At 37.9% G+C, this 57,339-nt stretch carries 45 protein-coding genes, 5 tRNA genes and 3 pseudogenes; 29 read left to right on the forward strand and 24 right to left on the reverse strand.

Features of this window, described 5'->3' with window-relative positions:
• From secE to rpsU, 10 genes are all read right to left on the reverse strand, one after another.
• Positions 1-162 (reverse strand): preprotein translocase subunit SecE (gene secE / locus EJF25_RS26695; RefSeq protein WP_125042862.1); only part of this gene is annotated, 162 nt, incomplete at its 3' end.
• 14 nt (positions 163-176) lie between these two features.
• Positions 177-249: transfer RNA gene (locus EJF25_RS22455), tRNA-Trp, on the reverse strand.
• Between the two features lie 52 nt (positions 250-301).
• Positions 302-1,486, reverse strand: coding sequence for an elongation factor Tu (gene tuf / locus EJF25_RS22460; protein WP_025075470.1), 1,185 nt, complete (start codon positions 1,484-1,486; stop codon positions 302-304).
• Positions 1,487-1,535: 49 nt separating this feature from the next.
• Positions 1,536-1,607: transfer RNA gene (locus tag EJF25_RS22465), tRNA-Thr, on the reverse strand.
• Between the two features lie 12 nt (positions 1,608-1,619).
• Positions 1,620-1,692 (reverse strand) — tRNA-Gly (locus EJF25_RS22470).
• A gap of 28 nt (positions 1,693-1,720) precedes the next feature.
• Positions 1,721-1,803: transfer RNA gene (locus tag EJF25_RS22475), tRNA-Tyr, on the reverse strand.
• 151 nt (positions 1,804-1,954) lie between these two features.
• Positions 1,955-2,028 (reverse strand) — tRNA-Thr (locus EJF25_RS22480).
• A gap of 97 nt (positions 2,029-2,125) precedes the next feature.
• Complete coding sequence (gene hpf / locus EJF25_RS22485) at positions 2,126-2,425, reverse strand: ribosome hibernation-promoting factor, HPF/YfiA family (RefSeq protein ID WP_077152982.1); 300 nt, start codon at positions 2,423-2,425, stop codon at positions 2,126-2,128.
• A 15-nt stretch (positions 2,426-2,440) separates the two neighbouring features.
• Positions 2,441-3,322, reverse strand: a complete 882-nt coding sequence (gene xerC / locus EJF25_RS22490; protein WP_125042864.1) for a tyrosine recombinase XerC — start codon at positions 3,320-3,322, stop codon at positions 2,441-2,443.
• Between the two features lie 73 nt (positions 3,323-3,395).
• On the reverse strand, positions 3,396-3,587 hold the full coding sequence (gene rpsU / locus EJF25_RS22495) for a 30S ribosomal protein S21 (RefSeq protein ID WP_002558090.1): 192 nt from the start codon (positions 3,585-3,587) through the stop codon (positions 3,396-3,398).
• Between the two features lie 187 nt (positions 3,588-3,774).
• Here rpsU and EJF25_RS22505 point away from each other — a divergent pair, with 187 nt between their 5' ends.
• Positions 3,775-5,556, forward strand: a complete 1,782-nt coding sequence (locus tag EJF25_RS22505) for an aminopeptidase P family protein (RefSeq protein ID WP_125042868.1) — start codon at positions 3,775-3,777, stop codon at positions 5,554-5,556.
• A gap of 126 nt (positions 5,557-5,682) precedes the next feature.
• Positions 5,683-6,195, forward strand: coding sequence for a gamma carbonic anhydrase family protein (locus tag EJF25_RS22510; RefSeq protein WP_025075474.1), 513 nt, complete (start codon positions 5,683-5,685; stop codon positions 6,193-6,195).
• A gap of 123 nt (positions 6,196-6,318) precedes the next feature.
• On the opposite strand, the pseudogene EJF25_RS22515 reads toward EJF25_RS22510, so the two are convergent.
• Positions 6,319-7,541, reverse strand: a pseudogene (locus tag EJF25_RS22515) (3-deoxy-D-manno-octulosonic acid transferase).
• Between the two features lie 10 nt (positions 7,542-7,551).
• Positions 7,552-9,068, reverse strand: a pseudogene (gene gltX / locus EJF25_RS22520) (glutamate--tRNA ligase).
• Between the two features lie 94 nt (positions 9,069-9,162).
• On the opposite strand from gltX, the gene EJF25_RS22525 reads away from it, so the two are divergent.
• Positions 9,163-11,238, forward strand: a complete 2,076-nt coding sequence (locus tag EJF25_RS22525) for an HD family phosphohydrolase (protein ID WP_125042870.1) — start codon at positions 9,163-9,165, stop codon at positions 11,236-11,238.
• Here EJF25_RS22525 and EJF25_RS22530 read toward each other — a convergent pair.
• The 6 genes from EJF25_RS22530 to EJF25_RS22555 form a co-directional block, all read right to left on the reverse strand.
• Positions 11,213-11,683, reverse strand: coding sequence for a low molecular weight protein-tyrosine-phosphatase (locus EJF25_RS22530; RefSeq protein WP_125042872.1), 471 nt, complete (start codon positions 11,681-11,683; stop codon positions 11,213-11,215). The genes EJF25_RS22525 and EJF25_RS22530 overlap by 26 nt on opposite strands.
• A gap of 15 nt (positions 11,684-11,698) precedes the next feature.
• Positions 11,699-13,498, reverse strand: a complete 1,800-nt coding sequence (locus EJF25_RS22535; RefSeq protein ID WP_125042874.1) for a DUF4091 domain-containing protein — start codon at positions 13,496-13,498, stop codon at positions 11,699-11,701.
• A 30-nt stretch (positions 13,499-13,528) separates the two neighbouring features.
• Positions 13,529-15,985 (reverse strand): replication restart helicase PriA, encoded by a 2,457-nt coding sequence (priA, locus tag EJF25_RS22540; RefSeq protein ID WP_125042877.1) that lies wholly within the window; start codon positions 15,983-15,985, stop codon positions 13,529-13,531.
• A 76-nt stretch (positions 15,986-16,061) separates the two neighbouring features.
• Positions 16,062-16,658 carry a porin family protein gene (locus tag EJF25_RS22545; RefSeq protein ID WP_125042879.1) on the reverse strand — a complete coding sequence of 199 codons (597 nt, stop codon included), beginning with the start codon at positions 16,656-16,658 and terminating at the stop codon, positions 16,062-16,064.
• Positions 16,659-16,876: 218 nt separating this feature from the next.
• Positions 16,877-18,247, reverse strand: a complete 1,371-nt coding sequence (locus tag EJF25_RS22550) for an FAD-dependent oxidoreductase (protein WP_125042881.1) — start codon at positions 18,245-18,247, stop codon at positions 16,877-16,879.
• Positions 18,248-18,446: 199 nt separating this feature from the next.
• Positions 18,447-19,883, reverse strand: a complete 1,437-nt coding sequence (locus tag EJF25_RS22555; protein WP_125042883.1) for an aspartate ammonia-lyase — start codon at positions 19,881-19,883, stop codon at positions 18,447-18,449.
• Between the two features lie 177 nt (positions 19,884-20,060).
• Here EJF25_RS22555 and EJF25_RS22560 point away from each other — a divergent pair, with 177 nt between their 5' ends.
• Genes EJF25_RS22560 through EJF25_RS22570 form a run of 3 tightly spaced genes read left to right on the forward strand, consistent with a single transcriptional unit; the run spans position 20,061 to position 23,665 of the window.
• Positions 20,061-21,371 carry an anaerobic C4-dicarboxylate transporter family protein gene (locus EJF25_RS22560; protein WP_125042885.1) on the forward strand — a complete coding sequence of 437 codons (1,311 nt, stop codon included), beginning with the start codon at positions 20,061-20,063 and terminating at the stop codon, positions 21,369-21,371.
• A gap of 33 nt (positions 21,372-21,404) precedes the next feature.
• Entirely contained in the window at positions 21,405-22,463 is a 1,059-nt protein-coding gene (gene ansB / locus EJF25_RS22565; RefSeq protein ID WP_125042887.1) for an L-asparaginase 2, read from the forward strand.
• 14 nt (positions 22,464-22,477) lie between these two features.
• Complete coding sequence (locus EJF25_RS22570; RefSeq protein WP_125042889.1) at positions 22,478-23,665, forward strand: porin; 1,188 nt, start codon at positions 22,478-22,480, stop codon at positions 23,663-23,665.
• A 77-nt stretch (positions 23,666-23,742) separates the two neighbouring features.
• Here EJF25_RS22570 and EJF25_RS22575 read toward each other — a convergent pair whose 3' ends face one another.
• The 3 genes from EJF25_RS22575 to EJF25_RS22585 form a co-directional block, all read right to left on the reverse strand.
• Positions 23,743-23,964 (reverse strand): DUF2795 domain-containing protein, encoded by a 222-nt coding sequence (locus EJF25_RS22575; protein ID WP_025073674.1) that lies wholly within the window; start codon positions 23,962-23,964, stop codon positions 23,743-23,745.
• Between the two features lie 70 nt (positions 23,965-24,034).
• Entirely contained in the window at positions 24,035-24,598 is a 564-nt protein-coding gene (locus EJF25_RS22580) for a cob(I)yrinic acid a,c-diamide adenosyltransferase (protein WP_125042891.1), read from the reverse strand.
• 46 nt (positions 24,599-24,644) lie between these two features.
• On the reverse strand, positions 24,645-25,286 hold the full coding sequence (locus tag EJF25_RS22585) for a hypothetical protein (protein ID WP_125042893.1): 642 nt from the start codon (positions 25,284-25,286) through the stop codon (positions 24,645-24,647).
• 72 nt (positions 25,287-25,358) lie between these two features.
• Here EJF25_RS22585 and EJF25_RS26785 point away from each other — a divergent pair.
• Positions 25,359-25,535, forward strand: a pseudogene (locus EJF25_RS26785) (FimB/Mfa2 family fimbrial subunit); the annotation flags it as partial.
• Positions 25,536-25,673: 138 nt separating this feature from the next.
• Here EJF25_RS26785 and EJF25_RS22590 read toward each other — a convergent pair.
• Together EJF25_RS22590 and EJF25_RS22595 are read right to left on the reverse strand one after the other, a co-directional pair.
• Positions 25,674-26,369: an energy transducer TonB gene (locus EJF25_RS22590; protein ID WP_125042895.1), complete on the reverse strand. Its 696-nt coding sequence runs from the start codon at positions 26,367-26,369 to the stop codon at positions 25,674-25,676.
• A gap of 297 nt (positions 26,370-26,666) precedes the next feature.
• Positions 26,667-28,109: a glycoside hydrolase family 140 protein gene (locus EJF25_RS22595; RefSeq protein WP_200832976.1), complete on the reverse strand. Its 1,443-nt coding sequence runs from the start codon at positions 28,107-28,109 to the stop codon at positions 26,667-26,669.
• A 709-nt stretch (positions 28,110-28,818) separates the two neighbouring features.
• Between EJF25_RS22595 and EJF25_RS22600 the strand changes: the two genes are divergently transcribed.
• The 5 genes from EJF25_RS22600 (at position 28,819) to EJF25_RS22620 (ending at position 36,167) form a co-directional block, all read left to right on the forward strand.
• Positions 28,819-29,298, forward strand: a complete 480-nt coding sequence (locus tag EJF25_RS22600; RefSeq protein WP_125042898.1) for a hypothetical protein — start codon at positions 28,819-28,821, stop codon at positions 29,296-29,298.
• A gap of 144 nt (positions 29,299-29,442) precedes the next feature.
• Positions 29,443-31,356 carry a toll/interleukin-1 receptor domain-containing protein gene (locus tag EJF25_RS22605; protein WP_125042900.1) on the forward strand — a complete coding sequence of 638 codons (1,914 nt, stop codon included), beginning with the start codon at positions 29,443-29,445 and terminating at the stop codon, positions 31,354-31,356.
• Positions 31,357-31,370: 14 nt separating this feature from the next.
• Positions 31,371-31,805 carry a zinc ribbon domain-containing protein gene (locus tag EJF25_RS22610; RefSeq protein WP_125042902.1) on the forward strand — a complete coding sequence of 145 codons (435 nt, stop codon included), beginning with the start codon at positions 31,371-31,373 and terminating at the stop codon, positions 31,803-31,805.
• A 542-nt stretch (positions 31,806-32,347) separates the two neighbouring features.
• Positions 32,348-34,456 carry a BT4734/BF3469 family protein gene (locus EJF25_RS22615; protein WP_125042904.1) on the forward strand — a complete coding sequence of 703 codons (2,109 nt, stop codon included), beginning with the start codon at positions 32,348-32,350 and terminating at the stop codon, positions 34,454-34,456.
• 427 nt (positions 34,457-34,883) lie between these two features.
• Positions 34,884-36,167, forward strand: a complete 1,284-nt coding sequence (locus EJF25_RS22620) for an NCS2 family permease (RefSeq protein ID WP_125042906.1) — start codon at positions 34,884-34,886, stop codon at positions 36,165-36,167.
• A 138-nt stretch (positions 36,168-36,305) separates the two neighbouring features.
• Here the strand turns inward: EJF25_RS22620 and EJF25_RS22625 are convergent, their stop codons facing one another.
• Positions 36,306-36,659 carry a DUF4890 domain-containing protein gene (locus EJF25_RS22625; protein ID WP_125042908.1) on the reverse strand — a complete coding sequence of 118 codons (354 nt, stop codon included), beginning with the start codon at positions 36,657-36,659 and terminating at the stop codon, positions 36,306-36,308.
• Between the two features lie 907 nt (positions 36,660-37,566).
• Here EJF25_RS22625 and EJF25_RS22630 point away from each other — a divergent pair.
• From EJF25_RS22630 to EJF25_RS22710, 17 genes are all read left to right on the forward strand, one after another.
• On the forward strand, positions 37,567-38,928 hold the full coding sequence (locus EJF25_RS22630; protein WP_306308342.1) for an IPT/TIG domain-containing protein: 1,362 nt from the start codon (positions 37,567-37,569) through the stop codon (positions 38,926-38,928).
• Between the two features lie 36 nt (positions 38,929-38,964).
• Entirely contained in the window at positions 38,965-42,075 is a 3,111-nt protein-coding gene (locus EJF25_RS22635) for a SusC/RagA family TonB-linked outer membrane protein (protein WP_125042912.1), read from the forward strand.
• Positions 42,076-42,088: 13 nt separating this feature from the next.
• Positions 42,089-44,044 carry a RagB/SusD family nutrient uptake outer membrane protein gene (locus tag EJF25_RS22640; RefSeq protein ID WP_125042914.1) on the forward strand — a complete coding sequence of 652 codons (1,956 nt, stop codon included), beginning with the start codon at positions 42,089-42,091 and terminating at the stop codon, positions 44,042-44,044.
• A 21-nt stretch (positions 44,045-44,065) separates the two neighbouring features.
• Positions 44,066-45,025 (forward strand): BT_3987 domain-containing protein, encoded by a 960-nt coding sequence (locus EJF25_RS22645; protein WP_125042916.1) that lies wholly within the window; start codon positions 44,066-44,068, stop codon positions 45,023-45,025.
• A gap of 34 nt (positions 45,026-45,059) precedes the next feature.
• Positions 45,060-46,643, forward strand: a complete 1,584-nt coding sequence (locus EJF25_RS22650; RefSeq protein WP_125042918.1) for a LamG-like jellyroll fold domain-containing protein — start codon at positions 45,060-45,062, stop codon at positions 46,641-46,643.
• Between the two features lie 15 nt (positions 46,644-46,658).
• On the forward strand, positions 46,659-47,099 hold the full coding sequence (locus tag EJF25_RS22655; protein ID WP_125042920.1) for a hypothetical protein: 441 nt from the start codon (positions 46,659-46,661) through the stop codon (positions 47,097-47,099).
• 139 nt (positions 47,100-47,238) lie between these two features.
• Positions 47,239-48,900 (forward strand): IS1182 family transposase, encoded by a 1,662-nt coding sequence (locus EJF25_RS22660; protein ID WP_125042922.1) that lies wholly within the window; start codon positions 47,239-47,241, stop codon positions 48,898-48,900.
• 759 nt (positions 48,901-49,659) lie between these two features.
• Positions 49,660-51,054 carry a tyrosine-type recombinase/integrase gene (locus EJF25_RS22665; RefSeq protein ID WP_125042924.1) on the forward strand — a complete coding sequence of 465 codons (1,395 nt, stop codon included), beginning with the start codon at positions 49,660-49,662 and terminating at the stop codon, positions 51,052-51,054.
• 310 nt (positions 51,055-51,364) lie between these two features.
• Complete coding sequence (locus EJF25_RS25200; protein WP_200832977.1) at positions 51,365-51,511, forward strand: hypothetical protein; 147 nt, start codon at positions 51,365-51,367, stop codon at positions 51,509-51,511.
• Between the two features lie 154 nt (positions 51,512-51,665).
• Positions 51,666-52,700, forward strand: coding sequence for a DUF3871 family protein (locus EJF25_RS22670; RefSeq protein ID WP_125042926.1), 1,035 nt, complete (start codon positions 51,666-51,668; stop codon positions 52,698-52,700).
• A gap of 88 nt (positions 52,701-52,788) precedes the next feature.
• Positions 52,789-53,034 (forward strand): hypothetical protein, encoded by a 246-nt coding sequence (locus tag EJF25_RS22675; protein ID WP_125042928.1) that lies wholly within the window; start codon positions 52,789-52,791, stop codon positions 53,032-53,034.
• A gap of 19 nt (positions 53,035-53,053) precedes the next feature.
• The gene (locus EJF25_RS22680; protein WP_125042930.1) at positions 53,054-53,329 is read left to right on the forward strand and encodes a hypothetical protein; all 276 of its coding nucleotides are present in this window, start codon (positions 53,054-53,056) and stop codon (positions 53,327-53,329) included.
• A gap of 403 nt (positions 53,330-53,732) precedes the next feature.
• A complete protein-coding gene (locus EJF25_RS22690; protein ID WP_125042934.1) occupies positions 53,733-54,383 on the forward strand; it encodes a recombinase family protein in 651 nt (216 codons plus the stop codon).
• Between the two features lie 464 nt (positions 54,384-54,847).
• A complete protein-coding gene (locus EJF25_RS22695; protein WP_125042936.1) occupies positions 54,848-56,224 on the forward strand; it encodes a leucine-rich repeat domain-containing protein in 1,377 nt (458 codons plus the stop codon).
• 172 nt (positions 56,225-56,396) lie between these two features.
• The gene (locus EJF25_RS22700; RefSeq protein ID WP_125042938.1) at positions 56,397-56,762 is read left to right on the forward strand and encodes a leucine-rich repeat domain-containing protein; all 366 of its coding nucleotides are present in this window, start codon (positions 56,397-56,399) and stop codon (positions 56,760-56,762) included.
• Positions 56,750-57,076, forward strand: coding sequence for a leucine-rich repeat domain-containing protein (locus EJF25_RS22705; protein ID WP_370685739.1), 327 nt, complete (start codon positions 56,750-56,752; stop codon positions 57,074-57,076). The genes EJF25_RS22700 and EJF25_RS22705 overlap by 13 nt, the downstream gene beginning before the upstream one ends.
• Positions 57,077-57,079: 3 nt before the next feature.
• On the forward strand, positions 57,080-57,339 hold a 260-nt coding region (locus EJF25_RS22710; RefSeq protein WP_125042942.1), incomplete at its 3' end, for a DUF3944 domain-containing protein.

Below are 57,339 nucleotides of genomic sequence, written 5' to 3' on the forward strand. Positions count from 1 at the left end.
TTTCTGGAAACAGACATCCATACCCCATACTACCAATGCAATAAGCAGGGAAGCATATAAAACAACTACTGCACTGTTAGCAAGTTCAGAATACGTAGGCCACGATACTTTATGAACAAGTTCGTCGTAAGATTCTTTGATATAAGTTATTACCTTTTTCATTTCAATAATATTAGCACGGGAGGAGAGGCTCGAACTCCCGACACCCGGTTTTGGAGACCGGTGCTCTACCAACTGAGCTACTCCCGTGTGTACATAATCAGTTCCCGATCGAAATCGAGAACTGATTAATTATAGTATATTAGTCAAGAATTTCAGTAATCTGACCAGCGCCTACTGTACGTCCACCTTCGCGGATAGCAAAACGAAGACCTGGATTCAATGCTACAGGATAGATCAACTCTACTGTGATAGTTACGTTATCACCCGGCATTACCATTTCAGTTCCTTCCGGCAAAGTAATTTCACCTGTACAGTCCATAGTACGCAGATAGAACTGAGGACGATATTTATTATGGAATGGAGTATGACGACCACCTTCTTCTTTCTTCAAGATATAAACCTCAGCTTTAAATTTAGAGTGCGGTTTGATCTGACCCGGTTTACAAAGAACCATACCACGTTTGATTTCGTTCTTGTCAATACCACGAAGCAACAGACCTACGTTGTCACCTGCTTCACCTTGATCCAACAGTTTACGGAACATTTCAACACCAGTTACAACTGATTTCTTATCTTCACCTAAACCAAGGATTTCTACTTCATCACCTACGTGAATAACACCAGTTTCAATACGACCTGTTGCTACAGTACCACGTCCGGTAATTGAGAACACGTCCTCAACCGGCATCAAGAAAGGTTTATCAACGTCACGCGGAGGAAGTGGAATCCATGTATCAACTGCATCCATCAATTCCATAACTTTGTCTTCCCATTTTTCAACACCGTTCAATGCGCCAAGAGCAGAACCCTGAATGATAGGAGTATTGTCACCATCGAAATCATAGAATGAAAGAAGTTCTCTCATTTCCATTTCAACGAGCTCCAACATTTCAGCATCATCAACCATATCACACTTGTTCAAGAATACAACCAAACGAGGTACATTTACCTGACGAGCCAACAAGATATGTTCGCGAGTCTGAGGCATCGGGCCATCAGTTGCAGCACAAACAATGATAGCACCATCCATCTGAGCAGCACCAGTTACCATGTTCTTTACGTAGTCAGCGTGTCCCGGACAGTCAACGTGTGCGTAGTGACGGTTAGCTGTTTCATACTCAACGTGTGAAGTATTAATAGTAATACCTCTTTCTTTTTCTTCAGGAGCGTTATCGATAGAATCGAAAGAACGCAATTCAGAAAGACCTTTTTTTGCCAACACAGTAGTGATAGCAGCTGTCAACGTTGTCTTACCGTGGTCTACGTGACCGATTGTACCAATGTTTACGTGGGGTTTGGTACGTTCAAATTTCTCTTTAGCCATAGCTTTACTTGTTATTTATTTGATTAATAATCAGCTTTCATCTTTTATGAGCTGTTACCGGGACTTGAACCCGGGACCTCTTCCTTACCAAGGAAGTGCTCTACCACTGAGCTATAACAGCAAGAAAATCGAGAGCGGAAGACGGGACTCAAACCCGCGACCCTCAGCTTGGAAGGCTAATGCTCTATCAACTGAGCTACTTCCGCATTCTTGCCAAAGTTGTCACTCTGTTTGTGGGCAAAGATGGATTCGAACCACCGAAGGCGTAAGCCAGCAGATTTACAGTCTGCCCCATTTGGCCACTCTGGTATTTGCCCTTTTAAAATTAGAAACAAACATGAAGAAATTAAGACTTAAAAGCGAACAATATATTAAAGACTGGTGTTCTCCTTTGTGACTATTTTCTTCTTCATTTTTAATTCATCATTATCTCGCCAAGCGAATTGGATCAACTTTCATCAATCCTTGAGCCTCTTGTCGGATTCGAACCAACGACCCCGAGATTACAAATCACGTGCTCTGGCCAACTGAGCTAAAGAGGCGTTCTAGCTAAAAAATGCAACCGTCACGTTCTAATGCGAGCGAAACGGCTGCAAATTTAGTTATTTATTTCTTTCCCGCAAAACATTTGCAGTTTTTTTATTTACTACGTTGTTTTTCCTTGTATTTCACCAGTTGTTTTTCAAGTGCTTCCACGTTTAAGTCTATTGCTTCCTCAAATGTATCACACACTTTACTAGCATAAAATTCCCCGTTAGGGATTAATATTTTAATGCCTGCTTCTTTATTAGAAGCAGTTTCTGGCTTAATTACCTTTAATGACACCTCTACTTTCTTTATATCTTCGTAATATTTCTCCAACTTAGACACTTTTTTTTGAATAAATGCCTGCAATTGCTCTGACGCATCAAAGTGAATTGATTGAATTCTAATATCCATACTTACCTCCTTTTTTTAAGCCCTTGGATGGGCCTGTTTATACACTTTTTTAAGTTCTTCAAACGTGGCGTGCGTATAAATCTCGGTAGTCGCAAGACTCTCGTGACCCAAAAGTTCTTTTACCGCACCCAACTCCGCATCATTATTCAGCATAGTTGTGGCAAAAGTATGCCTCAACACGTGAGGACTCTTTTTTTTCAGCGTCACCACCTTTGACAGGTTCCGTTTCACTAAATTATAGACTAAATTCTTATAAAGCCTTTCACCAGTTTCTCTAACGAAAAAAGCTTCTGACTTTTTTTGAATTGTTTCGTTTCTTACATTAATATATTCCAGCATCAAATCTCGCAGTTCGTCACCGAACGGTATCAACCGCTGCTTATCTCTTTTCCCTGTCACCTTCAGAAGAGAAGCCGAAAAATCCACATCTTTATCATCTAGCCCTATCAACTCCGAGAGCCTCATACCTGTGGCATAAAACATTTCGATAATTAAATGGTCTCGACACCCTATAAACCCTTCGCCAAAATCAATCTCATCCAACAACTTATTCATTTCGCTCTCTTTAAGGAAAACTGGTAGTGGTTTCTTATTTTTAGGGCCCGTTATTTTACGCAACGGATCCACAGTCACTTCCCCTTGCCTCAAAAGATACTTATAAAACGACCGGAGCGAACTTAGCTTACGGTTTACAGAAGTAGAAGTATACCCCTGATCCATTAATGAAACAATCCATTCACGAATCAGTTCACTTTCCACCACCAGCGGATCAAATTTTCCGTACTCTTCCTGAGCAAACTCCTGTAGTTGCTTTATATCCTCACCATACGCAAGTATGGTTTTATCGGAATAATTCCGTTCATACCGGAGATAATCAAGAAAAGATTCTATCAACATAATATCGCTACATCTAAAATTGTGCAACGAATGTATGAAAAGAATTCAATAATTCAAAGGAATTTACGAATTATTAATCTTCTACTTGCTGAAGTTGTTGTACATAAACTGCACGTTCTTTTTTAAGTCTTTTAGTTACAGACGGTTTATCAAACTGCTGTCTGCTTCTCAACTCTTTTACAATGCCAGTTTTCTCAAATTTTCTTTTAAACTTCTTCAGCGCTTTTTCAATGTTTTCGCCTTCTTTTACAGGTACTACAATCATTTTGTTTTTATTAAATATATTATGGTTAAAAATTTCTGCAGTCAAATTGCGTCGCAAAATTACACATAGTTTCTTTATTCACAAAACTTTCGGCAAATATTTCTCAAAAACTATTCATAAACAGGCCATTAACCATGGAAAGTTATTACCTTTGAGATCACTTATGTATCTAATAATTTAATAATGTATGAAAGAGAATATAAAAGAACGGATACAAGCATTACGGATGATGTTCAAGCCTAACCATATAAAGGCTTTCATTATTCCAAGTACCGATCCTCATCTAAGTGAATATGTAGCGCCGCATTGGAAATCACGTGAATGGATTTCCGGCTTCACAGGTTCAGCAGGAACAGTTGTTGTTTTGGAAGACAAAGCCGGCTTATGGACTGATTCCCGATATTTCCTTCAAGCAGCTGAAGAATTGGAGGGTAGCGAGATTACACTATTTAAAGAAATGCTGCCCGACACACCCAGCATCACCGATTTTCTATGTGACAATTTAAAGCCTGGGGAGTCAATTGGTATCGATGGAAGAATGTTTTCCGTACTCCAAATAGAACAGATAAAGAAAGAACTTGCTATTCATAATATCCATGTGGATTTATCCGGTGATCTCATGGATCATATCTGGAAAAATCGTCCCGCTATGCCTAAAGCACCAGCTTTCATCTATGAACTCCAATATGCGGGAAAAAGTTGCAGTGAAAAAGTGGAAATTCTTCGTAATGAGCTAAAAAAGCAAGGAATCAATGCTCTATTTCTATCAGCTCTCGATGAAATAGCATGGACTCTCAATTTAAGAGGTAATGATGTTCATTGCAATCCGGTTGTCATAAGCTACTTGCTGATTACTCAAGACGAAGTTGTCTTTTTCATTTCACCAGAGAAAGTTACTAAAGAAGTCGAAAAGTATTTAAAGGAGGAACATATCAATCTCCGAGATTACAGTGATGTTGGAACTTTCCTCAACTCGTATACTGGGAAAAATCTACTTATCGATCCCCAAAAAACAAATTATGCTATTTATTCAACCATTCCTCCTCAATGTTCGATCATCCGGAGAGAATCACCGGTTACTCTGTTGAAAGCAATCCGCAATGAGCAGGAAATTAGTGGTATACACGCTGCTATGCAAAGAGATGGAGTAGCATTAGTAAGATTTTTGAAATGGTTGGAAGAAGCTGTTCCCTCAGGAAAAGAGACTGAATTAAGCATTGATAAAAAGCTACATGATTTTCGGGCAGTCCAACCACTTTACATGGGAGAGAGTTTTGATACTATTGCTGGATATAAGGAACATGCAGCCATTGTGCACTATTCTGCTACCCCAGAAAGTAATGCAACTCTCTTGCCTAAAGGCTTTCTACTTCTAGATTCAGGTGCTCAATACTTAGATGGAACTACCGACATCACCCGTACAATTGCACTAGGAGAACTTACAGAAGAAGAAAAAACAGACTATACCCTAATATTAAAAGGACATATAGCACTGGCCATGGCCAAATTTCCAAATGGTACCCGAGGTGCACAACTCGATGTATTAGCCCGTATGCCAATCTGGAAGCATGGGATGAACTTCCTTCATGGTACAGGACATGGCGTCGGACATTTTCTAAGTGTACATGAAGGCCCCCAAAGTATCCGTATGAATGAAAACCCTGTTATGTTACAACCCGGTATGGTTACCTCTAATGAACCCGGTGTATATAAATCAGGTAGTCATGGAATACGTACAGAAAACCTGATATTGGTTTGCAAAGATAAAGAAGGCATGTTTGGAGAATATTTCAGATTCGAAACAATCACCTTATGTCCTATCTGCAAGAAAGGTATTATCAAAGAGATACTAACAGCAGAAGAAATTAGGTGGTTTAATGATTATCATCAAACCGTTTATGAAAAACTTTCTCCACATCTCAACGAAGAAGAGAAAAAGTGGCTACAAAAAGCGACCTCTTCCATTTAAAATAAATCTTGCTCTACTCCAGATGTCGGATTATACAAGACACAGATCTCAAATATCACGACATCCAGAGGAAGAACAAAATATTATAGTATATTAAATTAGAAACATTATTATAACCAAAGATTTATGGCTTTAATCAAATCAGTACGAGGATTTACTCCCGAAATCGGAGAAAACTGTTTTTTAGCAGACAATGCAACCATCATAGGAGATGTTAAGATAGGAAATGACTGCAGCATTTGGTTTTGTACCGTCTTACGTGGGGATGTCAATTCCATACGAATTGGCAACGGAGTAAATATCCAAGACGGAAGTGTTCTACATACTTTATATGAGAAATCGACTCTTGAAATCGGTGATCATGTCTCTGTAGGACACAATGTTACCATTCATGGAGCAACTATCAAAGACTATGCTTTGATTGGAATGGGATCAACAATATTAGATCATGCTATAGTAGGGGAAGGAGCAATTGTTGCTGCCGGTTCTCTGGTATTAAGCAATACGGTAATTGAACCTGGTAGTATCTGGGGAGGAGTGCCGGCTAAATTTATCAAAAAAGTAGATCCGGAACAGGCAAAAGAATTAAATCAAAAGATTGCTCATAACTATTTAATGTACTCACAATGGTATAAATAACAAGATATTGCTTTAGAAAAAGATCAAAGACTTTAATAGTACACCTTTTAGACGTAATTATTAGCGTCTAAAAGATTATAGATTGAAAGGTACTCGATTTCTGCAGTACCCTTCAATTTATATTTAGAAGTTAATCATATGCATTATCTTCTCTGCAGCTCCGGAATTACTTGTCACATAATACCCTGCATTATCACCCGTTTCACGTAAGAAAACTTCATCCGATTGAAAACGCTCTAAAAGTTTTTTCAAATCTTCATAATCTTTAATAGAATATGCGCCTTTCGCTTCGAGTAACTGAATTGCTTCCATAAACTTCTGATACTTTGGACCAAAAATAACCGGAATGCCATAAACAGCAGCTTCCAATGTATTATGAATGCCAACTCCAAAACCACCTCCAATGTAAGCGATTTCACCATACCTGTAAATAGAAGAAAGCAATCCGAAACAGTCGATAATTAAACAATCCGCTTTCAATACATTCCTCTCATCAGCACGAGTATAACGTACAGACGGACGTTTCAATTTGCTAATTATCTCAACCAGGTGGTTCTCTTCAATGACATGGGGAGCAATAATCAATTTCATTTCCGGATGAGAATTGAAATATTCAAGGAATATATCTTCATCCGGTCCCCACGAACTTCCGGCAACAAAAGTAAAAGAGTTATTTCCTTTAAACTTCTCAACCAATGGAAGATCCTTGGCTTCCTGGCGAATTTGTAACACCCGGTCAAAACGAGTATCCCCCACCACAGTTACACGCCCAATACCAATTCTAGATAAATAACGTTTGGAAGCCTCATTCTGTACAAACAAGTGATCGAAGTCCTTCAAGACATTCCGATAAGTTCCTCCATACCATTTAAAGAAGATTTGATCGCGACGAAAAATAGAAGAGACACTATATACCGGGATACGGCGTTTATGCAGTTCATCCAGATAATTCTTCCAAAATTCATATTTTATAAGAAAGCCATACAAGGATTCGCAATATCCAGGAATTTCTTCACATTTCGTGGTTTATCAAAAGGCAGGTAACAAACGATATCCGCCCCTCTATAATGCTTACGAACTTCATAACCAGACGGAGAAAAGAATGTCAGCAAAATCTTATAATCCGGATACTTTGCCCGGATCATTTCGATTAATGGACGTCCCTGCTCAAATTCCCCCAATGAAGCAGCATGAAACCAAATATATCGTTCCCCTTTTTCCACTTGCTGACGCAGAAGTTCATATACCACCCAATGCCCCTTCATCATTTTCCGGGGCTTACGGCTAAACGGTGCAGCTAAATGGACCAGAAAGTCATAAATGACTATTGCCAGGTTGTAAAGCATAGTGTTGTGTTTACTTCAATACCTCTACGGCACGTTTCATACGAGCCAATGTTTCTTCTTTACCCAATACCCAGGAAATATCGAACATGTGCGGACCTTTTCCTTCGCCAACCAATGTCAAACGGAAAGCGTTCATGATATTACCTGTGTGATATTCTTTTTCCGCAATCCAGTCCATAACAACTTTTCCTGGCCTTCAATACTAAAATCCTCAATTCCGGCAATCACTTCTGCCAATTCGGTCATACACTTAGCTGAGTCTTCTTTCCAGCGCTTCTTTACCGTTTTCTCATCATATTCAGTAGGTGCAACAAAAAAGAAGCTGCAAACATCCCATAATTCTTTAATGAAACTTACCCGATCTTTCATCATACCGACAACCGTAACCACCTTTTCGAAAGGAGCTTCCACACCATGTTCCTTCAATACAGGCAAGAACAATTCAGCAATCTCCTCATCCGGCTTCTGTTGAATATATTGATGATTAAACCAAATTCCTTTCTTATAATCAAATTTAGCTCCCGATTTACTGCAACGGTGAAGATCAAACAACTGAATCAACTCATCCATCGACATCACTTCCTGATCATTTCCCGGATTCCATCCCAACAAGGCAAGGAAATTAATTACCGCTTCAGGCAAATAGCCGGATTCGCGATAACCAGAAGAGATTTCTCCAGACTTCGGATCATGCCATTCCAACGGAAATACCGGAAAGCCTAAACGGTCGCCATCACGCTTACTCAATTTTCCATTTCCTTCCGGTTTGAGAAGCAAAGGCAAGTGAGCAAACTGCGGCATAGTATCTTCCCAACCAAAAGCACGATATAACAAAACATGCAACGGAGCTGAAGGCAACCATTCTTCACCACGAATTACATGAGATACTTGCATCAAATGGTCATCCACGATATTTGCCAAATGATAAGTAGGCAATTCATCTGCAGACTTATAGAGAACTTTATCATCCAAAATAGATGAATTGATAATTACTTCACCACGAATTAAATCATTCACATGTACATCTTCATTCGGTTCTATCTTGAAACGAACCACGTATTGCTTGCCTTCCGCAATCAAAGCATCCACTTCCTCTTTTGTCAAAGTCAATGAATTACGCATCATACTGCGAGTAGAAGCATCATATTGAAAGTTGGCAATCTCTTCACGTTTAGCATCCAATTCTTCAGGAGTATCAAAAGCAATGTATGCTTTATCACTATCTAACAAAATCTGCACATATTTCTTATAGATCTCGCGACGTTCAGACTGACGGTACGGACCGTATTCGCCTCCGAAGCTTACCCCTTCGTCAAAGTGAATACCCAACCACTTAAAAGATTCAAGTATATACTCCTCTGCACCCGGAACAAAACGGTTAGAATCAGTATCTTCAATACGAAAAATCAAATCTCCGTCGTGCTGACGTGCAAATAAATAATTATATAAAGCTGTACGCACACCACCGATGTGCAACGCTCCTGTTGGACTTGGAGCAAAACGAACTCTTACTTTTCTTTCTGCCATAATTTGGGTTAGTATAGGTAAATCACGGCAAAATTAAATCTTTTTTTCCACACTATTGTTTTTTTTTGTACTTTTCGCCAAAATTTAAACGGTTATGGAACATCTAAAGAAGAAAAAAAGCTTCTCTTGGAGAGATTTACTCTATAAAGCCCTGTTATTTGTAGGGACTGTAGCATTAATTGTCTATTTCCTGCCACGTGATGGAAAATTCAATTACCAGTTTGATATAAACAAGCCCTGGAAGTACGGACAATTAATTGCTACTTTCAATTTTCCTATATATAAAGAAGACGCGACCGTTAAACGGGAGCAGGATAGTCTGATGGCATCCTTCCAACCTTATTATGAATTCCAGAAATCAATAGAGAAGGATGCATTAAGCAAACTGAAAGAGAATTATCATGCCAATTTGAAGGGCATCCTTCCATCTACCGATTATCTACGATACATTGAACGAATGCTGAAAGATATCTATGAATCAGGAATTGTATCGACAGAAAATATGCAAGAGCTCCATAAGGATAGCATTACTTCCATTTTGGTTATCGATGATAAGCTTGCCAATCCACGAAGTACCGATCGTCTTTATACAGTAAAAAAAGCATATGAGCATTTATTAACAGAAGCAGATTCACTTCATTTAAATAAAGATATATTACGTCAATGTGCTTTGAATGAATATATCACCCCAAACCTTATCTTCGACCAGCAACGAACCGAAACAGCTCAAAAAGAAATACTTAGTAATTATCCATGGGCAAACGGGCTTGTGGTAAGCGGACAAAAAATCGTTGATCGTGGGGAAATGATTACGCCGGAGACATATAACATTCTCGAATCATTGCGTAAAGAATCAATCAAACGAAATGAATCAATCGGACAAAGCCGCCTCATACTTGGAGGACAAATTCTATTTGTCGGTATATTGATCATGTGCTTCATGCTTTACTTGGACCTATTCCGAAAGGACTATTATCAGCGTAAAGGAAGTCTGTCATTGCTCTTTACACTGATCGTCTTTTACAATATAGTTACCGCCTTTATGGTGACACATAATCTATCAAATGTGTACATAATCCCCTATGCGATGTTACCGATTATCATTCGCGTATTCCTAGATTCACGTACCGCTTTCGTAACACATACGGTCACCATACTACTCTGTTCCATATCACTCCGTTTTCCACATGAGTTTATCCTCACTCAGTTGGCAGCCGGATTAGTCGCCATATTCAGTCTTCGGGAACTCTCTCAGAGATCGCAACTTTTCCGAACGGCATTATTAGTAATACTGACCTATGCCGCCATCTATTTCTCTTTTGAGCTCATGACTGAAAACGGACTCTCCAATGATTTCTCAAAATTGAATGTCCGCATGTACACTCATTTTATAACGAATGGTATCCTCTTACTATTTGCATACCCATTATTGTTTATACTGGAAAAGACATTTGGGTTTACATCCAATGTTACGCTAATAGAACTCTCCAATATCAACAATGATCTCCTCCGACAGATGTCTGAAACTGTTCCCGGAACTTTCCAACATTCTATGCAGGTAGCCAATCTTGCCGCAGAAGCCGCTATACGAATCGGCGCAAAGAGTCAACTGGTACGTACAGGCGCATTATATCATGATATCGGTAAAATGGAAAGCCCGGCTTTCTTTACGGAGAATCAATCCGGTGGAGTCAATCCACATAAAAACTTGAGCCACGAACAAAGTTCACAAGTTGTGATTAGTCATGTCACAGATGGATTGAAATTGGCAGATAAGCATAATCTGCCTAAAGTAATCAAGGATTTTATCAGTACCCATCATGGACGTGGGAAAACGAAGTTTTTCTATATCTCCTGGAAAAACGAACATCCGGGTGAAGAACCGGATGAAGAACTATTTACTTATCCGGGACCGAATCCTTTTACAAAGGAACAAGCTATCCTGATGATGGCAGATGCTGTTGAAGCGGCTTCGCGCAGTTTGCCAGAATATACAGAAGAAAGTATCAGCAACCTGGTGGATAAGATTATAGATTCCCAGGTTGCTGAAGGTTATTTCAAAGAATGTCCGATTACTTTTAAAGATATCGCGATCATTAAATCGGTATTTAAAGAAAAGCTAAAGATTGCTTATCACACCCGGATCAGTTATCCTGAGTTAAAGAAGTAAGCAGACCCGCACAAGCATCTTCAAGGACATCGAGCACATACTCGAAGCCCTCAGCACCACCATAGTAAGGATCGGGCACATGATCCGCAGGAATTCGTGTGCAATATTCCGTCATACGGTGAATCTTCTTCCACTCTTCCGGAGAAGGAGCTTTATCTTTCAAATCATCGATATTACGATCATCCATACCGATAATCAAATCAAAATGATAAAAATCTTCTGTCCGTACCGGGCGGGAGCGATGTACTAACTGATATCCCCGACGAGCAGCATGAGCACGCATTCTACTGTCGGGAAGTTCTCCCTGGTGATAAGAAAGAATCCCTGCGGAATCGATCACAAATTCTTGTTCCAATCCCGCTTCCTTTATTAAATGAAGCATGACTCCTTCTGCCGTAGAACTACGACAGATATTCCCTAAACACACAAATAAGATCTTTACCATTTTATCCTTTCTTTATTAAAATGAATTTAATATACTATTTGCCCGGTTCACCGTTGTTGCTGCCGGAATCTCTGGCATATCACCCAAATTAAACGGGACCAGCATTTTTTCTATTTTTCTTAAACCGGCCTCATTCCCTTTTTCTTTAAATTCCTGACGAAGAATACGAATTTTCTCATGAGCTTGTATACCCTCAATCAAGCGTTCAAAACGAAGACAACTACGGGCTCCTGGATATACCAGATAAGTATCTCCACCTGCCCAACTACGGAAACGAGAATCTAACAATGGTTCCAACGGCCAACTGTTATATGCCCAACGCAAATACCCATCCAAATGTTTCTTTGAGGAATAGAAACTAATCCAAACAGCCTCAGCCGGATCAGAAAAAGTAAAGGTGTTAGGATGTGCTTCCGAACAACAAGTATAATACGTAGTACGTTTATTTTCTACCGCACGGCGAATCCGTACATCTTCAGGGAAATTCTGTCCGATAGCGATACAGTAGTCATACAAATCTTTTTCAATTTGTTCGTGATAGTTTCCTGCCAATGAGACTTTGAAACCCGGATCGGCTTTATGAATCACTTTCAATGTTTTCTGCATCACCTCCATCGGTCTCTCATCCATGGCAATGGTACAAATATCAAACCATCCCTTCTCTTTGAGATGTTTAGCAAATGAAGTAAGCATAGCCATCCACATTTCTTCATAAACCGGCTCTCCGGGGGCAGTTGTTACAAACTGCAAAGAATTTGTTGCCTGGTCGAAATACTGGAAAGACAATTTCCAAGGAACCATGGAGTAACAATTAATCTGTTTATTGATACCTACGCTCATCATAAATTCCACCCAACGGTCAAAAACTGTATAGTCAAAAGTCCACGTACCATCTGCACGCTTCAACCAAGTAACCATTGACTCAAAATAATCTTCTGTCTGACCATTCCAGGGTTTGTGCATTATTGAAGCAGTAATAATCTTTTGTCCGGCATCCGCTAACATCTTCATCAAAGGACGCATAGCATCTAGATGTGCCTGACTCCAAAGTGGAACTTGGTAATAACGAGCTACTGCAAATGGATTTTGCCACAAATCAAGATGATAAGCCCATTCCGAGGGTTGAGGAAGTTCACGTGAAGAAACTTTAATTTCCAGAGGAAGGCTAGCAATTAGCTTTTCTCCATCCTTAACCAATAAATTGCCCTTATACATACCCGGTGTAGCAGATTGGGGGATCCAGCATTGTACCCAGACAGATTGTGAAGTATAAGCAGGAAGTTTCATACTCTTCATATCCGGATCAATCATATCCGCTACCAACAAAGAATCAAAAAGAGAGTGGTCCGGTCTGTTTCCACAACCTCCCTTACCATTCAGATTCAATTGATCCGTCATTACATAACGCAAAAAAGCAGCTGTACAGGCATCTGCCGGAAGCACTGCTCCTTTCGAACTCTTAAAACCTGTGAGACTAAGATTCAAATTCTGAATATCCTCACCTGTCCATACTATTGCCTGTGCATTTACCCGTTCACCACGCCATCCCTGCAAAACAGACACCTTTTGCAACCCTTTCACAGGGACCATGTGTTTTGCATACCGATGGTCAATACTCCCCCATGACGCTTTGGGAGTAGAAACAGTTGCCCACTCTTCGGCAGAGGGAGCAGCCGGATCAGGTAACTCCTGATAAGTATTCAGAGGAAAAGGAGGCTGACCGGTAGGCGTTCCACATTGAGTCACTCCATTTTGGGCAAACAATAGACTGGTACTGAACAATCCCATCAGGCAAAGAATAGAAAATCGTGTCATAGTAAATAAATTTAAAGTGATTATATAATTTTACATAGGGTCCATATCATAATAAATAATCAGTGATTTATACCGTTCATCCTCTAGCATTTCCCGTTGGATACGTAACAACAGTTCCCGCGCACGCCCCATCGGAGCATTCTGTTCAATCTTGACCACTATCTTTTTAATAAACAAGGTCTGAATCCGGGCTACAGGAGGTTTATCCGGCCCCAGCACCCGATTACCAAATACAGTCCTTAATTTATCCGCCATTACAGTAGCCATCTGATCCAGCAAAGATTCATTATGGTTCTTCAAATATACATAGATCAGCCGATAATAGGGTGGATAATGAAACATCTGGCGTTCTGCCAATTGTCCGTTTACCATCTCTTCATAATTATTACCAATCACCTGATAAATAATAGGATGATCGATACTTTTTGTTTGTAACACGACCCTTCCCCGTTTGTTCTTACGCCCGGCACGTCCGGACACTTGTGCCATCAGTTGAAACGCTCGTTCGTAAGAACGAAAGTCCGGATAATTCAACATTGTGTCAGCATTTAAAATACCGACTACACTTACATGGTCAAAATCCAATCCTTTTGAAACCATTTGTGTTCCAATCAGTATATCTGTTTTCCCTTGTTCAAAGTCTGCAATAATTTTTTCATATGCCGAGCGGGTACGAGTTGTATCCAAGTCCATTCGTGCCACAGCCGCCTCCGGAAAAATAACTTTGATATCATCTTCTATCTTTTCCGTTCCAAACCCTCGATTCACTAATTCAGTCCCTTCACAGGCAGGACAGGCCTTAGGAAGCTGGTACGTATACCCGCAATAGTGGCAAGTAAGCTGATTAATTCCTTTATGATAGGTCAGACTCACATCACAGTTTTTACATTTCGGCACCCATCCACAAGTCCGGCACTCTACCATCGGAGCAAATCCACGCCTATTCTGGAAAAGGATTACTTGCTCTTTTTGCTCCATAGCTTCCTTCATATATTGTATCAGCAAGGGAGAAAACTGTCCGACCATCCTTTTTTTACGATGCAACTCTTTAATATCAACCGGAATGATTTCAGGCAACTGAATCTCTTTATATCGCTCTTTCAGTTGCACAAAGCCAAACTTTCCCAGCATTGCATTCTGCCATGTTTCAATAGAAGGAGTCGCTGTACCCAACAGTGTTTTAGCGCCATACATAGTCGCCAATACAATCGCTGCACTACGCGCATGATAACGAGGAGCAGGATCCTGCTGCTTATAGGTATTCTCATGTTCTTCATCCACAATTACCAGCCCAAGATTTCGGAAAGGCAGGAAAATAGAAGAACGAACTCCCAGAATAATATCGTACCCCTTCTCTCCCAGTTGTTTCTGCCATATCTCAACTCGTTCGGCATCCGGAAACTTAGAATGATAGATTCCTAAACGTGAACCGAACACCCGTTGTAAACGTTCCGTAATCTGAGTAGTTAATGCTATTTCAGGTAATAGATACAATACTTGTTTTCCCTGACGAATGGTTTCTTCTATCAGGTGAATATATATTTCAGTCTTTCCACTGGAAGTGACTCCATGCAGCAAACAGACATTCTTTTCTTGAAAACACAGTTTGATTTCATCATGCGCCCGTTGCTGAAACTCATTTAAAGGATTTAATTCACCAGCAATATTTACTTCCCTGTTCAACCGACCAATCTCATGATAATAAATTTCAAATATCTTTTTTTCGACCAGTCCATTTAGAATAGCAGGAGATACACCTGCCCGCTGTAAGAGTTCCTTCTTAGAAACTTCTTTTGGTTTTTCTCTTCCCAAAACACCGGAACACTCTACATATTTCATCAATAATGCCAACTGCTTCGGAGCACGTGAAAGGATATCAAAAAGAATGTGGAGACGTCTTTCATCTACTACGCCTGCTAAGCGTACTCTCGCTTCAGTTTTCGGCTTATATGTACGACGTAATTCTTCTTTCACAAAAATTGCTTCTTTATCAAGCAGAGATTTGACAACAGACAGAATATTCTTCAGTCCGCTTTCCTTCTCTAATTTTGTAACACATTGTTGCGGATCTACAGAAAGTAAATCCAATATCTTCTGTTCTCGCTCGGATAATGGTGCATCCGCTTCAAAATCAGGATTATACTCTACAATGGTCTCGCTTTCCAACTTTAAGCCGGATGGGAGTGCTGCCTTATAAACATCTCCCTGTGTACAGAGATAATAATCTGCTATCCATTCCCAGAATTTAAATTGAGTCGGTAGTAAAATAGGAGAAGCGTCCAGCAATGCAGATATTTCCTTTACCTCATATTCTGTCGGGGCAGAAAAATGTACATTACGGACAATTGCCGTATAATACTTCTTCCGTCCGAAGGGCACAATCACCCGACAGCCTATCTTCACTTCTTCCGCAAATTTATCCGGGAGCGCGTAAGTAAAGCATTTCGGAAGCGGAAGCGGTAATATTACATCTACATATTTATTCATTGTTGCGACAAAGATAGAAAAAAAAAGCTTCCGACTTTCGGAAGCTTCTAATTCATATCTTAATAAATATAATCAACTAGAAAAGGTAAGCAATGGAAACTTGCCAAGTCTTAGTTTTATAAGAAGCACTTTCTGCATCACTATCAATAAGTTTAGCAGAATCTCCCAACGGGATATTATAATTGAATCCAACCTGTAAATGGTTTACTAATTTCACACCAGCACCTAGATTGATACCAACCTCGGTTCTTTTCTTATCAGTTCTTATGCTATAGTTGTCAGCATCCCAAACTTGCTTATTCTTTTCAAAGTCAAAATAGAAATCAGGACCTGCGGCCAGATAAACTCCTAACAGACTTCCCAAACCAATGTTATATTTCAGATTAATAGGAATATCCAATCCGTTCTGTTTGATTTTCGTCCCTTCTACTTCTATACCTCGTTGTGAAAACAATAAAGCTCCGTCCAATCCTAAACCCACCACAGGAATTTTAAACTCGGCCATTGGACCGATAAAGAAACCGGTAAAGTTATCTTTCTTAAAGTCAGCCTTTGAAAAACTTGCTTTTGACAAGTTCAAACCACCCTTTACACCAAAATTTATTTGAGCTTGGGTAGGCATTGCCATACAGATACATATAGCAACCAACAATGCACTAAAAATCTTTTTCATAAATTTACGTGTTTATAATTTGATACAAAGATACACATCTTATAGTAAATTAAACACAAATTATCATTTTTTGTTCGTACAACCAACTTAAACCATACAATATTTATGTTTAACCTTTCCGACAAGTGGTATACGATAACTACATATTTTAGTAATATCTACTTTCCCAGACGTACATGTGGGACATCCCCAAATGTACGCCTGGGGGACAACTAATTTTAGGTAAATAAATCATTAAGAGCTTCGCTCATGCTAGGATGGGTAAATATAAAGTCACGCAAGAAAGTATAATCCTGCCCCGTCTTCATTGCAATGGCAACCTCATTAATTACTTCACTAGAGTCGGGAGCAAACAACGTAACACCCAATATCATACCACTTTCCTTATCAATAATAGCTTTTAGTAATCCATCTGTTTCTCCTAATGTTCTAGCTCTCGGTATCGCCATTACTGGTAACTTCTTAACGACAACATCCAGATTTTGTTTGCGTGCTTCATCCTCATTGATCCCGATACGTGACAATGGTGGGTCAATAAATACCGAGTAACTAACAGGATTACGATCTGTCATCTTCCGTCCTTTCTTACCAAACAAATCTTCACGCACAATCCGATAGTCATCCAAAGAGATATAAGTAAACTGCAATCCGCCTTTCACATCGCCCACAGCCCGTATATCAGGATTCGTAGTTTTCAAATATTCATCAACGATAATGGCTCCACGCGCATCTACTTCCACTCCTGCAACTTTTAAATTGAGTCCTTCGGTATTAGGACGACGTCCCGTAGCCAAAAGCACCGCATCAGCTTCAAGTTCAAACGTTTCATTCGTCAGAGAATCCTCAAAAGCAACTATGGCTTTCTGATCTACATACCTTACTGACTGTACTTTTGCATTTAGACAGAATGCAACGCCTTTCTTCTCTAATGTTTCCTGAACACTGGCAGCAATATCACGATCTTCACGTGAGATCAATTCCGAATACCCTTCGAGCACTGTCACTTGCGAACCAAATGAGGCAAACATCGAAGCAAATTCCAATCCGATATAACCACCGCCTACAATGACCAAATGACGAGGAAGAGTGGTAAGTTCCATGATTGAAGTACTGGTATGTACAAATGGATTATCAGTAATTCCTTCTATAGGAGGAATTACCGTTTCCGCCCCTGTATTGATGATAATCTGTTCGGCTTTCAATATAAATTCTTCTGTAGCTGTACGTACAGAAACCTCGTTCGGGGAAACCAAAGAACCCATCCCTGTATAAACTGTAACATTGGGATGATCAGCCAAATTATAAAAGTTTTTATTCCGAAGCAAACTTGTTACTTCTTCTTTTATAGAAATAGCCTGACGATAAAATTCACTCTTTTCTTCAAAAGTAAGTCCCTTCATGCCAGAAGCTATCTTTGCCTGATGTACTAATGTTTTGGTCGGGATACATCCAATATTGATACACGTACCTCCGTACATCTTCTCAGAACGTTCAACAACAGCTACCTTCTTACCACGTTTTGCGAACTCAGCGGCAAGCGTTTTTCCTCCTTTACCGAAGCCAATAATGATAACATCAAAATCTTTCATATCTATTTCTTTTTAAGAGTGATTCATATTAATGATGCAAAGTTCTCCCTTTTCGGGGAAACAATCAATGACCATTTCACCGAATGAATTGGCAATTATTCCCTGATGAATGAAAAGTAACAAAAAAAATCGCCGGAGTCGATATAAAATCAATTTCTCCAGCGAATCTTTTCCGATTGATTATGTTGCCACCTACTATTTATTCATGGTTCGGATGAATATCCAACTTCACCGGTTTAATCATATTTTCCGGTTTCAGAATGGTATCCAGATCTTTCTTAGAAAGTATATTATGTTCCAAAACGAGTTCGTAAACTCCTTTCCCTGTCTCCAAGGCTTCTTTTGCTATCTTTGTCGAATTCTTATATCCAATGATTGGGTTCAATGCCGTTACTACACCGATACTATTGTGTACATCACGCTTACAAGTTTCCTCATTTGCAGTGATACCATCAATACATAACGTCCGCAACGTATCGAAGCCATTCATCAACAAGTCAGCAGATTCGAAACAGCATTGTGCCATTACCGGTTCCATAGCATTGAGTTCCATTTGTGCAGCCTCACCGCTCATAGTCACACAAAGATCATTTCCAATCACCTTATAAGAAATCTGATTCATCACTTCAGGAATCACCGGATTCACTTTTCCAGGCATAATAGAAGATCCCGGTTGCATGGCAGGCAAATTAATTTCTCCCAATCCGCAACGGGGACCGGATGCCAGCAAACGCAGGTCATTGCATATTTTATTCATCTTGACTGCTACCCGCCTCATTGCTGAAGAATAACCGACCATACAAGAAGTATCCGAAGTAGCGCCTATGAGATCGGCAGCTAGTTTGATATCCAATCCGGTAATCTTACGCAAAGCAGCAATACACTTTTCGGCATACTCAGGTTCGGCAGTAATTCCGGTTCCGATTGCTGTGGCCCCCATATTGACCGTCAAAAAGTCCTGTGCTGCAAAGTCCAGATTCTTCACTTCATCTTCCAGAATACTCGCAAAACCATTAAATGTCTGTCCAAGAGTCATTGGAACAGCATCTTCTAACTGAGTACGTCCCATTTTTATAATATGAGCAAATGCTTTTCCTTTTTTCCGGAAAGATTCAATCAAGATTCCAAAATGTTTCAATAACTTAAGATGAGTATAATACAATCCAATGTGAATAGCGGTAGGGTAAGCATCGTTAGTCGATTGTGAACGGTTCACATGGTCGTTGGGAGAACAATACTGGTATTCACCACGTTGATGTCCCATCAATTCCAAAGCACGATTGGCTATTACTTCGTTAGCATTCATGTTCGTTGTTGTTCCCGCTCCGCCCTGAATCATATCGACAGGAAATTGTTCGTGATGTTTTCCTTCCAATATTTCTTTGCAAGCTTTCAAAATAGCATCCGTTTGTTCTTCCGTCAATAAATCTAATTCACGATTAGCAATGGCAGCCCCCATCTTGGTAATCGCTAAAGCCTGAATGAACAAAGGGTACTCATTCAAGTGAAATTTACTAATTCGGAAGTTCTCAATTCCCCGAAGTGTTTGTACTCCATACAATGCAGTTTCCGGCACCTCACGACTACCTATCAAGTCGCTTTCCATACGAGTTTTCTTTGATAATTTTTGTTCCATATCGGTTGTTTTATAGCTATAACTTTTTCGTTAGTTGATATAATAACCAATCAAAGATGTTATTGTTTTAATAAATATGCAAAAACCATTCAACAACTTTTTTGTTGTTAAACGTAAACGGATATAAAATAAAAAAAGAAATTAGTTATATTTGCTTTAAACTTAAAATAACAGTTTATGATATTACAATTAGCTTTTGTTCTGACAGCTATTATTATCGGTGCACGCCTGGGTGGTATCGGACTCGGTGTCATGGGAGGTGTAGGTCTGGGAATATTAACATTCGTTTTCGGTCTGCAGCCCACTGCCCCGCCTATAGACGTTATGCTAATGATTGCGGCTGTCATATCGGCTGCCTCTTGTATGCAAGCTGCCGGAGGACTCGATTACATGGTGAAACTTGCAGAACATCTGCTTCGCAAAAATCCGTCGCACGTGACGTTGCTCAGTCCGTTGGTGACATATATTTTCACCTTTGTAGCCGGTACCGGTCATGTCGCTTATTCCGTATTACCCGTAATTGCCGAAGTAGCGACAGAAACTAAAATACGGCCGGAACGCCCGCTCGGTATTGCTGTGATTGCTTCGCAACAAGCTATTACTGCAAGCCCTATTTCTGCTGCAACGGTTGCTTTGCTCGGTCTATTGGCGGGATTCGATATTACTCTGTTTGACATCTTAAAGATTACGATTCCTGCTACCATTGTCGGAGTATTGGTAGGTGCGCTGTTTTCCATGAGAGTGGGTAAAGAATTAGTAGATGATCCTGAATATCTGAAACGCTTAAAAGAAGGATTGTTTAATGATAAAAAGATTGAAATAAAGGATGTCAAGAACAAACGTTCTGCTATGTTATCCGTTCTTATCTTTATACTTGCAACTGTTTTCATTGTTTTTTTCGGTTCATTTGAGGGGATGCGTCCCAGTTTCCTCATTGATGGAGAAACCGTGACTTTAGGAATGTCTGCTATCATTGAAATTGTGATGTTGTCCGCTGCTGCGATTATTCTTATAGTGACCAAAACAGACGGGATCAAAGCAACTCAAGGTTCTGTATTTCCTGCTGGAATGCAAGCTGTTATCGCCATTTTCGGTATTGCATGGATGGGTGACACTTTCCTGCAAGGTAATATGGCACAACTTACTTTATCCATTGAAGGTATTGTACGTCAAATGCCTTGGTTATTCGGTATTGCATTATTCGTCATGTCAATCCTATTATATAGTCAAGCTGCTACAGTCCGTGCATTGATGCCACTAGGCATTGCACTCGGAATTTCTCCTTATATGCTGATAGCACTATTCCCCGCCGTAAATGGTTATTTCTTTATACCTAACTATCCGACTGTAGTAGCCGCCATCAATTTTGACCGGACAGGGACAACAAAAATCGGCAAATATGTGTTGAATCATTCTTTTATGATGCCCGGCCTGGTATCTACCATCGTAGCAATTGGTTTGGGACTACTTTTTATACAAGTATTTTAATAATATAATTAACCTAAACATCATTATTTAATTATGAAACAATTCCAGAAACTAGGTCTGATAGTAGTCACACTACTATTTTCCGTAACAATGGCATTTGCCCAAAAACCGAATATCCATATTCTTGCCACTGGAGGAACAATTGCCGGAACAGGAAGTTCGGCAACAGGAACCAATTACACTGCCGGGCAAGTAGCAATCAGTACATTGCTCGAAGCAGTTCCCGAGGTTAAGAACATTGCTAATGTAACCGGTGAGCAAATCGTGAAAATCGGTTCACAAGATATGAATGATGAAGTCTGGCTAACTTTAGCTAAAAAGATCAATGAGCTATTAAAAAGAGCGGACATCGATGGTATCGTTATCACTCACGGAACAGATACCATGGAAGAAACTGCTTACTTTCTGAACTTGACAGTCAAAAGTGACAAACCGGTAGTAATAGTAGGTGCCATGCGTCCTTCAACAGCACTTAGTGCCGACGGTCCGTTAAACCTTTATAATGCTGTAGTTACTGCGGCTGCTAAAGAATCCAAAGGAAAAGGCGTATTGGTTGCTATGAATGGTCTTATCTTGGGAGCAGAAAGTGTAGTAAAGATGAATACTGTAGATGTACAAACCTTCCAGGCTCCTAATTCCGGTGCACTGGGTTATGTCCTAAACGGAAAAGTTACTTATAACCAAATTACCCTCAAAAAACATACTATCCACTCTGTGTTTGATGTAACCCATCTGACTTCACTGCCTAAAGTCGGTATTGTATACAGTTATTCCAATATTGAAGCAGATATGGTAGCTCCTCTACTCAACAATAGATACAAAGGAATTATCCATGCAGGAGTAGGAAACGGTAATATCCATAAAAACATCTTCCCACTGCTGATAGATGCACGTAAAAAAGGTATTCTGGTAGTCCGTTCTTCTCGTGTACCGACCGGTCCTACTACTCTCGATGCTGAAGTAGATGATGCCCAATATCAGTTTGTGGCTTCTCTGGAATTGAATCCACAAAAATCACGCGTTTTGTTAATGCTTGCACTAACCAAAACCATGGATTGGAAACAAATTCAGGAATATTTTAACGAATACTAAAACCGAACCAACTTATGAAAAGACTAGTGTTTATGCTACTTCTTGCGGGTAGCATACAGGGAGTATACGCCCAAAATACCGAAAAAAAGGAGAAGTTCTCACCCAACACTCCGTTGTTTGAGGAACTGACAGATGTGAAAAAGAAAACAGATAAATTCAATCTTTTCCTTAATATGCAGGGTAGTTTCGATGCACATTTCAGAGATGGATTTCAAGAAGGGGACTTCAACATGCACCAGCTTCGTATAGAAGCAAAAGGAAACATCAATAACTGGCTTTCTTACCGCTATCGCCAACGGCTTAACCGTTCGAACGATGCTAACGGCATGATAGACAATCTGCCGACTTCTATTGACTGGGCTGGTATTAATATCAAATTAAACGACCAGTTCAGCCTTTTTGCAGGAAAGCAATGTACGGCATACGGAGGTTTCGAATTTGACTTGAATCCCATAGATGTCTATGAATACTGCGACATGATTGAGAATATGAGTAACTTTATGACAGGATTGAATGTCGGATATAATATTACTCCGGATCAGCAATTAAATCTTCAAGTTTTAAATAGCCGTAATAACAGTTTTGAAAAGACTTATGGTATCACAGAAGACTCAGAAGGTAAGCTTCCCGATTTAAAATCAGGGAAAATGCCGTTAGTCTATACATTAAACTGGAATGGTAATTTCAACAACGTATTCAAAACCCGTTGGTCAGCTTCTCTTTTGAATGAAGCTAGTAGTAAGAATCTCTATTATTATGCCATGGGTAATGAATTGAATCTTGGGAAATGGAACGCGTTTGTCGATTTCATGTATTCACAGGAAGCAATTGACCGTACCGGAATAATCACAAGTATTGTCGGCCGTCCAAACGGACATAATACATTTAATACTGATTATCTCTCTGTAGTAGCCAAATGCAATTACCGTTTCCTCCCCAAATGGAATGCTTTTGTAAAAGGAATGTATGAAACAGCTTCCGTCAGGAAAGCTGGCGAAGATATAGAAAAAGGAAATTATCGCACTTCTTGGGGATATCTCGCAGGGATTGAATTTTATCCAATGGAAACTAATCTCCATTTTTTCGTAACTTATGTAGGACGTTCATACAATTTCACCTCACGTGCCAAAGTATTGGGACAAGAGAACTACAGTACGAATCGGATATCCGTAGGCTTCATTTGGCAGATGCCTATATTCTAAGCCCATCTTCTCACATAAAAATGCCCGATAACTTTTAACCGTTATCGGGTATTTTTATATTTCATTGCTAATTTAGACTAATACTCCTCTTCGTTAAAGAAGAAATCTTCTTTGCTAGGATAATCCGGCCAAATATCTTCGATACTCTCATAGATTTCGCCCTCATCTTCCATTTCCTGGAGATTCTCAATAACTTCAAGAGGAGCACCCGAACGCATGGCATAATCGATCAACTCTTCTTTGGTTGCCGGCCAAGGCGCATCTTCTAGTTTTGATGCTAATTCCAATGTCCAATACATAATCTTGAGTATTAAAAGTGAATACTAACGTCTTGTTTTCTATTTTTCGGCAAAAGTATAATAAAATCTATCATTTACAACTATTATCCCAAAATATTTCATTATTTTGTTCATCAAAATTAATTTTTCGAGATAAAACGAATAAATAGTCTGATAATCTATTCACATAGGCCAGAAGTTCGGGAGAAATTGTACAAGTTTCGGACAAAACTAAGATACGACGTTCAGCTCTCCTACAAATTGTACGGCAAACATGACAAACGGCTGCACCACGAGCGCCTCCCGGAATAATAAATGCTCGAAGTTCGGGCAACTGTTCATCCAATTTATCAATTTCCTGTTCGATACATAACACGTTTTCCTGAGTAATGATGCTTGCACATTTCAGTTGTGTTTTTCCCTGGTCGGTAGCAAGGTACGAACCTATAGAAAATAATTTATGTTGTACTCCCAAAATAAAGTCACGGTCATTTTCATCCATCAAATAGGTATATAACCATCCCAGATGGGAATTTAATTCATCGATCGTTCCATAAGCTTCCAAACGAATATGAGTCTTCGGAACCCGAGTGCCACCAACAAGACCGGTAGTTCCCTTGTCACCGGTTTTTGTATATACAAGGCTCTTTTTCATAATCTTCTATTTTATCATTATATATTAAGGTAACGTATAAAGGTTCTCAGAAGTTGATCATATAATGCTGTTTTATTTTTGTTTTATCAAAAAAGAGCAGACCGACATCATACAAATCGAAAGTAATCCCCACTCGTTCATCATTTTGCAATTCGTGCCATAACGTTTTCATCTGCCTGGAGTAAGTTATTCCATAAACAACAAACAAACTTTGAGGAGTATTGCGTTGCACACAAACCTCAAAAACTTCTTTTACAAGATCCGGATTCCGGTAATCATTCAGATACAAGAAATCAACCGGTACGTCTGCATCCAGAAAAAGTTCCGACAAGTCGGATGCAAAAATATATTCGGCAGAAGGCTTTGCAGATTGCAGGTAAAGAGAACTCGCAGAGGGGCGCCCCACTTCTACAATGGTAGCAGGTTGTACTCTGTTTACCAACCGGAACAATAAGCGGTTAATCTTTCGTGTTCCTCTATACCATCCTTGCTCTTTCGACATCTTTTTCTGTTCTGACGCTAAAAAACAGTAAGCATAGTAAGGTCGCTTTTCATAGATCACATCTGTAATCAGACTAAAAGCAAAAGGGGAATGAACACCATAACCACAACGATAACGGAAACGGGAAAGCCAGATAAAAGGTCTTTTCAAGCAAAGTAGTAGATGATTCATAAAATAATCATTCATTTTTCATTCGTAATGCAAAGATACGTTTTTTAATCTCATAAAACCAATTCAGATAGAAAATGTTATTAGGGGAAAAACGGAACTGTAAAAACATTCAAGCAACCTCTGAGCTCTCCTTTGAAAGCGAATACCCGACTTACCCTAACATTGACATTAGCCGAAATCTTCTCGGAGGAAGAGACCGGAAATTTTACAATAGACAGTTGGCAGAAGGAGAGCGAAACAATCGACATACCCGGTTTGGATTAAATAAAGAGTATCCACTAATCGGTAAAGTAACAATTACCGAAGATGCGTTTGAGGATTAATAACATTTCTGACTATCAATTGAAAAGGGTCGATTCTCATCGCGAGAATCAACCCTTTTACTCATTTATTCCAAAGTAACTACTGCAATGTGAAACTCACCGGTACAGTAAACTTTACTCTTACTTTCCTGCCGTTTTGTTCACCCGGCTTCCATTTGGGCATTGTACTAATCACGCGGAGAGCTTCTTTATCCAGATAAGGATCAATGCCTCGCACCACTTCAGGGCTTGTTATCGATCCGTCTTTGTCTACGACAAACTGAACAATTACTTTTCCACTTGTGCCCGTTTCCTGAGAAATCGTCGGATACTTGATACGTGAAGAAAGATACTTCATTAATTGGGCAGTTCCACCGGGAAATTCCGGCATATTCTCTACTGCCACATAAATCTCATCCTCCAATACCACATCCTCCACTACTTCAGTTGGCGGTGCCAAAATACCCTCTACAGGTTTAAACGACATATCTTCCGCTATCATAGAAATATCTTCCTCTATTTCTGTATTATCATCCACTACTTCGAATACATCGACTATTTTTGTCACTACCGGTGGTGGTGGTTCCAGTTTCTTCTCATCAGGAAATGTGATTGGAACAAGCTCCGTTACAAAGATGGATTCGTCATTTAATGACGATGTTGTCGCAATTCTTACACCATGTTGTGTCCATTCGAACGAAACGAACATGAACGCAAGCGCAACAACCAAACCCATCATCAACCAAGAACCACGTTGGTTCTCAATTGCAGCCTTTTTTGATTTCTTGGCTTCCATAAAAAATTTGTTTAAGTAATTAATAATAGAAAATATATAGTATATATACTACTTATCGTATTTCTTCTTAAAGCATTACTTAAAGTGCTCTCTAGCTGCAATAAATATAGTAAAACTACAGACAAGTTGTTCTTTTTCAACATTTTTTTTAAGAATAAAGGCTGCCCTTTGCTTTTATTTAAAGATTGGAATTATTAACTAAAGAAATATTAACGATCGATTTCCATCTTCGAATGAAAGAAATTGATGACTGACACATTTTATAATGATATCCAAAGCCATACTTCGACTTTACATTCACCTTTTTCCTGGTACAGGATATTTTTTTGAGGCATCATCCAAAACCAAAATCCAATCTATCATTTCTCCGGGATCAGGAGAAATAAATGTTTTCTCTCCTCTATTAGAATAAACGCCTACATAAGTAGCTTTTCCTGTTCTAGGATTATACCACCAAGCCTTGATCTTATCTCCTTTCAATACATTCATTCGTACTTTAAACTTTCTCCCGACAGGTGCGTATATCATGGCGTAGGAAAAATCTTGATCACAAGTTGCAACAAAACGATAGCGGCCTTCTCCCGGCATAGCCGTCGGAATTTTGTCTGTCACCAGAATCTTCTCTGTTGCAGGTATACGGGTAAAAAATGGGCGTGATTCTATCAATAAACGTCCGTATCTCATTTGCTCTGACCCCGGCTGATGTATGGCATCGCGCCAAGACATTAAAGGATTATTAATAGGTCTCGATTTGTCAGGGTCATACATTTGCCAAACCGAATGATGACCGTAAGTATGCCCGAAAGCCCCATTAAATAAATCCCAATATAGAGCACGACGAATATCCGACGCAATGGAATGCCCCCTACGTTTAGCCTGAAAAGCAACAGGATGATCTTCGTACAGAGGTTCACCATCCATTACCGGCTTAGCAGGAGTACGATTATAATCATCTCTGGTTTTAGAATAGTTTCCATATTCTACTTCGTGTCCGTTCTGACGCATATTAAAATCCAGCCAATCTTCCACATGAAAGAACTGAGCGGAACCTTGTCCTCCTGTAGGATGGAATGTGCGGAGATGGTTCTTTCCATCTCCAGCCGCAAGTCCTTCGGCCATGGCCCGTATTACTTCTTTTTGATTCTCATTCTCGAGATTTCGATCTCCTCCCAGAATCCATATAATTTGCGCCTCTTTATAACGTTTCCCCAGAAATTCTCCATAACTCCTCGCATTCTGTTTATTAAAGACGGGAGTACCGTCATGCCAATATCTGCCCCATGTTGGAAGAAAGCCTATATATAAATTTAGTTCGTTGGCCTTTTTTACAACATAATCCACATAATCCCAATAATCATTATCGACACCTTCTTTTATTAAAGGTTTATTCGGGTCATTATTTTCAAAAGGTAGAAAACCGTAAGCGTTAGGCACACTGATTCCATCAAGCTCAGCCAAAGCAACCGCTTGGATAACAGTAAAACCTTTCCGCGCACGATCTTCAAGGTATAAATCAGCTTCTTCCTTATTAGTACGATGAAATAATTCCCACGCCGTATCTCCTAGATAAAAGAAAGGCGTACCATCACTATATTGCAAAAAACGTTTATTTTCAGAGATAATAAGACGACTTTTTAAAAAATCTCCTTTCGTTTTGGAGTATTTACTTACCTGAGCTTCTATCCCTCCGGCAGATAACATTACTATTATCCAAATGATAAACCATTTTTTATTTTTCATGTTTGTATTATGTTTAATCATATAAGTACCACACATCGCCATATCCCATATCATCCATCAAGATAATTACAAAATTTGTATGTTTCTTTGCTGATAATAGCCAGAGCAAGTAAAGGATTCCGATCAATAAAGTGGTCACTCTCATTTTTTAGTATAAATTTAGAAAATATATGGTGCTAAAATATCAAAAAAATCTTGAATCTACAAGAAAAGATACGAAAACATAATTTGCTAGCGCTTATTAGGAAAGTTGTCTTACTGGCTAATAATTCTTTTCTTATATTTGAACTTTAGAAGATAAAACCTTATATCAAACCAATTAAAAAATAAGCTGAAATAAAATTGATTATGAAATATGTAAACTATGTATATCCCATTATTCTAATCATGTTACTCACAGAGTGTTCTCCCCAAACGTAGCCCTAGAAGGAAAAGCCGCCAATACTTCAGGTATTCCCATCGTATACAATATCACAACTGATGGCATTGCATTACCGGACAAATTTGATACTTTACACCTAAATTCAGATAGCACATTAAAATCACCCTTCCTAATAAACGACAACGAGAGAATATCTTTTTTCTTATGTGGCAAACGGGCATTAGGAGATTATACCTCGTTCCGGGCAACCAACCAGAAACTGGACATAAATGCGTCTAAAAACAATGAGCTAAATCCCATGGGTAGTTTTCAAAAGAAAATGAAATTTTGAGAAGCTTAATGGATTTGAATGAGAATATATTTAAGCCAGGTGCTAATATAAAAGATATTTTCGATATAAGTAAACATACCATAGCCTCTCCTACTTATCAAAAGCTTATAGATTATACCGATAGAATGGAAAAAGAAATAACAGATACTAATCATGAATTTACTATCAGAGCAAAACAAAATATACGTCTGCAAATTCTTTTGGCATTCATGAACCAGTTTTTCATAAACAGTTCCAAAGGGTCTGATATAAATAAAAAAGAATGGAATGACTTTTATTCAAAAATGCTAAATTTCGCAGATATCAACCAAGCTGAAAATGTATATTCTAAAGCCTTTTCAAATATCATATCTAATATGGAAAATATTGATATATTCCAAAAAGATGAAAAATATATTGAGGATGAGAATGAACGGAAGCAAACTATTTTCAATTGCACTTACAGGGACATGTGTAAGAGAGGGAACGTAAAATAAACCGTGTCAAGCCTCATTTACTTAGAAATCTCTTTGGTCGGGGATTAGCAACAGTGCAAATAAATAACAAGCATTTTCTTATTATTTATTTTGTTATCAACTTAAAAATGCATAAATTAGCAGAATATTGTAACCGCGAGTATTATGAAATACGACCTCTTTATAAGCTATCGCCGTACCTCTTTCGAATCAGCCAATCTCATTGCTGAGAAACTGCGCAGCGCAGGCTATTCCGTATTTTTCGATGTAGAGACACTACGGTCCGGAAAGTTCAACGAACAGTTATTAACGGTCATAGAGCATTGCAAAGATTTCATCATTGTTCTTCCGGAGAATGCATTGGACCGTTGCAATGACCCGGAAGATTGGGTACGTAGAGAAGTATATCACGCCATGCTGCATCAGAAAAATATCATTCCGATCATGCTTACCAACTTTGAGTGGCCGGACCCCATGCCACAAGGAATGGAAGAGTTACGAAATTATCAAGCTATCTCTGCTTCTTCATACGAATACTTCGACCTGTCCATGCAACGGCTGACCGGTTACCTGATAAGTAAACCGCATAAAAAATATCAGAAAGTCTTACTACAGGCAACTGTCATTGTTGCCATACTTGCAGTCTGTGCCGTCATCGGCTACTACTCTTTCCGACTGATGGCAATCCCTGTCTGCACAGATACTGCGAACACCGTCACACAAGGTATGGGTGTCATCAATTTGTTGGGAGAAACCAATCAAAACCTACAAAAAGAATGGGATAAATTCTGCCAAAAGCAGCATTCGACTACGAATAATCCGGAAAAAACAGATGCATTGAAGTCGGATATGATCAAAGCGATCAATCATTATCAAGAGGAAATAAACAAATTGCAAACCCAACAGCCTTCTCCTGAGTTTGTAACCGATAACTATAAAATGTTCCTTTTGGGACTTTATGACGTAAATATGACAGAATTAACGGCGTTCGTCCAGACGTACCATTCTATGTTCGATGATCTAAATCATCAGATTGAATTCTTGAAAGGAAGAATGGATGATAATGATTTCAGCTCATTAAACCTAAGCATGGCAAAAGTCAATTTCGAAGGTTTCCAATACTCAATGAATTCACTCTATTACGGTTATCTGGAGTTACTGTCATTGCTCCCGAAGGAATCTCTCAACTTATACAAACAACTATCTCCGCATTGGGGACATTTCCCTAACGGTATAGGTACTACTCTTTCCAAAGAAGAGTATCAACGATTCCAAGAAAATGAAATGAACAAATTCGAAGCTCTCATCAAAGATACTGAAGTAAAAGTAGCCAAAACAGAGGGTGATCTGGATGAACTGGGACAAAGACTGGAGAATTTAGAGAACACCGTAAAACCTCAAAGTGGGAATGAGAAAAAAACGACATCGGAAAATACCAATGCGGAAAGTCAGTTGGAAACACGCAAAGAGGCTTTAAAAGCCAAACAGCAATACGTAGAATCGCAAAAGAAGCAACTGGAAGAATTGGACAAAAAATACATGGAAACTTACCAACGAATGAAAGAAAAATGCCAACTGGACGAAAAAGACGATCAAAGTTATATGTGGGGAAAAATGTTACATTGGGCCAATTTCATGACAACCATCGTTGATAGCCGCAAGCAAATGGAAGAAAAGGGCGTTTATTCTACTTCATCCATCACACCGGAATTGGCTTTAGCAGATTTGAACAGTCTTCTGTCCTGCTATCAGACCTATCATCCGGAAGCGAACATTTATCTACCTGCCATGAAAGCTTTTTATAAAGAGGTCGCTCAAGGTAAACGCCCGCTAGCCGGAGTATTAGTTTTCGGATTCAAAGATGATACGGTCCACCCTCTTTTAAGAGCCGGAGATATTATCATTACCCGTAATGAAACACCTATTATCAAATATGAAGATTTACAGAAAGCTATTAAAGTCAATAAAACGGGCCCTGTCACTTTCCTTCGTTTGTCTTCCGATGGAGTACTGAAAGAGCATACAGAAAACATGCCGGACACTAAAATATTAGTAGGATATATGGATTTAAAAGAATAATAAAAACGATCATTATGGGAACATTCAATTCTAGCAAGACATTCCACGCATCATCGACACTTATACCGACAATTGCGCAAGACATCACTACAACTTTCAAAAATGAAGAATATGAAGTGCAAAGCCAGCAACTGAAAAATGGAGGATACGATATCTCCATCACGAAAGGAGGAGTATTCAAAGCCATCATCGGTATGAAAACAGCACTGAAAGTGAATATCATACCTAATGGAAATGATATACAGATTACTACCGGTGTGGGTATCTTTGGCCAGCAAGCCATTCCAACGGTTATTTCCATGCTATTCTTCTGGCCCGTCCTTATCACGCAGATTTCCGGTATGGTGTCCCAGTCTAAAATAGACGATCGTGTGATGGAAATAGCCAACAATACCATCCATCGTATGACCCAGCAACAAAATAAGAGCGTAGATCCAAGTACTCCTTAATCTGGAGGATATCAGATTTTCCCTTTTGACTGATCAGATTATATCCCGAAACCGTTCCACTAGAAAAAAACATCATTTTCTCTATCAACCTATCACCAATCTTCTGTATTCCCTTATCCATCGTACTTTCAAGAGGTGATAGGTTGGAAATCAACCTATCACCTCCTCTATCACCTATCACCGACAAACTATATAACCTATATTTACCAGAAAACATACAGATAAACTAAATGTTTCAAGCTTCTAAACACTTTGTTCAGACGCTTGTAATAAAGTGTTCTACTTATTGAAACAAAGTGTTTTGCATAGGAAAACAAAGTGTTTCAAGGTATGAAACAAAGTGTTTTACCCTATTAAAACACTTTGTTCCACCCCATAGAACCGGAATTGTAGCGTTATTTATAGGATATTCATCCTTATAATTTCTGCTTTTCCCTCAACAATATATTTTATAAACATGCTGCATCGTTTGGAAAACCGGAGAATAAGCAGTACCTTTATATGTCCTAAAGACAGGGCACTAATTATAAAACATTTTTATCATGAAAGTAACTTTGATGCGGGAAAACGGTGGAGCAACAACCATGCGCACGCTTGACGCAGACCTACAAATGAAAGCGATGATGCATGAGACAAAAGCTCAACCCGTAAGCAATCTGCGGATGAGCATACGATACGCATCACCGGACAGCCAACTGGAAGGAGTGGAAAAACTATCGAAGATCATTCCTGCTGCCGCCTTCCGAAAAACGCCTAATGGCATACAAATGGCCGAATACAACGGGCTTGTACAAATAGAAGTAAACCATCTGGCAAATCAGGTGGAAGTAAATCTGGTGAAACAGGAGGCCTCCGAACTTTCCCAAACGTTTGCCGCATTCATGGGATCGGGAGCACATTCCGTAAAAATATGGGTACGGTTCACACGACCGGACGATTCTCTACCAACAACGCGGGAAGAAGCCGAAATATTTCAGGCTCATGCTTACCGAAAAGCTGTCAGCCTCTACCAACCGGTATTATCTTACCCCATCGAACTGAAAAACCCGACGTTGGAACAGTTTTGCCGGCAGACATATGATCCGGAACTTTATTATAACTCCCAATCTACTGTCGTCTACCTGCGCCAACCATTAGAGATGCCTGCGGAAACGACTTACCAAGAAGCCATCCGGGCAGAATCATCCCCCTTCAAACGGTTAATTCCGGGATACGACAGTTTCGATACATTGTCCGCACTCTTTGAAGTGGCACTAAATAGAGCTTATCAATCGTTGAGCGAACTCCAACCAAGTCTACACACCCGCTCCGACGAAGACCTGAAACCCTTGCTGGTTCAGTTAGCCCGAAACTGCTTTCGGGCAGGTATACCCGAAGAAGAAACCACTCGTTGGGCAATCGCCCATTTCTATACGAAAAAGAAAGAGTTCCTCGTCCGACAAACAGTGCAAAACGTATATACAAACGCAAAAGGATTTGGCAAGAAATCTCCCCTCTCTCCGGAACAGGAACTGGGACTTCGTACTGAGGAGTTTATGCAACGGCGATATGAATTCCGCTACAACACCATAACCGCAGTAACGGAGTATCGCGAACGAAACACGTTTTGCTTCTATTTTCGTCCTATTAGCAGCCGTATACGAAACAGTATCGCCATGAATGCGCGATTGGAAGGGTTAAATCTCTGGGACAGAGATGTGATTCGGTATCTTGACTCCGACCGCATACCGGTATTCAACCCGATAGAAGATTACCTTTTTAGTTTGGATGTCCGTTGGGACGGACGTGACCGGATACGCGAACTTGCCAACCGAGTGCCTTGCAACAATCCCCATTGGCCGGACCTGTTCTACCGCTGGTTCTTGAACATGGTTGCTCATTGGCGTCAGATAGATCGGAAACACGCGAATTGTACTGTTCCTTTGCTAGTCGGCCCGCAAGCTTACCGGAAATCAACATTTTGCAGGAGTCTATTACCTCCTGAATTACAGACATATTATAACGACCGTATTGATTTCAGTAACAAACGGGATACAGAACTATCTCTCAATCGCTTTTTACTGATTAACTTGGACGAATTCGATCAAAACAAAGAAAATCAACAGGCTTTCCTGAAACATATTCTTCAGAAACCTGTCGTCAATGTTAAACGCCCGTATGGCACAACTACCGAAGAAATTCGGAGGTACGCCTCTTTCATCGGGACGAGTAATCATAAAGACCTATTGACGGACACATCTGGGAACCGGCGTTATATCGTCATCGACGTCATGGGACCAATAGATTGCTCACCCATTGACTATGAACAACTTTATGCACAAGCAATTCATCATCTTTACAAAAACGAACGTTATTGGTTTGACACACAAGATGAAAAATTTATAGAGGAGGGTAATAAGGAGTTTCAGGTCATGCCGATTGCCGAACAATTGTTTCACGAATATTTCCGCCCGGCCTGTGAAGGCGAAGAGTGTGAACAGTTACTCGCTATCGAAATATTGGAACAAGTACAACATGACAGTAAAATCCATGTATCAAACTGCAATATTATTCAGTTCGGAAGAATCTTGCAGAAGAACAAAGTGCCTTCTACGAGATCAAAAAGAGGAAACATGTATAAAGTGGTGCGAATAAAGCCCCGAAAAGGATAAATATACGATTTGTTGAAGGTGATAGGTGATAGATGAGGTGATAGGTTGGAAAACAACCTATCACCCCTTGAAAGTACGATGGATAAGGGAATACAGAAGATTGGTGATAGGTTGATAGAGAAATTGATGTTTTATCTTGGAGGAGCGAGAATTTATCGAAAAAACTCCATTATCATCTTGTCTACTATTTCCCACACAAATTTCTCTCCTTTTTTGAAAGAAAATTGTCGCCGAATCTGATCGGGTGTCCCCAGATAGTCTTCATTAACAAATGTCTCTCTACCCCATACTTTTCTGCCAAGAAAGTCACAATATAGATTGGTAACTGTAACAAAATAGATTCATGTTTCATTATAACTGATTATTTTATCTATTTTTGTAATACTAAAAAAATTACTTACTACAGAATACCTTTAATAAAATAGTTATGTTACAAAAATTATTTGGATTCAATCCTAAATCAATGCAACTGAAAACCGAAATATTGGCTGGACTTACTACATTCTTGACCATGTCTTATATTTTGGCTGTCAATCCAAGTATTTTAAGTGTAACTGGCATGGACAAAGGAGCTGTATTTACTGCAACCGCTGTTGCTTCCTTCATTGCCACACTCATCATGTCTACCTGGGCCAAATTGCCTTTTGCATTAGCACCTGGGATGGGTTTAAATGCTTTTTTTGCATTCACAGTCTGTTTAAGCATGGGAAATACATGGGAATTTGCATTAACTGCCGTACTCATCGAAGGAATCTTATTTATCTTATTAACTCTTTCTAATCTACGGGAAGCTATACTCAATGCCATACCCAACTCGTTGAAAAGTGCTATTGGAGCAGGTATCGGACTATTTATCGCTTTTATAGGACTGCAAAATGCCGGTGTAATAACCAATAATGATGCAACCTTGGTGACACTGGGAAATATTACGTCAGGATCTCCTTTACTTGCACTCATCGGCCTTGCCATTACGTCCGTATTGCTTATCAAAAAGGTTAAGGGTTCTATGTTATGGGGAATTCTTGCTACCATGCTAATTGGCATACCTATGGGTATCACAGAATATAATGGGATTATAAGTGTCCCACCGTCATTGGCACCGGTTTTCTTTAAATTCGATTTTTCTGAAGTCTTCACGACTAAAATGGCATTTACCGTATTCACGCTTCTGTTTATTGATATGTTCGACACCATAGGTACTCTAGTCGGTGTTTCCAATAAAGCCGGAATGATGGAAAATGGAAAGATTCCACATGTCAAAGAAGCGTTTATGGCTGATGCTATCGGCACTACAGTAGGTGCAATGCTAGGAACCAATACTGTTAGCACTTATGTTGAAAGTGCATCGGGTATTGCACAAGGAGGACGTTCGGGTATTACTTCCTTTGTAACAGCTCTTTGTTTTGCTGTCGCATTACTTTTCGCCCCACTTTTTCTTTCTATTCCAAGTGCAGCAACTTGTCCCATTCTAGTATTAGTAGGATTGTTTATGATGTCTCCAATTAAGGAAATTGATTTGGATGATTATACGGAATCAGTTCCTGCATTTATCTGTATCATCATCATTCCGATGGCTTATAGTATTTCTGACGGTATCGTACTTGGGCTGATAAGTTATGTGCTTACCAACTTACTCTGCGGCAAGTTTAAAAAGATATCGATTACTATGTATATTTTAGCCGTATTATTCACACTCAAGTATTTGGTGTAAATATCCAATATAATATATAAAAAGAAGAAAGTATATCATTTTTCAACAATATACTTTCTTTCCTTTCATGAAATGACATATACATTATATCACCTCACACCATATTTATGAATAAAAAGTTTAAAAGAATAAGCGAAGTTATTTGGTTCTCTTTTTTCTGTTCTCGTTTTCCTTTTTACGCATATCCTGATATTTCTTGTATTGCTCATCGGTTAAGATCTTCTTTATCTTAGCTTCTACTTCTGTTCTCTTCTTCTGCATTTCTTCGCGTGAAGGTCTTTCACCCGATTTCTGTTTAGCAGGTCTCATTTCCTCCAGAGCTGCTTTAAAATCTTTGGCCTGTTTTTCATTCAGTCCCAGATCTGTAATCATTTTCTCTACTCGCTTTTCTCTATCAACTGTCCTTTGTTGACCTTGTGGACGATTTTGTGCAATACAAACTGTTGTACCTATTAGTAAGGCAACAACTAAACTTAAAATCTGCTTTTTCATATTCTAATTACCATATTAAGTGAATAATGTATATATGACTACATAAATGACCGAAAGTTAATTCCAGTCTAAAGAAAAAAACATCATTTTTGCATTATTTATGTATTAAGCAGTTAGAAGAAACACATTCTTGTTCACAGCATTTCGCAAAGTGAATAGTTGAAATGGCTCTGTTTTTTTTTGCTGATTTTTAGTATAATATTTCGTTTTTAATTAGTGATGCCCCCCCTTTTATCCTTTACCTATAATTCTTTTTAAAATATAAACGTAATGCAACTGTTTTATTAGTTACAAAATAAGACTAAACTCTAGTAGAATCAACTTTTCTACTTCGATATAAAATTTCAATAAAGTAGATAGATTAACGTAAATCTAACCCAATAATGACATTCAATCAGAGAACAATCTACTATCAAATAGAGCATAAATAAAAAAAAAACCAGAAAACAATAATAGTAAACAAGATATGAAGTTAATATTAGAGACAAATTAGTTAATATTGGAGACAAATTAGTTAATATAGGCGCCATAAATAAAATTAATTCGAGTTAATCCTTAAAAAATCATCTAATTATTATACTTTCGCAAAATCGTTAATAAGATAAAATAAAACCTTATTAAATTATAACTAATACAAAAATAAAACACTAATTAATGAAAAAGGAAGCATAAAAACACACTACCCTCTTTTAGTGAGATTATCATCTTACTAAAGAATACTTAGAATATAAAACCAATTGTTATAACTTTAAATATTAAAAACAATGAAAAAACTATGTATTAAATTACCTCTAGACAACTATACTTATGAATAATAAGTAGTCAATTTACCAATTAACCATTATCTAATTAATTATTAAATTCATTCTTTAATCTATTACTTATGAAATTTAATAGAAAAACAAGTTTGAGATTAGGAATTAGTATTCCGCTATTTCTAATCGTTGCACTATCTATTATTAGTGGATGCAATAACAGTGATCTTCCCCCTATTATTTCCAGTGTCCAAAGTACGCCACCGGATTTCAGTAAACCAATCATTTTAGAGTCATTCAGTCCAGACAGCGGTGGTGTTGGAACTCAGCTTGTATTGAAAGGACAGAATTTTGGTACAGACAGTAACTATTTGTATGTTACTGTCAATGACAAGAAAGCCAAAATTGTAGGTGTAAAGAACGATTACATTTACGCAGTAGTTCCTGCCCGTGCAGACACCGGCTATGTGCGCTTATATGTGGGGCAAGGAGACAACGTAGAAGAATATGCATTGGATAAACCATTCCGTTACAAATTTAAACGTAACGTAACGACTTTAGCAGGTAAAGACCAAGAAAACGGACGTATAGACGGTGATTATGGAGAAGCGCGTTTACAACGTCCCTGGTTTCTTCTTGCCGATAAAGATGATGCAATGTACTTTATTGACGAAGGTCGTGGAACGGATAAAAACGGAGCTTTACGCCGCGCACGTGAAGACTTAATAGAAACATTAGTTCAATGTTCAGCAGGCCCATTCCAATCACCGACTTGTTTGGCTTTCAGCCAAAACGAGGATACTCTTTATATAACCAATAAATCCAGTCATGAGGTAACAACAGATGTTAACATCCTCTATTGTACACGTGCCGGAGGATTTGTTGATACTAAACCTTTCGTTTATATGAAAGGCGCACAAACACAGGGAATTGCAGTAAATCCGAAAACTGGAGAAGTTTTCTTTGACAGCCAAACAGACGGATATATTTACCGATATACCGGTACCGGTAAAACGGCAACGCAAGAAGATACACCATACGAACAACTCTTCCGTATCAGCGGAAGTTCAAATGTGGAGATGAGAATGTTATTCTCACAAGATGGTTCTACACTTTATGTTGTAATTCGTAATAGACATTGTATCTATAAAATAAATTATGATACAGAAACTCGTACATTTGGTGTTCCGGAAATGTTTGCAGGACTTTGGGGAGAGTCTGGGTATGCCAACGGAGTTGGAACAGGAGCACGCTTTAATTGGCCAGGACAACCGGCTCTCGACGAAGATGGGAACTTATTTGTCCCTGACAAAGACAATCATTGCATCCGCAAAATAACTCCACAAGGTGAAGTTTCACTATATGCCGGTAAAGGCACTGAGGCAGGTTATAAAGATGGCACTCCTGACCGTGCCCGTTTCCGTGGTCCTGAAGCTGTCGTATTTTTGAGTGATGGTGCTATGTACGTAGCAGACCGAGACAATCACTGTATACGTCGAGTTGTAGTAGAATAAATAATATGAAAAATAAACAGATAATTATAATATATTATGAATAACATACAGCGGGCAATTTTTATGTTACTACTCTTGCTGGGTACACAAATCTCAAGCTTTGCCCAGCAGTCGAGACAAAACAATACGATTGAAGTAAAAGGTATTGTTAGAGATGAAATGGGACCAGTCATTGGAGCTTCTATTATTGCCAAAGGACAACCTGGATTGGGGGTAACATCGGATATAGACGGAAAATTCAAATTAAAAGTTAGTCAATTTGATATTTTGGTCATTTCATTTCTTGGCTACGATGCAGTCGAACTCCCGATTGTGAAAATCAAAGATACCTCAAATGTAGATATCAAATTGACTGAAAGTAGTAAAAAAATCGATGAAGTCGTAGTTACAGCTAGTGGTACACAAACCAAGAAGACTCTAACCGGTGCTTATACATCCGTAGATATTAAACAATTAGCGTCTCCTTCCGGAAACCTTACAAATTCTTTAGCAGGAGTGGTTCCAGGTATCATTGCTGTTCAAAGTTCAGGTGAACCGGGTGAAAACATGTCTGAGTTTTGGATTCGAGGTATTAGTACATTTGGTAGCGGTAGTGGAGCACTTGTATTGGTAGATGGAGTAGAACGAAGCATGAATGAAATACCAGTACAAGATATTGAATCTTTCTCTATTCTGAAAGATGCATCTGCTACAGCTCTCTATGGTTCCAAAGGAGCAAATGGTGTTGTATTAATTACCACTAAACGAGGTAAACCAGGTAAAATTAATATCAGGGCTCGTTTTACTTATGGTTATAATCAAACAGGACGTATGCCACAGTTTGCCAATGCATATGATTGGGCAACATTGGCAAATGAAGCCAAAATAGGACGTTATGAGAGTCCCCTGTATACCCCTGAGGAACTCAATATTATCCAAAACGGACTAGATCCTGATTTGTATCCTAATATAAACTGGCAAGACCTTATGCTTAAAAAAGGAAGCCCACAATACAAAGCAGAAATCAGTTTTTCAGGAGGAGGTGATAATGTTAGATACTATGTATCTGGACAATATTATGATGAAAATGGTATTTACAAGACTCAAAGCTCAGAAAATAAATATAATACCAATTCTACCTACAAACGATATAATTATCGTGCAAATGTAGATATGAATCTAACTAAAACCACTTTAGTAAAAATTGGAGTAGGTGGATGGTTAGTTGACCGCACACAACCAGGTGCAGAAGGAGACAATATCTGGGGATCATTCTCAGAATTTACCCCTTTGAGTTCTCCACGTAAATATTCAACTGGACAGTGGCCCCATGTCAATGACCGATTGACACCTGAAATTCAATTAACTCAAACAGGATATAGGACCATATGGGAAAATAAAGCAGAATTAAACGTTACTTTACAGCAAGAATTAAATTTTATTACTAAAGGGTTGATATTTGAAGGTACTTATGCATTTGATACACAAAATTCAAATATTACCAATCGCCGTAAATTACCTGAATTGTGGGTAGCTCAAAACTACCGCGACCAAAAAGGTCAGCTAATTCTTCGCAGGACCTCTAATCCACAGACGATGACTCAAACTGTGTCAACCGAAGGCTGGAAACGTAATTATTTACGTGCTCATTTAAAATACAATCGGTTATTTGCAGAGATTCACCGCGTAGGAGCTTATGCAATGATTTATCAAGAACAAAATGCAGATACCAGACTTGCTAATGAAGGTGATATTATCGCCTCTATACCACACCGTAATCTCGCCTATTCAGGAAGTTTTACTTACGCATTTCGTGACAGATACTTGGTGGAGTTCAATTGGGGATACACAGGATCTGAAAATTTTGAACATGGTAAACAATTTGGTTTTTTCCCTTCCTATTCTGCCGGATGGCTTATTTCTGAAGAACCTTTCATTAAAAGAATTGCACCATGGCTGGAAATGCTCAAAATTAGAGGTTCTTATGGTTTGGTAGGTAATGATAATATCGGTGGACAACGTTTTCCTTACATTTCTTTAATAGGAACGACCAATGGTTATAACTGGGGAGAGTTCGGTTCTCACGGAATTCAAGGATACCGTATAACGACGGTTGGTACTCCCAAATTAACTTGGGAAACTGCCAAGAAATATAATCTAGGTATTGATTTTAATCTTTTTAACAGTAAAATAACAGGTACAGTCGATATCTATAAAGATGTACGCGATGATATTTTCATGAAACGTAATCACATGCCATTATCTACAGGTCTGGCCGATCAAACTCCAATGGCAAATGTTGGGCGTATGAAAGCCACAGGATGGGATGGTAACATTGCTTTCTTACAACGAATCGGACAAGTAGATATCACATTACGTGCCAACATGACTTACCAAAATAATGAAATTGTAGATCGTGATGAAGCAGCTAACGAACTTTGGTATAAAATGGATAAAGGATTCCGCCTCAATCAGACACGCGGTTTGATTGCGCTTGGATTATTTAAAGATCAAGAAGATATAGATTGCAGCCCATCACAAACAGGATTAGCAACAGATGGACGCCCCGTTTTACCTGGAGATATCAAATACAAAGATGTAAATGGTGATGGGGTTATTACAGATGATGATTATGTACCATTAGGATATAGAGAAATGCCAGGCTTACAATATGGTATGGGCGCAAGCATCCAATGGAAAAATCTTTATGTTAATGTTTTGTTCCAGGGAGCTGGTAGACGTGACTGGTTTGTGGGTGGAAACGGACCTCATGCATTCCATAACGGAATGACAGGTAACATTCTTCAAGAAATGGTAGATGGGAACCGTTGGAGTCCAAGAGAAGTCTCTGGTACAGCTGACACAGAAAATCCGAATGCAGACTGGCCACGTTTAACTTGGGGAAATAATGCAAACAACAATCGTAAATCTACTTTCTGGATGAAAAACGGACGTTACTTACGCCTAAAAAATGTGGAAGTTACTTATGATCTTCCCAAAGCGTTTGCTCGCAAAGTGTATATGAGCAATATACGTCTAGGCTTTGTTGGAGAAAATCTCTACACATGGAGTCCATTTAAATGGTGGGATCCGGAAGGAAACAATGAAAGCGGTTCTAATTATCCAATTAGCCGGACATACTCATTCTCAGTTCAAGTTGAATTCTAACAAAATATTAAATATGAAAAAATTAATATTCAACATAATAGCAATAGGGACAATCTTTATGCTTAGTTCATGTGCCGATTATCTTAATGTAGATAAATATTTCTACGATCAACTTTCTCTGGATTCGGCATTTGCAAAGAAAATTTATGTAGATGGATGGTTGGCTAATGCCTATGAAGGAATGAATTTTATGGCAGAGTTTAAAGAGCGTTACCGCTGGGGTTCTGATGACCTGATTAATCCAGATGAAAAGGCAATGCAGAATGGTAATTACAGTGCTGATGACCCATTAGACAACATGGATGGTCGTGGTGCAGCCGGTACAATGTATAAGGTATACGAGACTGTACGTAAAGCTTCCACATTTATTGATAATGTTGGCAGATGTCCTGAACTAACACTTACAGAAGTTTCTGATTATACGGCACAAGCACATTTCTTACGTGCTTATGCTTATTGGTCTTTACTTCGTAGGTATGGTCCCATTCCCTTAATCCCTAAAGAAGGATTAGATGTGAACCTTTCATATGAAACACTTTCATTGCCACGTTCCAAATTCGATGATATCATTGACTTTATTAACGAAGATCTGGAGCTTGCTGCTGTAAACCTACCGGTAAGACGTACCATTAATAATATGGGACACCCTACCAAAGGAGCTGCTCTGACTTTACGTGCACGAGTACTTCTGTATGCAGCAAGTCCACTATTCAATGGAAATACAGACTTATTCAACATGAAAGATAACGTAGGAAATCAATTAATTAACCAAACTTATGATGAAGGGAAATGGGCACGAGCTGCTGCAGCAGCCAAAGACGTAATGGAATTAAACCAATACTCATTAAATATCATAAAACCGTCAGCAACAACTATCATGCCTCCACATCATGCAGAATATTCTGATAAAGATTTTCCTAACGGTTGGGCTGATGTTGACCCATACGAATCGTACAAATCAATTTTTGATGGAACAATCCTTGGTTCTAAAAATGATGAATTGATTTTCACCCGTACCAATGAAGGACATAACACTATTAGAGGACTAGTGGAATCTTGTATACCACGAACCTTAAATGGAGGTAATAAAATTGGTGTTTCCCAGAAAATGGTAGATGCTTATTATATGAATGACGGACGTACCATCCAAGAAGGAAAAGCTGACGGATATTACCAAGAAAGAGGGTTTACAACTAGCTCTACAGAATATCCATTTTTACCAGCAAAAGTTTCATTACAATATGCTAACCGAGAACCCAGATTCTATGCATCTATTGCATACAATGGTTCTATTTGGGAATGCGAAAGTGCGAATGAAAGTAAATATAGAAGACAACAGCTTTTCTACTACAAAAATGAGAACGACGGAAAATTAGGATTCAAAGAAGATCTCCCTTTAAGTGGTATTGGATTCAAAAAATTCTATAACCCAGAAGATGCGTTAACGACTGGGGGATATGTGGTAAACAAGACAGAACCTTCAATGCGTTATGCCGAAGTACTATTGATTTATGCAGAAGCACTTAACGAACTGACTACCACACACAATGTAGTAACCTACAATGGAAATAGTGCGACCATTTCACGTGATATCGAAGAAATGAGATATGCTTTAAAACAAATCCGTTTTCGTGCCGGTTTACCAGATTTTAAGGATGATATATATGCTGATCAAGGTGAACTCCGTACTAGGATAAAAAGAGAACGCCAAATAGAATTTCTTGGTGAAAATGCTTTCCGTTTCCTTGATAATCGTAGATGGAAAGACGCTATGGTAGAAGAAAATATGCCATTAATGGGCTGTAATATCAACATCAGTTATGATGAAGATAAGATACAATTATATTATGTACCAACAGCCATTACTTCAATGCCTAAAAACTTTGAACAAAAAATGTATTTCTTCCCTATACCGACCGAAGAACTGAAGCGAAATGTAAATATGACCCAAAACCCAGGATGGCAATAACAACATAATTAAGTTATAAATATGAAACAGATTAAAAATATAAGTCTTATCTCCTTGCTTTTATTGGCGTTTTCTTCTTGTGTAGACGAGTTAGATGACGAATTATTCACAAAGTTTACTAACCTGAAACTAAGTGGATGGCAAGAAACATCCTTGAATATTGAGGAGGATAATACAGCTATATTACCTCTATATTTTGGAATAAACGGAACTTCTGGTAATGATAAAGATATTCAAATCAAAGTTGGTTTTGATGCTGATACATTAGATGCCTATAACTGGGAAAAATATAAGAATGAAAAAAGTAAATACTACCAACAGTTACCCGAAGAAAGCTTTACTTTAAATCAAAATACATTCACAATCAAAAAAGGAGATCTAAATACAAGTGGATATTGTACAATAGACCTTTCTCTAATTGGAGATTTGTATGATGACTACGTATTGCCTCTGAAAATCACATCTTCTGTAGGCGAACCTATCGGTCCAAATAAATATTCTAAGGCATTGTATCACATTGCCTTTAAGAATCATTTTTCTGGAAACTTTGCTGGATATGGTACTATAAAAGAAGAAGGTACCAGTTATACCACTTCAGCTAATGGTAAGACATTGTATGCGATTTCTAAAAATAAATGTTATATGTACGTAGGTAATGTAACGCGCGATAATAGTACTGACTTCAAACAATATATCGTTGAATTAACGTATGACGAAACAAATAAGAATATTACATTAAGTACAAAAAATAGTGCGTTAAATCTAGAAGCAGAGCCTGTCAGTATTACACGTAAATATACCCAAAATACCACTGATCTACGTAAGTACAACGAAGAAACTGTAATTGTTATGAATTACAAATATAACGATTTGTCAGAAGGCAGCTCCGCACGTTATTCATATGAAGGTACATTGACGATGAACCAAAGCGTATGGGCAAAAGACTATCCAGATGTACCTGTAGAAGATGAAGAGGAGTAAACGAAGAGTAATTATTAACTAAAGATTAATAAACATGAAAAAAATATTATTCATACTATCAATAGTAACGCTCCCATTAGTGTTTACCAGTTGTAGCGATGATGACGACAATGGTGGTAATACAATTCCCGCTGATGCCGTAGAACTGAAAGTAGACGAAACAGAGTTGCAGATTGCACAAGAAAATAGCCGTATAGTGAATATTACGGCTGGTAATGGAGATTATAAAGTAACTTCCTCTAATGAAGAAGTGGCAACAGCCACTGTCGATGGTAAAGTGATTACAATTACAGCACTTCCGACAGATAATAATGCTGAAGCAATGATTGTCGTGACAGACAAATATTATAAAAGAGCTTATATTAAAGTAGAAACAGCTGCTGTCTTCGGAATACGCCTTAATAAATCAGAAGCCACTCTTTTTTCCCAAGTCGACGGACAGGATGTATTCACGTTCAAAATTATCACTGGTAACGGTGGATATAAGGTAGAATACCTTGAAAACCCAGATAACTGTACAGAACTAATCGGAATAGAAGATATAGAAACGACCGGTACTTTTACTGTAAAAGGTTTAGATAATGGTACAGCCAAAATCAAAATAACCGATAAATTAAATAAATCTCTAACAGTAGTTACAAAAGTAATTGCTCCAGATCCACTCATAACAAATTATGACGGAAAAATCCTACAATTTAGCGCAACACAACAGTATGGAAAAGTAGAAATAATCAGTGGTAATGGAGGGTATAAATTGGAAGTTGCCGATCCAAGCATTGTGAAAGCTTCCATGAACGGCAGTACAATTGAAATAACCGGTAAGAAGAATGGTTCCACATACATCACAATTACTGACTCTAAGAAACAAGAGAATAAATTGACCGTAACAGTAGATGGAAAAAATTATGGCTTAGCGCTCGATAACAAATTCTGGTTATATGCAAACTTTGGTAATATAACTGATAATAAGCTTGTTAAAGTCAAACAAACAACTTGGGAGATCATTTGTCGTTTGAATTCACTTTCATGGTTAGAGACATTTATAGGTATGGAAGGGAAATGTCTATTACGTGGAACAGGAGATGGTTCACATATTGAATTATCAGCATTAGGAGATGCCTTTAAATTCCATAGTAAAACTGAGCTTAAGACAAATGAATGGATACATATCACATTTGTCATAGATTGTTCTAAAACTAATCATAAAGAACAATACCGCTTATTCATTAACGGAGAAGAAGATGATTATATCATCGACAATCAAAGTAATAGACATGAAGAAGTAGATTTAGCCTCAAGTAATGATGATAACAAATTCACACTTGGACGTGCCTGTGGTGACGACCGACGTATGCTGAATGGTTCTATCGGAGAAGCCCGTGTATGGACTGTTGCCCGTACGCCAGAACAAATCAGAGCTAATCTGTGGAAATTAACAGAAAAAGACCCTGTAGGCTTACTAGGCCACTGGGAATTTAACGCCGGAGTTGAAACAAATTATATTCAAGATATTTCCGGAGGAAAGTTTGAAAACAACTTAACCATTTGTGGTAAAGGAGGTGCTATTAGTACTAAAGTACCTATGTCAGCATGGATTGAAAAAGATTACCTAAAATAATAAAAACGAAACGATATGAAAACACTTTACAAGTTATTATTATTATCCTTCCTGTTTACTTGGACATTTTCATCTTGTAGCGATGACGATGACGAAGCATCCTTAATAAAGGATCCTGTCATAAATACTGTGGCTCCGGTTTCATTGTTACGTGCAGAAGTAACAGAGAATGAAAACGAACTGCTAGTCAAATGGACGAATCCGATGAACAAGGATGTGTATCGGGTAGAGATTTCTTATTCAACAGTTACCACACGTGCGTTTTCCAGCAGTCCTATACTAGTTGAAGCATCTAAAGGTACCGAAGGAGAAGTACTCATTACTGTACCTTGCTATGATGTCTATACCATTTCTGCAGTAGCTATCAATAAAGCAGGTATACGTTCTCCCAAAGAAAGTGTAAAAGCAGAACCTTATCTTCCTAAGGCTACGGAATCTGACGACAAAGAAGAATAAAACGTCTGAAATCTAAAATAGGGAGGTTGTGTCAAAATGCTGGCACAACCTTTTTTTATGCGCAAAGCCCAGACTTTCGCAAGCCCGGGCTTTGTTATTACCCAAAATTTTTGTAACTTTAGGCATAAAGTTTTTCGTTATGGCAAAGTTACATTTTCGTCCTTACATTCCCAACCAAACAGTTCTTTTTCCCGGAAGAATTGATGAGAACATAGCATCGAACGATCCGGTTCGCATCGTTAATACAGTTGTTGATAATCTCAATCTTGACAATTTCAAGAAGCTTTATAAAGCAACCGGTCGTTGTCCTTATCATCCTAAAATGATGCTCAAGGTAATTATCTACGCCTACATGAACAATATCTATTCGTGCCGCAAAATAGAGAAGCTTCTCCTACGTGACATCCATTATATCTGGCTTTCCGGTAATGAACATCCGGATTTTATTACCATCAACCGTTTTCGAAACCGTGTAAAAGAAGAAATAAATACCGTATTTACGCAGTTGGTTCTTGTCCTTGCCGACAAAGGTTTTATCAGCCTTGACGTAGAGTATATCGACGGTACCAAGATTGAGTCCATGGCCAACAAATATACTTTTGTCTGGCGCAAGACAGTCGAAAAGAACCGTACAAAGCTGATGGATAAGATCCGCATTCTCCTGGAGCAGGTAGATGAAGCCATAGCCCAAGAGAACTCCTCCAAAGACACATCCGTAGAGTTCACTCCTGCCATGCTCTCAGATATAGTGAATGAACTTAAAGAGGTGCTGGAACACCAGCCTGTAACAAAGGACAAGGAACAAAAGAAAGTCATCCGGGAAAAGAAGAAACAGGTCCGGGAACTTGAGGAGTACCGTGACAAGCTGATGGAATACGACAATCACCTTGAAGTCCTTGGAGAACGTAATTCCTATTCTAAGACCGATCCTGATGCTACATTCATGCGTATGAAAGAAGACGCCATGAAGAACGGGCAGACCAAGCCCGGGTATAATTTACAAACAGGTACTGAAAACCAGTTCATCATAGACTTCCGGCTGTTTCCCAACCCCACCGATACGCTGACCCTGATCCCTTTCTTCCACTCCTTCCAGCACCGCTATAACCGCTTACCGGGTATCGGTGTGGCAGACTCCGGTTACGGCTCGGAAGAAAATTACCGGTTCATGCAAGATAATGGGATAGAAGCCTTTGTCAAGTACAACTACTTCCATAAAGAACAGCGTCCCCGTTATACCCCCAACCCATTCCATGCGGAGAGTCTCCATTACAATGCGGGGGAGGATTACTACGTTTGTCCTATGGGGCAGCACATGAACCGTATAGGAACCAGACGTGACAAAACAGCGAGCGGATACATCTCCGAAAGTGCCCGGTATAAAGCACAAAGATGCGAAGGCTGTCCTTTGCGTGGCAGTTGCTTTAAAGCCCGGGGGAACCGTTTTATAGAAGTCAACCACCGGTTAAACCAATACAAAAGGCAGGCACGGGAAAGGTTGCTCTCAGAAGAAGGAATCAGGCATAGGGGCAGGCGGTGTATAGAACCGGAAGCCGTTTTTGGACAAATGAAATACAACATGGCATACAGAAGGTTCCGGCATATGGGAGAAGACAAGGTGACAATGGACTTTGCCTTCTTTGCCATAGCTTTTAATATCAAAAAGATGTGTGCAAAACTGAGAAAGGCAGGAAAGGAGTTCATTACACTTGCTAAATCTATATTTATTGGGCTATTTATAACTCGATACAACGGGAATATAGTAACTTGTTACCAAATGAATGAGAAAAAAGCGGCATAGCCAAAAGAAAAGATAACAGGACTATAAATTTTAGAAAAAGGTTGTGCCAACGTTTTGACACAACCTCCTCTTTTAAGCACATTCTGATATGACAAGAAAATACACAGAAATAGAAATATTTATAACAATACAAACTTAATTCACTGTAACCTCACAAAAATCATTTACATAAAAAGGAAAGCACTTGTATTAGCATTGGCACTCACCATAGGAGGCTACTACAGCAGCTTTACATAAGACATAAGGGAACAAAGAAAAAATTCGGATCTGAAACATTTGGAACAGTAGCCAAAGCTATACAAACTCATTATCTGGGAATCAAGAACCACGAATGCAGCTAGTGAATCTTCAATGCAAAGATTAAAACGTTTAGAGCGCAAAAGGGGTAAAGGATTCTATTTCTCCTTTTTAGATTATCAGATATTTATGCTTAAAAAAGAAAATCTCTCAGAACTTTGGTATGATCCCTTTTTAGACTGATCCATAATGGGTTACGAGGAGTAGAAAAGAAAAACGGAGAGAGTTTTTCAACTTTCTCCGCCTCAGTACCCAGACCCGAACTATGTAAATTACGTCCAATTACACTCAAATAAAGCCAAACAATCTATTAATCAACAAATTGTCATTTCGTATATCTGCAACAAATATAATAGAATATAATAATATAACCAAAAAGTTTCAGTAAAAGTTTCAGTAAAAGTTTCAGTAAATATGATTATTTAGTACATTTGTAATCAGTACTTTAAAATCATTCAAGATATGGCAGTAACATTCAACTTTGAGCTCAATAATAAACCAAGTAAGAATAAGACCTATGCTATCTTATTACGCATAACACAAAATCAGAGGCACAAGAGAATCAAAACACCTATTGCAGTCAGTAAGAAATCAGATTTCAATAAGGATGCTAAGCAGGGAAACTGGATACGGCAAAGAGAACCCAATTATGCAGTTTGGAATGAAACTTTGGCACAAGAACTCGAAAAAGCAAGAAAAACTTATCAAGAATTAAAAGAAGATGGATTAGCTACTACTGAAAAAATAGCTATTGAAATGACAGCAGGAGAAAGAACCTCTTCTTTTCTTCAATATGCTAAACAACGAACAAAAGAAATATATGATGCTGGAAACTACAGAAACTGGAAAAAGTATAATGGCTTTTGTAACAAGCTAGAAGCTTTTCTAAAAGAAAGAAGAAGTAAAGACCTTACATTTGCTGAATTAACAGCAGCTTTTCTATCTAAGTTTGAAGCGTATATGCACTCACTACACAATGAAAGAGATCCAGATAGAAAACTTCACCCCAATACTATACAGGTGAATTTCAATATATTTAAGACTTTGGTAAAAAGAGCTATTGAGGTTGAAAAGTTTATGAAACCTGAAAAGAATCCATTTTTATCGTACTCATATAAAGGAGTAAAAACAACAAAAGAGAAATTGGATGAAGCAGAAATCGAAAAAATAATAGATCTTGAGCTGAAAAAAGGAACTTTATTATGGCATTGCAGAAATTATTTTTTATTCTCGTTTTATTGCGCTGGTATACGAGTAGGCGACTTGATCCAACTAAGATGGTGTAATATTACTTCCGACGGTAGACTTCATTATCAAATGGGGAAAAATCACAAAGACAGAGATTTAATATTGGTACAACAAGCTAAAGATATTCTAGCTCATTACTACCAAAACGAAATAAAAGCGACTGACTATATTTTTCCCTTGTTAGACGTAAACGAACATTATGCAAAAGCTATTTCGCAAGAAGAAAAAGACACATTACCCACAGAACTAAAGATAAAATTGTTCAATCAAGTATCATCAAAGAACGCATTAATAAATAAATATTTAAAGAAATTAGCTGAAATGGCAGAAATTGAAAAGAAACTATCCTTCCACATTAGCCGCCATTCGTTCGCTAAAATAGCTAAACAAAAGGGTACAGATAATGCTAAACTAAAAGATTTGTTAGCCCATTCTTCCGTAAAAATCACAGAAGGATATATGGGAAGTTTTGACACTTCTGAAAATGACAAAGCATTGCAAAACATTTTTCAGAAAAAAGAAATTTCACCCAAAGATGAAATAATGAAACTATTAGACAATATGAATTCCGAAGAAATAGGAGAACTTATCAGACAAATAAAAAAATAAACTTACGTTCTCAAAGATCTCAAAACCTAATATATGAGAAAGAATAAATAGATAATAAAAAATATATAAGCGGTTGGATAATGCTAAAAACAAAACATTACCACCGAGAGACCATCCTCATTTTCAGCATTAATTATATGCCGGAAGTGGGGATTTTCTCGTATCTATATTCTTTTTCAACATAGGGAGCTTAAGACTCTCTTTATTTTTTTTCTTCTCACCGTTCACTGCCCACTTCTATTCATTTGAAAGCCTTATTTATGAATTAAAACAATGAATTATTAACAATTAAAGAATAGGAGAAATAACAATGAAAAAAGTAAAAATGATTATTGAAGTAGTAAAGTTTATCGGGCTACTTGCCCATTTACTAGAAGCGTTTGAGTTTATAGAATCCTTTATTAAAAGGAGAACTCGAAAAAAAGTAAATCCCGTAGGATTTAAAACAGAAGAATGATATGACTAAATTTGAGAAGATTGAAACAGGTCTAATTATAATTTTTGAGGTAGTATTATGTAAGCTTAAAAATGGAAAGAAATTTAGAAACCTTTTGAAGAAGAAGGTCTCGAAAACAAAAACAGAGTAAGAAACAAATTAAAAATCGAATAAAATGGAAACAAATTTAAGTATCATCCCACAAACAGGGATGGCAGCAATGAGAAGAAATATATTAGATCAAGAAATAGAAGATGCAGTTATAGTAGAGCCAAACGTAATAGTTGAAGAAGAGCATCCTCATTTCATAGAAAGTAATACCAATGAAATCACATTGGAAGAACTAAAAAACAAATGTGTTGTTCCCGTTTTTGGGGACAATTCATTAACAATCAGCCATCAGAACTTTATAGAAAAAGTTTATCAGGCTGCAAATGATTGCTTTCTAGGAGAACAATTAGGAAATATAGAGTGTCGGGTATCACATCCGGTTATTGGCAGACTTCCGACTGCCCTCCATAAAAAAGCAAGTGAACTCAGAGAAGATGAAAAGACTTTGTTTTATCAAAGAATGGCATTTTGCTTTGAGATTAAATCCATAAGTAAAACACTCAATGGAGAAGAAGTACATCTTTGTATAGGCGGTGTACGCAGTTATCACGAAGAGAATCTTTATTCAAGGAAAAGTCCGGAGAAATTTAAAATATTCATCGGCTACCGAGTAAAGGTTTGTTCAAATCTCATGCTAACTTGTGATGGATTAAAAGAGAAACTGGAAGCTATGTCTGATTTGGATATATACCAATCGGCAATAAAACTATTCACGTCTTTTGAACCAGAAGTAAATCTAAGACTTTTAGAGAATCTAGGACGCACTAGATTAACAATTCAACAGTATTGTCAATTAATAGGTCGGCTAAGACTTTATCAAGTATTACCACTGTCAGAGCAGAAAGAACTACCAACAATCCTTTTAGTAGATTCGCAAATAAATGCAGCTACCAAAGGTTTTGTGTCAAATGAAAACTTTGGAGAAAGGGGATTGGGCAGTATATCTTGTTGGCAGCTAATGCAGTTATTAAATGAAGCGGCTAAGTCGAGTTATATTGATAAATGGTTGGAAAGAAATCAGAATGCAACGGATATAGCTATTGGAATTCAAAAGGCATTAACTGGAGAAGATAACAGCTTTTCATGGTTCTTGTCATAAGAAAAAGATATGTACCGAAGAGGAACATTCACTAAAAATATGGTGAGTGTTCCTTTTTTAATTTTTAAACAACATAAAAAAAACAGATATGAAAGATTTAAGATTAAAGTTCAAAGGGATTGATGATTGGAATCGTCCTGTGTTTATGGATGATAACGGTCGGTATTTTGGTGATACAGACCATCTATTTAATTATGTAGCTAATAAAGATGATGTCCTTAATTTCTACAGGGATATGCTACTGAATAATTGCATTTGCTATTTCGGTCAGCAGTTCGGTTGTGAACCAATGGGGATAGAAATTAAGTCGAATGTAAAAATCATATTAGAATAAATACTTTAAATGAAATGTTATGGAAAGATTTGAATTAGAAAACAGTAGAGAATTTAAGGCAGCAATGGAATTAGAAAATGCTTTAAATGATACATGTTTTAATTATAAAAGTTTTGCCGAGAGTATTAAGTACTTTCATCCGACACTACAACAGTCTTTATTCAGGTTAATACGAGAGATAATTAACGTACAAGCCGATGATAGCAGATACTACGATGACAGGAATAGAGCATCTCATGAAGTGGCAAAACTCCTAAAAGAGATTATTGAAAACCAATGTCTACCTTATATATAAGTCATGTATTTGGAATGTACTTGTTCTCAGATCTTGATAGAGAAATGGAAACAGAAAATGAAAAATAGCCGACCACTTAATTATGGTTGGTTAGTAAGACGGATCAAGAAACAGCTACCTTTATTATATAAAGAGCTATGTTTGGAATTCTATAATCCGTGGGAGAATCAATGTAGGGTGAATCGAGATTACTACATTCTCGTTCATTCAGCAATAGAGTATTTTATCAGAAAAGAGTAAATATCAGAAAAATTAAAATCTGACATACTAAATCAAATGAAAGAGGAAACTGCTTTGCGGTGGTTATCCTCTTTTTGTGTTCAAATCAAGGATGTGTTCAAATAAATCTAATAGACGGTTTTGAATACATCTTTTCGTGTTATCAATTTAATCAAAGAATAATATGGAAACAAAAAATAAAACAGCAGTAATTTATGCTCGTGTCAGTTCAAACAACGATAGACAGGACACAAGTAGGCAAATCAAGGACTTGGAAAATTATGCTAAGTCACAAAATATAGAAATAGTGAATATCTACGAAGAGCATATCTCAGGTGCAAAGAAAATTGAGGAAAGGCAGATTCTAGGAGAATGCTTGGAATACTGTAAACGAGAGTCTGTGAATTTCTTGCTTCTCTCAGAATTAAGTAGACTTGGTAGATCAACATTACAAGTGCTTCGTTCTTTAGAAATGCTACATGAATCCAAAGTTTCGGTTTACATACAAAATTTAGGATTATATACTTTGCAACCAAACGGAGAAGTTAATCCCATTACCAGTATCATGGTGACAGTACTAGCCGAAATGGCAAACATAGAACGGAGTAATATCCAATACCGTTTGGATAGTGGTAGGGCAAATTATATTTCAAATGGTGGTAAGCTAGGTAGAAAAACTGGTTCAATCAAAACGGAGGAAAAGAAAAGGGAGGAATATAAGGAGACTATTATCTTGTTAAAGAAAGGGTACAGTGTCCGGAATATTGCTAAACTTCAAGGAATCGGGATTTCAACAGTCCAGAGAATTAAAAATCAATTTTTAAGCGATAAATAGAAATTAAGGGAGCTTCGGCTCTCTTTTTTTTATTATTCACCGTCTTTGAAAACTAAAAAGCCTTATATTTGGAAAGGAAACAAGAAAAATAAATACTCATAAGTGAGTGCTAAATATTGGAAAACGCTTATCTTTGTCACGCTGGAAAAATTCTAGCAGACATAGAAGTGCGTTAAGTTCTGCTACTTAAACTACCACATTAAGATAAGCAAAGAGGACACCAATTAACATGCACTCACTTTTTTTTGTTTCTGTATATGCCCAAGTATATACGGCATTTTGCTGTTTATATACTTATCAGACATATTCAACATGAGAGGTGATGCTTTGGTTCTCTTTGCAGGGTGTGGTAGCCCTTAGTAGTAGGATCAAATGCAAAGCCTCTCTTTTTATGTCCATACTTAAGTTAATCTTTTAAAGATTGCTGAATTCGGAGACTTATAAGCAAATAGGAGGACAAAATTATGAAAATACCTAAATTGTTCCAGTTACTCTTTTTCCTTTTGACCACAACATTTTCTTATGCACAAACAATTACTACTGTAACCAACGAAAAGGTTGGTAAATTATCAAGTGTTATTAAGAAAAAGGACGTGTTAGATATTATCAAATTAAAAATTTCAGGGACTATGAACAGCGAAGATTTTGCTTATCTTGGTTCTATGAATAATTTGGAATATTTGGATCTAAGGGATGTAATTCTATCAAGCGATAAAGAGAAAGATCATAAAGAGGAATTCACTAAACATAATGAGTTGACTTTACCAGTATTAACTCATTTGAAAGAATTGTGGTTGCCATTATCTTGTACAGGATTCTACCCTTATAAAAGTAATATTCCCAATATTCCTGTCTTAGAAGTGCTGTATATTAGACGAGGATGTGAGATTAAGATGTATAGCGATAATCGTGAAGAAATACACCTTAAGAAAGTTAATATTTTAGAGAACGATTTGACAAAATTTAATCTAGATGTTTTCAAGGATGCCCCTCAAAACATTAGACAAAGAGAGCTAGACAGATTAATAGGCCAAGATCGTAGAACAAGTAACTATTATGAACGCAGAAACCTCTATAATGAAAAGGGAGAGTATGTACATAATATAAATCAAAAAATATTCGTAGATTCATTGGTAGTACCAACGGCTGATTGTTTAATAAAAGATTGTTTACCATTAAAAGAAATTTCTCCTAACTATATTTTTATTAATGAAGACAAGCTAGTAATATTAAACACGTGGGATGATAAGTATAATATTAATGATATTGCCAATATAGACTCTATCACTCCGTTTGCTTTTGCTAGTTCTAATATTACGTCTATCAAAATACCTGAGAAAATCAAGTATATACCAAATTATTGCTTTTTAAACTGCAACAAACTAGAAAAAGTGATATTAAATAAGTCAATAATATCAATAGGTGAAAATGCGTTCTATAAATGTGTCATTAAAGATATTGAAATTCCCCAGTCTGTAAAAGAGTTATATTTCTCAGCATTTGAGAGTTGTCCAATAGAAAGAATTGTTTTTCTATCTTCAAATCCTCCTTATATTAACGATACAAGGGGGTTGGACAATTTGGGATGGAACTCTACATATAAAATGATTGTTCCCAAGGATGCTTTTACGGCATATCATTCGCAGAACTTATGGAACGAAATGAATATAGTTCAAAAAGACGCTCAAAGCAGCTTCAATATTACAGTTGAAACACCTGGAAGTATTTTGTCTTCTTTACCATTAAAAAATCTTAGCTCAGTAGAGTCACTAACTATTACCGGGTTTCTTTATGAAACGGATTTAGATATTATCAAAAAATGTAAGGCTTTAAATACTTAGATCTGTCTCACACATATATTACTTATTCACCAGAGTTCATAAAGAAACAGCAGGCAGATACGGAAGCTTTAAATTTCTTGTTTGGATTACTAGGGAAAGGATTGGATAATGAATACAGGGATCAGAAATTTCTACAAATGAATATCAAGCAAATAAAGCTTTAACGTATATATTGCAATCTGCAACAGAATTTAAAGAACCAGAGAAAAACTGTTGTATTCCATATAATGCTTTTGAAGGAATGCTTCTTCTGGAAACAGTAAAATTGCCTTTAAGAGCCGCATGTATATATAGAGAAGCTTTCAAGAACTGTATAAACTTGAAAACTGTCGAATTCCCTCCTTATTTGAAAACTATAGTATTTTCTGCATTCGAAGGTTGTGTTAGCCTTAAGAAAGTAATCCTTCCTCAAAGTATTGAAACCATTGGAGAAATGGCTTTTGGTCAATGTATATCATTAGAACAGATTGAATTGCCTAAAAATCTAAAAAAACTAGGCGATAAAACATTTATAAATTGTATAGATTGCAAAATATAATCTTTCCCGAAGGACTTGTAGAGATTCCTCACGGATGTATAAGTGGCTGTTTTAGAATGAATAAAATAGTTATGCCAAAATCAGTAACCAAAATTGGTTCTTGGAATGATCGGTATATAAATTCAACATTACCAATGGAGAATACATACAAAAAGCTCCAAACTATTGCTGACTTTTATTTCAAATCATCAACACCTCCTACAATTAAAGAAGGTGATTTTATCAGATATGGTGGTAAAGTACATATTCCTAAAGGTAGTATAACTGCTTATTATAATGTAATGGGTGATAAAGTTGAATATATAGAAGAATAACTTATGAAAGAAGACAAAGATTTAGAATTTCTTGCTTTCTGCAAGAATGAAGACTTACAAATCCTAGTGGATTACTTAACTACAGATAAGGATGGAAAGAAGCGTTATTTGGAAACTTTGACAAAAAGTAATGCTTATCTCCAATGTTATCCCGATCATCTCACTAGCATGTGGGAAGATATAGCGAATGAATTTCAGCTATTTGGCGGTAACACGATCGCTAATTGTATAAGAAAAACTGTGTTACATACCGAACGATTCCT

Source organism: Bacteroides faecalis (assembly GCF_003865075.1).
Taxonomy (GTDB): domain Bacteria; phylum Bacteroidota; class Bacteroidia; order Bacteroidales; family Bacteroidaceae; genus Bacteroides; species Bacteroides faecalis.

What these genes read in the sequence shown, in the direction of transcription:
- tuf (WP_025075470.1), bottom strand. Translation starts at nt 1,486, where the DNA reads ATGGCTAAAGAGAAATTTGAACGTACCAAACCCCACGTAAACATTGGT.
- priA (WP_125042877.1), bottom strand. Translation starts at nt 15,985, where the DNA reads ATGAATAAATATGTAGATGTAATATTACCGCTTCCGCTTCCGAAATGC.
- EJF25_RS22535 (WP_125042874.1), bottom strand. Translation starts at nt 13,498, where the DNA reads ATGACACGATTTTCTATTCTTTGCCTGATGGGATTGTTCAGTACCAGT.
- EJF25_RS22530 (WP_125042872.1), bottom strand. Translation starts at nt 11,683, where the DNA reads ATGGTAAAGATCTTATTTGTGTGTTTAGGGAATATCTGTCGTAGTTCT.
- EJF25_RS22655 (WP_125042920.1), top strand. Translation starts at nt 46,659, where the DNA reads ATGAAAACACTTTACAAGTTATTATTATTATCCTTCCTGTTTACTTGG.
- EJF25_RS22605 (WP_125042900.1), top strand. Translation starts at nt 29,443, where the DNA reads ATGAAATACGACCTCTTTATAAGCTATCGCCGTACCTCTTTCGAATCA.
- EJF25_RS22545 (WP_125042879.1), bottom strand. Translation starts at nt 16,658, where the DNA reads ATGAAAAAGATTTTTAGTGCATTGTTGGTTGCTATATGTATCTGTATG.
- ansB (WP_125042887.1), top strand. Translation starts at nt 21,405, where the DNA reads ATGAAACAATTCCAGAAACTAGGTCTGATAGTAGTCACACTACTATTT.
- rpsU (WP_002558090.1), bottom strand. Translation starts at nt 3,587, where the DNA reads ATGATTGTAGTACCTGTAAAAGAAGGCGAAAACATTGAAAAAGCGCTG.
- EJF25_RS22675 (WP_125042928.1), top strand. Translation starts at nt 52,789, where the DNA reads ATGAAAGATTTAAGATTAAAGTTCAAAGGGATTGATGATTGGAATCGT.
- EJF25_RS22620 (WP_125042906.1), top strand. Translation starts at nt 34,884, where the DNA reads ATGTTACAAAAATTATTTGGATTCAATCCTAAATCAATGCAACTGAAA.
- EJF25_RS22575 (WP_025073674.1), bottom strand. Translation starts at nt 23,964, where the DNA reads ATGTATTGGACATTGGAATTAGCATCAAAACTAGAAGATGCGCCTTGG.
- EJF25_RS22625 (WP_125042908.1), bottom strand. Translation starts at nt 36,659, where the DNA reads ATGAAAAAGCAGATTTTAAGTTTAGTTGTTGCCTTACTAATAGGTACA.
- EJF25_RS22640 (WP_125042914.1), top strand. Translation starts at nt 42,089, where the DNA reads ATGAAAAAATTAATATTCAACATAATAGCAATAGGGACAATCTTTATG.
- EJF25_RS22580 (WP_125042891.1), bottom strand. Translation starts at nt 24,598, where the DNA reads ATGAAAAAGAGCCTTGTATATACAAAAACCGGTGACAAGGGAACTACC.
- EJF25_RS22635 (WP_125042912.1), top strand. Translation starts at nt 38,965, where the DNA reads ATGAATAACATACAGCGGGCAATTTTTATGTTACTACTCTTGCTGGGT.
- EJF25_RS22650 (WP_125042918.1), top strand. Translation starts at nt 45,060, where the DNA reads ATGAAAAAAATATTATTCATACTATCAATAGTAACGCTCCCATTAGTG.
- EJF25_RS22645 (WP_125042916.1), top strand. Translation starts at nt 44,066, where the DNA reads ATGAAACAGATTAAAAATATAAGTCTTATCTCCTTGCTTTTATTGGCG.
- EJF25_RS22560 (WP_125042885.1), top strand. Translation starts at nt 20,061, where the DNA reads ATGATATTACAATTAGCTTTTGTTCTGACAGCTATTATTATCGGTGCA.
- EJF25_RS22570 (WP_125042889.1), top strand. Translation starts at nt 22,478, where the DNA reads ATGAAAAGACTAGTGTTTATGCTACTTCTTGCGGGTAGCATACAGGGA.
- EJF25_RS22680 (WP_125042930.1), top strand. Translation starts at nt 53,054, where the DNA reads ATGGAAAGATTTGAATTAGAAAACAGTAGAGAATTTAAGGCAGCAATG.
- EJF25_RS22585 (WP_125042893.1), bottom strand. Translation starts at nt 25,286, where the DNA reads ATGAATGATTATTTTATGAATCATCTACTACTTTGCTTGAAAAGACCT.
- EJF25_RS22695 (WP_125042936.1), top strand. Translation starts at nt 54,848, where the DNA reads ATGAAAATACCTAAATTGTTCCAGTTACTCTTTTTCCTTTTGACCACA.
- EJF25_RS22610 (WP_125042902.1), top strand. Translation starts at nt 31,371, where the DNA reads ATGGGAACATTCAATTCTAGCAAGACATTCCACGCATCATCGACACTT.
- EJF25_RS22525 (WP_125042870.1), top strand. Translation starts at nt 9,163, where the DNA reads ATGGAACATCTAAAGAAGAAAAAAAGCTTCTCTTGGAGAGATTTACTC.
- EJF25_RS22510 (WP_025075474.1), top strand. Translation starts at nt 5,683, where the DNA reads ATGGCTTTAATCAAATCAGTACGAGGATTTACTCCCGAAATCGGAGAA.
- EJF25_RS22690 (WP_125042934.1), top strand. Translation starts at nt 53,733, where the DNA reads ATGGAAACAAAAAATAAAACAGCAGTAATTTATGCTCGTGTCAGTTCA.
- EJF25_RS22590 (WP_125042895.1), bottom strand. Translation starts at nt 26,369, where the DNA reads ATGGAAGCCAAGAAATCAAAAAAGGCTGCAATTGAGAACCAACGTGGT.
- EJF25_RS22595 (WP_200832976.1), bottom strand. Translation starts at nt 28,109, where the DNA reads ATGAAAAATAAAAAATGGTTTATCATTTGGATAATAGTAATGTTATCT.
- EJF25_RS22550 (WP_125042881.1), bottom strand. Translation starts at nt 18,247, where the DNA reads ATGAAAGATTTTGATGTTATCATTATTGGCTTCGGTAAAGGAGGAAAA.
- hpf (WP_077152982.1), bottom strand. Translation starts at nt 2,425, where the DNA reads ATGGATATTAGAATTCAATCAATTCACTTTGATGCGTCAGAGCAATTG.
- EJF25_RS25200 (WP_200832977.1), top strand. Translation starts at nt 51,365, where the DNA reads ATGAAAAAAGTAAAAATGATTATTGAAGTAGTAAAGTTTATCGGGCTA.
- EJF25_RS22615 (WP_125042904.1), top strand. Translation starts at nt 32,348, where the DNA reads ATGAAAGTAACTTTGATGCGGGAAAACGGTGGAGCAACAACCATGCGC.
- EJF25_RS22670 (WP_125042926.1), top strand. Translation starts at nt 51,666, where the DNA reads ATGGAAACAAATTTAAGTATCATCCCACAAACAGGGATGGCAGCAATG.
- EJF25_RS22660 (WP_125042922.1), top strand. Translation starts at nt 47,239, where the DNA reads ATGGCAAAGTTACATTTTCGTCCTTACATTCCCAACCAAACAGTTCTT.
- EJF25_RS22665 (WP_125042924.1), top strand. Translation starts at nt 49,660, where the DNA reads ATGGCAGTAACATTCAACTTTGAGCTCAATAATAAACCAAGTAAGAAT.
- xerC (WP_125042864.1), bottom strand. Translation starts at nt 3,322, where the DNA reads ATGTTGATAGAATCTTTTCTTGATTATCTCCGGTATGAACGGAATTAT.
- EJF25_RS22505 (WP_125042868.1), top strand. Translation starts at nt 3,775, where the DNA reads ATGAAAGAGAATATAAAAGAACGGATACAAGCATTACGGATGATGTTC.
- EJF25_RS22555 (WP_125042883.1), bottom strand. Translation starts at nt 19,883, where the DNA reads ATGGAACAAAAATTATCAAAGAAAACTCGTATGGAAAGCGACTTGATA.